This is a genomic window from Devosia sp. P2_G7 (genome assembly GCF_056403495.1).
Window position 1 is genome coordinate 1 of sequence record NZ_JBFUFI010000020.1, and the last position, 48686, is coordinate 48686.

The following is a 48686-nucleotide window of genomic DNA, read 5'->3' on the forward strand; positions in this document are numbered from 1 at the left end:
TGCGGGTCGCTGCAGTTCAGGCGGAAACCATCACGGCAAGGACCGGTTCGCCGGTCAAGCCGCTATCACGCGAGGGTTGCTCGATGCGGAGTGGCCCAAGGGACGAAGCCTGGCACGCATGAGCCGGGCGGGAGCAACGAAGGCGGTGCAGGTGATCCGGCCGCCGACTGAGGTCCCCCGTTTCCCGCGATGCGGCAGGGGATGCGCCCCGGCCCTGGTGGCATAGGCCCAAAACCCCGGCCGGCCGGCGAGGCGTGAGCCTCTTTCATCTGCGGACTACCGCTACGGGGCAAACGCCTCGCCGGTCCCGCTTCGTCTTCCTCGAAAGGGGAAGGATCTTTGAAAACTCCGAAGCCGCAGGGCTGTCGGACCTGTTCGCTCGCCCGGAGCCATCCCCATCCACGGCGTCACCCCGGCGAAGGCCGGGGCCCATCCTGAGATGCCTCGGTTCCACCACCACGAGCCGAACCACCTCAGGATGGGTCCCGGCCTGCGCCGGGATGACATCGAGTGTGTGGATGCGTCACGACCCATAGGCCGTTGGCACTCAATTTGAGGAAAGAGAGGCTGGCTGGGGAACCTGGAGTTTCAGCGAAATCAGAACATAAGTCGAAAAAGCATTATAAATCATAGTAGTTATTGCGATTTCACGTGTTCCGATCTAGGAGTGTTCCGGTCGGGTGTTCCGATCTTGTGATCTGTCTGAGGCTCCCTTGTCGCGCAACTCCAACCTTCGCCGCCGTGGCACTTCCGGCAACTACTACGCTCGCATCTTCGTGCCGCTGGACCTACAGCCGGCGATGGGCAAGGCCGAGATCAGCGTCTCACTCCACACCAAGGAACTGCCCGAGGCGAAGCGCCGGCTGGTGCCGGTATTGGATGAGTGGGGCGCGCGGTTCGATGACATGCGCCGCCGCCAGACGCTCACGGACGACGACATTCAAACTGCCGTCTGGGACCACTACGCGGCCGCGCTCGTGGCCGACGATGACCAGCGTGCCGCGCGTCCTACAACTGCCGAGATCGAGGCCGCGATCGACGCTGTAGTGCTCGCGCCCAAGGTTGTGCACCCGGCCGGGCCGGGCATGTTCGACTCCATCAACTCGATGACCGAGGTAGAAATCCTCGCGAGCAGGGCAGGGTGGGACGCGAGGCGGAAGGCGGCGCGGCTTGCAAGGCTGCGCGGCGACCTGAGCACCGGCGACACCCGCCTGATTGAGCCCGACGCGGACGCCTTCCTCCACAAGCACGGTTTCTCGATCCAGAAGGGTGATCCCCGCTACCGCGACCTGTGCCTCAAGCTCATGCGCGCCGAGATCGAGCACCTTGACCGCTACGCCGAGCGCGAGCGTGGCGACTATACCGGCCACCCCAAAGACCCGATCATCACCGAGCCTGCCGTTCGCACCGACGCCACTGTGACCAGCACGCCCACCGAGACGATCATGGGACTGTTCGCCAAGTATGAGCGCGAGAACCCGAACGACATTCGACCTGAGAGTTTGAAGCAGGCCCGGCGCGACGTTCAGCACTTCGCCGACTTCGCCGGCTCCCGGACCCGCCCCTCGAAGGTCAGCAAAGCGATGGTGGGCGACTGGCAAGACCTGCTCGCTGACTACCCGGTGAAGGCGACCGAGACGAGCATTTTCAAGGGGATGTCGCCGGTCGAGATCGTCGCCGCCAACAAGGCACTCGACACCCCTAAGCCGACCCTCACCCGGCAGACGGTGCGGCGCTACATGGGCAGCCTGAGCGGCTTCTGCCGCTGGCTGGTGAGGCGCGGAGTGCTTGCCAGCAACCCCGTTGCCGACATGATGCCGAAGAAGGGCGAGCCGACCAACGCACGTGACACCTTCAAGGATGACGCCCTCAAGACGCTGTTCAGTTCGCCGCTGTTCACGACCGCCAGGGGCGAGCAGTGGCGCGACGTCGACAAGCGCGGCAACTTTGCCGTGCGCGACCACCGCTTCTGGATACCGTGGGTGATGCTCTATAGCGGCGCGCGGCCGGCAGAGGTTGCGCAGCTCTATGTCGAGGACGTGCGGCAGGAGCAGGGCGTTTGGATCATGCACATCAGCGACGAAGGCGACGGCGACAAGCGCACCAAAACAGCCGGCTCCCGGCGCATGGTGCCCATCCATTCGGCGCTGATCGCCCTGGGGTTCCTCGATCATGTCAAGCGGCAGCGCGCGGCCGGCGAGGTTCAGGTGTTCCCCGAGGTAGAGATTCCGAAGGAGGGCCAGATAGCGGCGACGTTCTCACGCGAGTTCAACCGCTATCTCACGAAGGTCGGGGTGAAGACTGGCCGCGATATTGTGACCTACAGCCTTCGCCACACCTTCATTGATCGCGCTCGAAAGCACTTCCTTGATGACGTGATCGCCATCGTTGTCGGGCACGAGACGGGCACGAACAAGAAGACGATGACGGGCGGCTATGGTGTCGAGGAGCAGGGCACGATGCAACTGCGGCGCGACATTGTGGAGTCCGTAAGCTATCCCGGTTTGCTATTGGCTTTCGCAATGCGCGCCGGCGAAGCGGTTGAAATCGTAAGCTCCGGCCCGTAGATGTTGCGATGACGGGGTGGCGTATGCGCAAGAAGTTGAGCGGCAATAAAGTGAAATTGGTGATGAAGCCATAAGAGCTGGATACATGCCAAGGCATCTGGAATACGACCTGATAAGCAAAGGCGAATATGTCAAGATTACAACATTCAATAGAGAGCACTGCAGACCTATTAGCTACGAGGAATTCACATCAAATGAAGATAGCCGTATCAACAGAATAGAGATATCGCGACCACTTGCGGAACGCATTATACAGTTTCTGATAATGGAAGACATTGGCACGCGCGGAAAAGCAGAGGGAATTGAAAGTGGCGCGTGGGATGGAAGGTATTCACGGACTTACTTCACCGTAAGATTTTCCTTGCACATCGTTGCCGGTAAGCGAGGTGGGTGGTTTATCCTCCAAAACGGCGGGCGAGAGCCGAGCATCCCTGACGAGTTCATTGAGTATGGGCCGATGCGAAAGTCTGGCCATCGGGATCATCGATATCGCAGGAAGCTTAGTCCGGCTGAAGTGGCCGAGGTTCGCGCCCTTCGCGCGCGCACTCCCTCCATCGAGCAGCTATACCGCTGGATTGTCAGAAAATACCCAGCCGAAGTCCTAAATCTCGACTGGTCTGGGAAGGGGCGACCTGCTGCGTTCGGTTAATAGTCGACCACAGGGATTCACATTTCGTTCTGGTTGGTGTATAGCATGTGGTATCTATATACCACATGGATCGCATGCTCTTCCTCGACCGCCCGACCGGCCTCTTCTCCCACGAGACAGGCCGCAGCAAGAAGACCATGACCAGCGGCTACGGCGTGGAGCAGCAAGGCACCTTGCAGCTACGGCAGCAGATCGCGGAGTCGGTGCGCTCTTTCGGCCTCGAGCTCGACGGCCGTGCCGCCGATATCCTTGGTGCCGCGGTGGATGCAGACCCTCAGACCGCTCACCGACACCTCACCTGAACGCCGCCTCGATGCCGCGCCACTCGGCTTCGTGGGATCCTTCGTGGTTGGCCATTCCCGGCTTGGTCAGGGTGCGGGTAGGCTTGGCGTAGCTGTTGATGGTGCGCACCGGTTTCTCATGCCAACTGATGTTGAAGGCCCAGTAGGTCGGGAAGAAGTAGAGCCCTGCATGCGGCAGGTGGTCGTGGATCCACCATGCGAGCCTCCGCCAGTCGCCCTCCACCTGGAACTTGTCCCAGAAGCTCGGCACGACGATGCAGGCGGTCGCGCCCATGTAGCCGTCGCCATCCCGCTCGTCCCAGATGTGGGAAGCGTAGTTCCTCTCGTTCGAGGCGCAGGTGTAGCCGGCCTTGCCCGCATTCTGCATCTCGTTGCCGAAGCCGTTGACCTCTTTCGAGCGGAAGGCGGAGCGGATGGCGATGCGGCCGAAGCGGTCTTGGATTGGCTCAAGCAGCTCCTCGCAGAGCTTCCTCCCCGCTGCGATGGCGAGATCGGGGTCGTCCGGCACGTTGTTGTAGCCGTGGACCGACGCGATATCCGAAAACAGGAAGTCGCGCATGAAAAACGTCCTGGACAGGCGGACCCGGCCGAAGTCGGTCAGGGTGGTCACGGAAATGGGTTTCTTCATGATGTATGTGCCCGTAAGTAAGCGAGGCTTCGGTTGATCTTCGGCGTCCTAGGTTCTGCCATAGGTCCCGCGCAGCCCAGCGAGGGTCGTGCTCCCGTTGAGCGCGCTGTCGGGCACCAATAGGTAGGCCCAGGGTTTGCCGATGCCTTCGATCGACAGCCCGTTGGCGTGTCTGACCCACTCCGAGGCAGCCCGAGCTTTGTCGCGGACGATCGGATCGGCCATCTCGGTGTCCGACTTGACCTCGACGATGAGCTTCTCGCTTGAGGTCTCGACGACGAAGTCGGGCTCATAGGACTTCCCGGACTGATACTCGATGCTGAACTGCCCTGGGCTGGGCTTGAGCCACCGGAGAACGTCCTTCTCGAACTCCGAGTCGATCCGCGCCGCGAAGCGCCGCTCCGGGTCGGAGTGGAAGCGGTGGAGGTTGAACGGGCTCTTCCTCGAGCTGCCGAACAGGTGGCGGCGGGTCTCGGACAGCGGGCTCGCCGCGGTGTTGAGGTCAAGGACCTTCGCATTCGAGGCGGCTGCCACGGCGAACGGCTGCAGTGTGCGAAACGCGCGAACGACCTTGGCACGGTAGTCCGCCGGGGTCTCATGGTAGTGCTGCCGCATCTGGTCGAGGATCACGTCAGCCAGCTGGCGTCCGCGCACCAGGGCCACGTTTTCGACGTCGTCCTCTGTCGTCAGGTAGGTTCGCAAGTGGTCGAGCATCTGACCGGCGAGCCTGTAGAGCAGATCGGCCTGAGTATCGTAGTCGATCTGAGGGTTCTCGATCAGATGCCGGATAATATAGTTCTCGAGCTGGCTCTCCCGCACTCCCGATACGGCCTTGGCGAGTTCGCGCTGCGTATCGAGTCGGAGGTTCCTGATGAGGATCGTGTCCGAGATCGGCTGGAACCTGATGTGATCGAGGTTTGAGAGGTCGAACGGCTCGAACCAGAACGTCACATCACGACTGGGCAGGACCACGATCTCGGGTATCTCGATGGTGTTCTGCACGAGGCTGTCCGTGACTGCGGCTACCACCTTGTCGACATCGACCTCGACCATCACGCCATCGAGGGTGCCCTGCGCGGGCTCCATCGCACGCCGCACGTCGTCGGCGATGCGCTGGCGCACCTCCGGCAATCTCAGGTCGGCGGCCTGGCTAAGCTGCCGCTCATATTTCCGTGCGATGAAGTCCAGCACCACCCCGGCGGTCTTCTGCGCCTCTGGCTGATCGAGGATGAACGGCTCCTGCGCGTCGCCGTCGTGCATCCCCGACTGCCGGCCTGTCAGCTGCGTGTCGAAGACAGGACGCACCTCGATCACCCTGCTGCCGATCTCCGGAACATCGCCACCGGGCCCGATGATGAGCTGCTTGACCTGCATGATCGAGTCGGCCGCTCGCGCTTGCTGGATCACGGCGTCGAACCGGTCGTGCGCGATGACGGTCAGCGTGTCGACAATCTCGACGCCGGTGCGAGCTCCATACGGAAGCCGAAGGCCGCGCCCCAGAGTCTGCTCGGTCAGGATGTCCGAGGCCGAGGCCCGGAGCGGAACGATGGTGAAGAGGTTGGTGACGTCCCAGCCTTCCTTCAGCTTGTTTACGTGGATGACGATCTCCGTCTTTGCATCGGTCTCGAGGCCGACGAGACGGGCGACGGCGTCGTCGCTTTCCTCGCCGCTGAGCTTGGAGTGGACCTCGACGACGAGGTCCTTGTAGGCACCGTTGAAGAAGCCGTCGCCCTGGACCACCTGCTTGATCCGACCTGCGTGTGCGGTGTCCTGAGCGACGACGAGCACGAATGGGTGGACGCGCTGCTGGCCCGTCTGCCGCGCGTAGAGCTCGAGCTCGGTGCGCACCTGTTCGTGGTAGTGCACGGCGTCCTCGAGCATGATCTGCTCGAGCTGGTCTTGGTCGAAGTCCTGGCGCCGGAAGTTCGCCCGTGTGGCGACGGCGGGCTCCTTGACGAAGCCGTCCTTCATCGCATCGCCAAGCCGATACTCGAAGATCACGTTACCGAACCGCTGCGACTTTGAGCCGACCGACTTCGGCGTGGCCGTCATCTCGAGACCCAGGATCGGCTTCAGCTCGCTGATCGCCTTCATGCCGGCGGATCCGCGGTAGCGGTGCGCCTCGTCCATCAGCAGCACCAGGTCGGGAAGGCCGGCGAGATAATCAAAATAGCTCTCGCCAATGGTCTCGCGGAGCGTGCGGATGCGCCCTTTATCCTTGTTGATCTTGTCGACGTTGAAGATGTTGATGATCGCCTCGTTGCCGAAGAGATCCGAACCTCGGACGCCGCGCCCTTCCTCCCAGGTGTCGCCGGTGACAATGATCGGGGGCGTCTGCGCGAACTGCGAGATGCCACGGAACACGTATTTCGGCGAGGTCTGCCTCGAGAAGTCCGCGACCAGCTTGTCGTAGATTGTGGTGTTGGGCGCCAGGACGAAGAAGTTCTTCGACCTGCCGGTCAGGAACAAGAAGGCGATGAACGCGCCCATCAGTCGGGTCTTGCCGACGCCGGTGGCGATGGCGAAGCAAAGCGAGGGAAAGCCGTGAACAAAGTCCTCGACGCTCGGGTAGAGCTTCTGGACCTCGGCGAGCGCCACCAGTGGATCCAGGCTCTTGTCGAACTTCACAGCCTGGATGAGGTTGGAAAGGATTTCGAGCGACTGCTCCTGAGGAGCGCGCAACGAGAGGCGCTGCGAAATCTGACGGAGGTGACGTAGCTCCTCGCTCATTGGTCGTTCTCCCCGTCATCGAACAGGGGGAGCGAGGCTGCTGGGCGGGAGCCGCCGGCCTTTGGCCGTTCCTGGGGCTCGTCGGAATCCTCCGCCTCTGGGAGGTCCTGGATGGCGAGGGAGTAGTCGTCGCGGCCCCACTCGCATTTCTTGAGGATGGCAGTGGGGATCTTGACGAGGGTCAGGTGGTCGAAAGCGTCGGGGTTGGCGCTGTAGGCCTTGCAGCAGATGAGAAGCGAGCGGTCGGGCCCGACATCGTCGGCGATCTTCTTGCAGGCGTCGTGGGTCAGCTGCTGGGTGGTGACGTAGATGAAGTCGGTCTCGGTCGACTGGCCGTGCTGCCAGTAGTTCTCGGCACTCTGGCTGGGTGCATAGGTGTAGCCCATGTGCCTGCAGAGAGCCTCCGCCAGCATCGCCGGGTTGTAGTCCTTGCTGATGACCCAGTTGCCGTATTTGTCCTCGCTGAGCAGCGAGGGAGCGAGACGGAAGAAGCGATAGCCGCCGCCACCTTGCCAGCCGGCCGCTTCGGTGACGCCGCCGGGATCGGCGCCATCGATCACCTTGTTGAGGCGCGGGACGATGTGGGTCTTCGCGTGCTCCCCGAGCTCGACCATGATCCAACGCCGGCCCATCTTGTGGGCGACCGCGCCAGTGGTGCCGGAGCCTGCAAACGAGTCGAGGACGAGGTCGCCGGGGTTTGAGGCAATCTGAATTACCCGTTCGACAAGCCTTTCTGGCTTGGGTGTTGCAAAAGGGGTTTGCCCCTCAAATAACGCTTGAATCTCGCGTTTGGCCTCCTGGCTGTGACCCACCTCCCCATGCGGCCACCAACTCCTAGGCACCATTCCGTCCTGCACTTCCTTCAGGAATAGTTTGACTGCTGGCGCATTGTCGCCCGATCCACCAAACACGACACGACCATCGGAAACCATCTTCCAGAAATCCGACTCCACCATTCGCCAATGACTGCCTTTCGGCGGTCGAATCTCTCTGCCGGAGGGCGTCTTGACTGGATACATCAGCCCTTCGTGCCGCTCCTCTGGTGCAAATATTGGCCCCAACCGCCAGGGACCTCTAGGGTCATTGTCCGGGTTTTTGTATTTAGATGCCGCCTTCTCATCACGCGGCAGCAAGTTTCTTACGCTCTTCCAATCGTTCCCTAGAGGTGCGTATACAAGAACGTAGTTGTGAGATGGCGATATCGCTGCAGCATTACTCCGCCCGTAGAAGTTTTCCCATACTGCGGAGCCAACAAAACAATCACGACCAAATAATCCGTCGCACAAAACTTTTAGGTAATGGGCTTCATTGTCGTCGATGACGATCCAAATGGACCCGGCGGCGTCGAGTAGGCGCCACAGATGCTCCAGCCGATCCCGCATCATCGTCAGCCACAATGAGTGTTCCAGCCCATCGTCATAGTGCTCGAAGGCCGAACCGGTGTTGTAGGGCGGGTCGATGAACACGCACTTCACTTTTCCGGCGTAGTCCGCCTCCAGCGCCTTGAGCGCCAGCAGGTTGTCGCCCTGGATCAGCATGTTGTTGAAGATGTCGCCGTCGTGGCGGGTCGCTGCGTGATGCGACAGCGCCGGATCCTCGATCAGGATGCGCGGCTCGAGTCGCGGACGGTCGTCCTTGCCGATCCAGGTCAGTTCGAGCTTCTGCCGCTTCGTCATGCGTCACCTTCTTGTTCGCCGGCGGACGCAAGCTCGTGTGGATCCGCTGCCCCCGCTTGGCCGCTCAACCGCCGAATAGCGTGTCGGATGAGTCGTGCCAAACGCCGGTTCTCGCTGCCGAGCGAAGGGATACTTTCTAGGCGTGCATCCAACAGCCTTACCGTCGGGTATTGGTCGAGCAGTGCGTCTACTGCTTCCTCCCGAAGCCGCTGCTGGTCACGCCGCTTCGCGCTTTCCTGCTGCGCGGCGGTTCGCAGGCGCTGCCTGTTCTCTTCGAGTCTCCCGTCTACCAGCAATGCGGGTGTTGGAGGTGGCAGTTTAAGCGGGGGCGGACTAGCAGGCATGAGCCGATCTCGTTCGCGCTGTGCCGCGACCGATGCCGCGATATCCTTTTTCTCCTCCGCGGCCCGTCGATCCGCTTCGCCCTTTGCCAATGTAACCGCTCGGGCACTACGCAATGCATCCCACTTGGCGCGGCGGCGCTCCCGGTCGCCCTCGATCCGGACCTTGCGATCATCCTCGCTCTCCTCGTCCGGCTGGCGCCGCTCCCGCAGCAGGCGCTCGGCGTCGCGGTTTCGAACCGGTCTGCGGAGACCGCCCATCAGGAAGTTGCCCTCGGCCCGCGAATAGACACGGTCGTAGGCAGTCCGCGCGACCCAGCGGACAGTGAACAGCTCCTCGACCTCGCCGTGGTTCTCCAGAGCCTCGAAGACATCGGCCTCAAACTGCACGCGCTCCTCGCGCATGGATGCCAAGCGGCGCACCAACCAGGCCGCTGCTGCCGACTGCTTATCCTCGAAGAACGTGATGCTGTCGGCAAGCTGGGTCCGCCGTTCGGGCGACGATTGCAGGTCGCGCCGTTCCCTTCGCATTGCCGCGATGTGGGCATCAGCGTCGGCGAGCACGCGTTCGCCCCTTGCCTGCTCAAGAGCCACGCGGGTAGTGATCTCGTCCTCGGCCTCTGACAACATGCGGAGATGCCGCAGGTCGCAGGTGCCGAGGAAGTCCCAGACGCGCATCTCCATGGCGCCGTCAAGATCCTCATCGGGATCGTCCAGCGCCTCTCTCGGGTTGGAGCTGCGCATGTCGAGGAAGGCCGAAGAGGCAAATGGGCCGAAGCAGACGCCATCATCGGTGATCGCAGCCACAAGCGTCTCCGTCCAGTCGCTCATCGGCGTGTTCATCGCGGCCCTAGATACCCGCAGCCAGCCGCTTCGGCCGCGCAGCACACGTCTGACCCAGCCCGGGCCATCATAGGTGTCGAGGTAGACGTCCACCTCGAACGGCAGCAAGCCGGAGTGATAGACGCGGATCGCACTGTTCGAGGGCATCTCACGTGACCGACCAGCGCATCGTGAACAAGTGCGAGGTCACAGGACGGGCGCGGAGGCTCTCCGCGATCTCGTCCATCATGTCGCCGACCTGGCGGCGGATTGCCTTTCGCTTCTCGAACTTACTGAGCTTGAGATCGTCCATGTCGCCCTCGCGCCGCTTGATCTCCCGACCGAGCTTTAGCTTCTCCTCCATACCAAGCTCGGGGGAGCGCCGCTGACGCTGCATCTCTTTGATCTCGTCCTCGATCGTGACGATCTGGGCGTCGAGTTCGACTTCCACGTCCTTGGCGTAGTTGTCGAGGCGCGCTTCCTCTTCGTCGAGCCAGCGCGCGTTCTCCTGATTGATCTGGCGGACGAATTCCTCGAGGTGCTCCTCCTCGACGATGCCGAGACTGCTTCGGTCCTTGGGCAGGCTGACGACGCTCTGGGCCACCGCTGGCACCAACAGCATGCGGTCAGCTGTGGCGGGCTCGATCATGGTGCCGTTGTCGTTGAGGCATGAGACGAGGATCGCGTCCTTGGGCGCGCCGTTGCGGGTCACGGTCACCCGCGAGGCCTGCAGCCAGCCCGACTGCCCCTTGAGGTTCGCCACGTCGGCGAGCTGGCCTGGGAACGGGTAGAGCGCCGGCGACAGCGTCAGCGACACGGCGGCACCTCTATGGTCGCGCTCCCGGGCGGCTTCAAGCACCTGTGTCGCGAGATTGCCGTCAGCGAGCCGAAAGAACTCCCAGCCCTGGTCATCGGCGTCCGGCCAGAGCGTGGTGTAGGTCTTGCCGTGATACTTGAAGCGGACGTCGTCCGACTTATCGAAAACCGCCTCAGGAAGCTCAGCACGGGTCGCCAGCAGCAGCCGGCGCGTATAGTCCCCGATCGCCTGCTGCACGCTTCCCTGACGATCCTTGAGGCGCGCAACCACATCCTGGTCGAGGTTCTCAAGCACCTTGGCACGCGTCGACTTGATATCGTCGTCGATCTTGCCCTTGAGGCTCTCGGTTAGCTCATCGAACTCGCGCTTGATGTCCTCGTCCGTTCGGCAGCGCTGCAGTATGTCGAGCACGGTGCGCTCGAAGTCGATACCGCGCTCGATGGTGCCGAGCACTTCGTCGCTAGAGCCGAAGACGCCCTCGAAGAGCTGGAACTTCTGCGATAGCAGCTCGTAGATGCGCTGCTCGGCCTGGTTCTTGAGGTTGAGCATGTTGACGACAACGACGTCGATCTTCTGCCCGTAGCGGTGGCAGCGGCCGATGCGCTGCTCAATGCGCTGCGGGTTCCACGGGAGATCGAAATTGATGACCAGGGAGCAGAACTGCAGGTTGATGCCCTCCGCGCCGCTTTCTGTGGCGATGAGGATCGTCTTGTCCGAACTCTTGAAGGCTTCGACGACGGCTGCCTTCATGTCAGCGCTCTTCGAGCCCGAGCGCTCAGCCCTGTCCGGGTGGCGTGCCTTCCACTCCTCATATACCTGTTTGCTAAGGGCATCAGAGTTGGACCCGTTCAACAGCACTGTCTGGCCGCCGTAGCCATTCCTAACGAGCAGCTCGTTGAGGTAGGTCTGCGTGCGCACGCTCTCGGTAAAGATCACGGCCTTGCGCGCACCACCGCGGTCGACAATCTGGTCTAGGACTGCGGGGAGCTTGCTGACCAGTAGCTCCCCCTTGGCGTTGCTGCCGATGGACCGAGCCAGTTTCAGATACTGTTGAAGCTCCAGGATCTCGAGGCGCAGCTTCTCCGGATCGATCGGTTCATCGTCGTCATCCAAGCTCTCGTCGGCCTCGTCGAGGAGCTCGTCAAAGGCGTCCAGGTCGTCGGTAACGTCCGTGCCAGCGCGCTGCCTATGCTCCAGCCGCTCGATAAGCTTTTCCAGATACTTACCCACTGCGAACGTCGAAGAACCTAGGATCTTCATTACCTGTAGGTGGACCAGCTGGTTCGGCTTGTTGCCGTATGCGACCGAGTCCTTGCGCTTCAGGAAGGCGGAGACGCTGTTGTAGAGCTGCACCTCATCCTGGGCGGGCTCGAAACTGAAGGTCTGGGCGTGGCGCTTGGTGAAGTTGATGTGGCCAGCCTGCTGCACCTGCTTGCGCAGGGTGCGGTGGCAGATCGGCACCAGTCGGTCACGCAGGGCCTCGAGGGAAGCTATGTTGGATCGGGTTCCGGCATAGAGCGTCCGGAAGGAGTCCTCACCGCCGAAATGGTCGTCGTCGATCACTGAGACGATGCCGTAGAGCTCCATCAGCGAGTTTTGCAGCGGCGTTGCGGTCAGCAACACCTTGAAGCGACCGTCCAGAGCTGCCTTTAGCTCTTTAGCTCTTGCGGACCCTCCCTTCTTGTAGACGTTGCGCAGTCGGTGAGCTTCGTCGATCACCACCAAGTCCCATGCGATCTGCCTTATCTCGTCGGCCTTCCGGGCCGCAAACTCATAGCTACTGATCACGACGCCGCGCATCGCGGAGAACGGCCTGGCGTGCCCCTTCGCCTTCCACACTTTGTATGTCGACGCCTCGACGATCGTGCTCTCGAGGCTGAACTTCTCCGCCAGTTCCTGCTGCCATTGCTTCCGCAGGGACGCCGGCACGATCAACAGGATCCGCCGCCGCTGCTCTGCCCAGCGCTGCGCGATGACGAGGCCGGCCTCGATGGTCTTGCCCAGTCCCACTTCGTCCGCCAGAAGCACGCCCTTCGACAGCGGCGAGCGGAGCGCGAACAGCGAGGCGTCTACTTGGTGCGGGTTCATGTCGACGCGCGCCGCAGCGAGCGATCGGGTCAGAGACTCATCGCCGGAACCGGCCAAGGTCAGGTGGTGTGCAAGGTAATGCCCCTGCAGCAAAGAATATGAAATCACTATCGCCCCTCAATGCCGGGCAGACTAATCGAAACCAGCTGTATCGCAACTGCGATCGGAGCTGCCCGTTCAACCCCAGCTCCCTTTCCCCTATCCTTCTATGTCGCTATGGTCGCGCCATTGGTTTGGAGGTTCCATATGCTTCGTCGTGCCTTGTTCCTGGCGGCCGTCCTGGTCGCCCCTCCCGTGCTGGCTGAGGCTCAGGTCAGCATTGGTCCAGGCAAGACCGGAGAGGGTCTAGTGGCGCGGAACACCGGCACGGAATCGCTCGTCGTCAGCAGCGGTCAGCTCAACTACCGCGACGACTGCGAGCTCACGGCGGTGACCTGGAAGCTGGGAACCCTCCCGCTCACCGTTCTGGGCGATCTGGACGCAGAAACCGCCTATCTCAAGGCTAATTTCGGCGCCGACAGTGTCATTAAGGCGGAGCTGGAGGTCGGGCCGGTGACGCTTAGACCGGGCGAGGACATCGGCATCAATGCAAATCGGACGCTTTGTGGCTCTGGCAATTCGACTGTGATCGCCATTTTGATCCGCACCGACCGCGGCGACTTCTCGTTCACCGCCCAGTGAAGCTGCTATGAGCGAAAGCGAGATCCGAGTGCAGCTAAGCGAGGATGAGCCCCACGCCTTTCGGGGCCTCGGTGCGCTAATAGAGCGTGGACTGATGGTCAAGAAGTTCGCGCTGTTCGCGGTGATGTGCCTTATCGTTGGGCTTGCCGGCACGGCCTACTACCAGTTCCAGCGCGCCGAGCGCTTCGGCGCCGCCCTGAGCGTTGCCTCGGACTTGCACTTTTACTTCCAGCAGAAGGCGGAGATGAACGGGCTCACTGAGGACTGCCGCGACAAGAGCAAGCCTCCCGGTCAGCAGACCCGCATCGTCTGGAAGGGTGATTGCGTCAACGGGCTGTGGTCACCCGTCGAGACGCGCGAGTATTTCGACAGCCTGCTGCCGGCGGGCGCGCCACGGCTGGGGGAATAGCCACCGCAACACAGGCTTGACGGCACCGTCGCCGCCGACAAGATACCGGAACCTTCTGGATCGAGCCCGCGCGGCTGATCCGTGACCTGCCGCCCCATGAAGCCGCACATGATTCCGCTCTACGTCCTCATAGCTTTCGTCTATCAGGGTGCGGAACTACGTGACACCGTGGTGGTAGAGAACCTTTCACTGTCCAGCTGCCTCAACATGATCCAGAGAACTTCCGCTCAGAACGAGCTGGTAGGGCTTACATTGATGGGTGCCCGATGCATGCCGGCGAACGATGCGGGCGAAGCTGAATGGACGGCTCGCGCCAAGGCGATCGGCGAGATCCTCAAGGGCGAACCGAAATGGCATTTTTCACCCCAACGGCAGCGCGACTGCCTGCACACCCCGGTGCGCACTTCGGCTCGTTCACCGGTTCGGCGACGCCACCACTACCTGCCACATCGCCGGATCCAGGAAGGTGAGAGCGCTCACTCCACCGGTGGCGTCGCGAGCCACATCGGTGGCCTCGAGGTCAGCGATCACGACGGTGTGGTCATGTCGCTAAGCGTCAGGGGCTGAGGATGCCGAGGCAAAGGCATGATAACGACTATTACCTGAAGAAGCTGAGAGACAAGCACAAGGGCCTCTACGCCGACATCCTGGCAGGCAAGCTCTCAGTGCCTGAAGCCCGGAAGCTCGCCGGCCTGGGGGGCACCCGCACGCGCCTCCACGAGCTTAAGAACGCTTGGACCAAGGCGACCCCACAGGAGCGGGCCGATTTCCTTCGGTGGGCGAGTCTGGCTTCCCCGCCAGCGCCACCCCCCGCTGGCCTTGCATTGGTGCCGGCAAGTGGCGCGGCGTTCGATGCTGACGGCACGATGCTGAGTTGGGCCCGCCGGCGCGTCAAAGAGGTCCTGGATCGACGAAAGCTCGCGCCTAGAGACCTAGCAGACGAGCTTGGCATTAGACGCCTTGATCAGTCTGTTATGACAGCCGTGACGCGGGGAACCCGGATAAGATCCCCCGTCGTCGTCTCTGCTGTCGAGGCGTGGTTGCTCAAGAACGCGTCGGTCTAGGCCCGGCAATACCGGACACGCTGACGACGGCGCTGCTCCCAGTGCACCCGGCAAAGCCGGTTGAGGCTAGCCGGGATGTAGGTTACCCGGTTGTGGTCAATGACCCGCTTGGTGCGCGTCGCAGCCTTCTTCGGGTAGTAGGCCCAGCCACGCGGCCCGCCGGCGTCCATATTGAACTGCTTGATCTGCACCTGGCGTGAACCGCTCCTTCCGGGAATGAAGCCGGCGGCTTCCCGGAGGATCTTCTTCACCAGCTTGCGGTCGAGTTCGCCCAGAAGGATCGCGCCGTGCAGGTGCAGCTCGTTGCGTTCGTCCGGCGTCACCTCCAGAGAGTAAGCAAGGTAGGGCACCCGGAGGCCGGCATCCCTGAAAGCACGCTGGATCCGACGGCTCATAACGCGAGCCGGGTCCTTAGCTCCACATACCGACGTGTGAGCGTCAGGGTGCAGCCGGAGAGTGAACACCAGGCCTCCCTGCTGCTGGATGCCGGAGTAGGCCTCGGCGAGCTTTTCGAACGGCTCAGCGCGGCTCCATTCAGGCATCCTGCGGACGTGAGTCCGGCGCGTCGTCACCATGCCAATAGAGGGGAGGTAATCGGTCGTATAGGCGATAACAGGGGTATGCATAGGGGTAGGTATCCTTCACTGGACAAGCTGTGGTTCAAGGGTAGCGCGAGCCGCAAGAACGCTGGGCTTTCCGGTGAATCTTCCGATGCCGGGCCGGACCAGTTTTGTTGGAGAACAGGTAGGCGTTCGCCTCTCACTGCTCGCAACTCCGATATAGCTGGCGAGGAAAAGGGCAGCAGAAAATGATAGATTAATCTACCGCGCGGACCATGACGCGACCACCTGCTATCGCGGCATTGGGGGGTAAATGGGTGCCGTGAGATCGTCTGGAGGCGAGGGCACACGCTTTAAGGACTGCATGACGGCGATCAGCTGTCGGCCTGTCGATCGTCGAAGGGAGCCCACTTTGTCCCCGGGGGCGAGCAATCCCGCCTCGTGTTCTAGAGGTGGGAGGCTACCAGGTGCCTGTTCGTGCCCTGACGAAGAGGCTGCACGGCATACTGCCTCCTCCCTCGTATCTCGAACCTATCGCCAACTATGCGCCCTCGGCTCAGATACGCCTTCGCGAAGACTCTTGGTGCTTTGTAGGTGGCTCATGCCCTTGCGCCGTCTGGTGCCTTAGGGGAGCTCTGGCTCGATAGCTATTTCTGCCTTGCTGGCCTGAGCTCTCCTCTCCCTGGACTAGCGCGACTGGTGAGGCGTTCGTCTATTTCCGGGTGCTTCTGGTTGAGGGACCAGACAGTTGACCCTCACTGTGCTTCGGCGAGCGGCTCCGCGGATGAGCCGCATGTTGCATCGAGGGTCAAAAAGTCGAAATCGGGTATTTTAGGTAAAGAAGTGCCTCAGTTTGGTTACACACCTTCGTATTTCGCTACGGAGCTGCGTTGCACTGGAGGTGCCACCGACAGTCATTTCCGGGTCGAACTTGGACGTTTTGGCCTGCACGTGAGGCACTATGTAACGCGAGTGCGTATTTCGATTACGGAACTGCGTTACATTGGATGCGTCACCGTTAGTCATTTCCAAGTCGAACTGGGGCGTATGGCGAGAGCTTCACCGGGGTCTCGGGTGTATAGGCCCGGTGTAGTCACTCATCCTCCGGTGGCAGGATGCCCTGTTCGCGCAGGCTCGCCGCCTCGGCCGCTTCTGCCTCTTCCGAGGTCCAGATGCAGACCATCTTGGAGTTGACCGGCGGATCGGTCTTGTAGTGCTCCATCATCATCGAGACGGTGTGCAGGCAGTCGAAATAGGACGGCGCCGGGATGGTGTAGCCGCCCGTGGGCTCGCCGTCGCCGCCCAAAAGGGTAATGACCAGCAGAGCGGGCGCTATGGGGCTCACTGGACGCTCCGCTGCGCTGGCGAGGCGATGAGGCTGAGCAAGGCGAAAGGCAGGAACTTCATGGGGGAAACCTCTGGTTCATCGATTCCTCTTTTGTCGCCTGAATGTCGGCGATCGCCTGATCCGCGTCCACACCCCCTGCCTGCAGTAATGCAGGCCCGATGAGAGAGGAGGATTGGGCCGCGGTTGCTGGTGGACACCCGATCGTTCCCCATCGTCTCCCTGTAGATCTTCTAGGACTTCGATGTCTCCGCTGACAGAGAGCCATTCCTAACCCCTAGGGCGACGCGTGCGCGTGGAGCACCTGTCGAACGATCGACCTCGATGCTGTCGATCGCGGTGCACAGCTCGGTGAGCGTGCGACGAGAATAGAGTCGAGGGTCGAACGAAGGCATAGACCTCTTGAGTTCCTCCCCAAGCTCCGTGAACCCCACCCACCCGCGAGCGCCTCCTAAACGCACCAGTGCGAGCAGAAGTCGGTCCTCTGCATCTCGAGGCGGACGAGACCCAAAGCCAGGAGCGACGTGTGCCGTGCTCGAGATCGCGAGCTCGCTCACCTCGCTGAAGGTGAGGAACGTGGTGCAGCTCTGACGGAGTGCGACTGCAGAATCCGAGGATCCGATGCCGTGCACCGAAGCGCCCGCCCTCCGCAGACGATGAGCCAGTGCCGCAAAGTCGGAGTCCGAGCTCGCGAGCACGTAGTCGTCGATATCGCACGTGTGGAGCAGGTCCATCGCTTTCACAATAAGCGCGGTATCAGCGGCGTTCTTTCCCAAGCTGGTCCTGTAGTGCTGAAACCCGGTCATCCCGTGCTCCCGCATCTGAGCGGCCCAGCCCGTGCTCGTTGTGCTCGAGAAGTTGGCGAAGACATCGACGACCTCCACCCGTCCCAGACCCGAAGCGTAGTGCACCAGCGCTCCAGTAATGCGCGGAGGAACGTTGTCTCCATCGATGAGCATGGCGCAGCGGCGCACGCGGGATGCGTCGCTGAGCCAGTTCCCGGCGAGCGCGCGCCAGGACGCCAGCCATTCCCAAAAGCCCGCGAATGCAACGCGAGTGTTGGAAAGCCCCTCTGGCCGTCCGCGCAGCTCATCATCCGCCGCCGTCGTGGGCATCACTCACCCGCGTCCGGAAATGTTCCTACCCAGTCAACCACAGCGTCCGTGACGACCAACTCCCTGCCAGCAAGCCGCTGGCGAAGGAGAACGAGCACCTCAAGCTCGTCTTCGGTGACCTTGAACTCCTCGAGCGCCTCCAGCATCGGGAGAAGCGTCTTCCCAAGCCGCCAGTCCTTGACTGCCAGCTTGAACAGCTGGGCGCGGTCGCAGTTGATCGCACGGGCGAGGGGAAAGAGGCGGTTGAGAGGCAGGGCAACTTCGCCGGCGAGAACTGCCTGCAACGTTCCGGGCTTGGTGAAGCCCGCTGCGTGCGAGATTTCCTCGATCGCCTTCGGCGGAGTCAGTTCGGCAATCCGGGCAGTCAGGTATGCGGCGCAGGCGAAGGAGGTTACGTCGTTCATTTCGATGCTCTCAAAGCGTTTTCTGATGTCTAAGATATAGCGACCCGAAGCGCGGGAACGCGTGCAGGCTTCCTGTTGCGGACCGCGCCCGTAGCACTCGCGTCTCAGCCGCCGACGCTCGCGCAGGCGCCGACGAGCCTCCGCGCCGGTCACTCCGGGCGGCACGTCTTCAAGGTCAAGCAGCACGTCTTGAGCGACGTCCTCCATAAGGGCAGAGATGAAGACGCCGACCCTAGCCGCGGCGCTCTTTAGCCGAAGATGTGTTTCCGTCGATTCAAGATAAAGGTGAGGCGGTCTCTTTGTCATCGTGCTTCTCCTGCAATATCAATCGATATTTCCGATTGTCTGGCGTAGCAATTCAAGCTCCAATTGCGCACTGAGAGCTATCCATCGATCTGGCTTTTTGCCTCGGAATCGACTACGATCTACAAACCAAAAAAGTAAGTAGGTATTTACTTACCACGAACCGCACTTGGCGGTGGAATTGACAATCTAGTTGGCCTTCTTCGATCCGCGTGCATCGATCAGCCGCGGGTGGGTGCACCGCTCGGGGAGGGTTGCCGGGAGTGACCTGCCAAGGTGCCGCCGACGACTGAGGTCTAGCTCGCCGCCCTGATCGAGCGCCCCTGATTAGCGCGCGCGAACAATAGTTCCGACCTCGCAGCGCCTTCGTCGCCTCTCCGGCTATAACGTAAAAATGTCGGCCAAGATCGTGCCAGACCACCTAAGGATTCCTGATGCTGAACGCCCTGACCAACAGTTCCACGGCAATACCAGCGGCCGTCCCCGACGACCCGCTGTTGGTCGAGAAGCTGACGAAGCACGCCAACCGTCGCGAGGTCGACGAGGCAGTGACACTAATGCTCAAGCTGCTCTCGGAGGATGCGGAGGCGGCAGCTACTCTGCTGCCCGGGTTCAAGATCGTGAGGGCGCCGATGACGCCTGCGATGCGGGCCGCGATGTCGCTCCCTAAAGCGAATGAACAGCGCCGGGCGGAAAACCAGGAACGCGACGTGAAGGTCCGGCAGGCGATCGGGGATCAGCGTGCGTCCAACCCTGCAATAACCGACTATGAGCTGGCCGCGGCACTGAACCGGGCGGGCCTGCACACCTACAACAAGCTCCCCTACACCGCCACGCGGGTGCGGACGCTGCTTAACAAGATGAAGCGCGAATGAACTGACTACGCATCGGGCCGGCGACGGAGGGCATAACTCGCGGAAGGTCGCCGGGCGCAGGTTGGGCCACCTTGGGAGCGACGGTGCGCTCCTCAGTGGCCGCCCGGCGGCTAGTCGTCCGACAGTCCTGCGACACAACCCCTAGCGGCTTGCGTTCTTGTTTCGTTCTTGTTTTGCTAGATGGCTCTTTTTTGAGGGTCCATCATGGGCTACGTCGAGCTCTTCGCCGCCAGCAATTTTAGCTTCCTCAGCGGAGCATCACATCCTGCCGAACTCGTTCACCGGGCCGCGGTGCTTGGTCTTGGTGGTATCGGCATCTGCGACCGCAACTCCTTCGCCGGCGTGGTGCGCGGTCACATCGCCGCTCGCGATGTCTGGAAGCTCGATGCTTCGTTCCGATACCTCGTCGGGGTGCGGCTTTCGTTCACCGATGGCACGCCCGACGTCATCGCATACCCGAGCGACCGCTCCGCCTACGGTCGTCTCTGTGCGCTGCTGACGACCGGCAACCGCAGGGCGCCAAAGGGCGAGTGTCACCTGGTCATCGACGATCTGGAGACGTTCGCCGAGGGCCAGCTACTCATTGTGCCCGCCACCTTCTCGGGAGCCGGCGAGCAGGCACTCCGGCGTCTGGCAGGGATGGCACCAGGACGCGTCTGGCTGGCGGGCAGGTGCGAGTTCAAGGGTAGCGACGCGGCCAACCTGGCTCGAACCGCGGACATGGCCGAAAGACATGGCGTCCCCATGATCGCCGTCAACGATGTGCTCTTCCACCACTGCGAGCGGAAGATTCTCCAAGATGTCCTCACTTGCATCCGCGAACACGTCACCATCGCCAACGCTGGCCGGCGCCTGCAGCAAAATGCGGAACGTTACATCAAGCCGGAGCAGGAGATGCAGCGGCTGTTCCAACGCTACCCCGCGGCGATCGAGGAAACGGAGCGATTCGCCAGCTTGATCCACTTCTCGCTCGACGAGCTGAAATACAACTACCCCGAAGAGACCATCGGCAACGGGGAGACCGCGCAGCAGACGCTGGAACGGTTGTCCTGGGCAGGTGCGGCGAGACGCTATCCTGATGGTGTGCCCGACCGTGTCCGCCTCGGCCTGGAGCACGAACTGCAGCTCATCGACCAGATGAATTATGCGAGCTACTTCCTCACCGTCCACGACCTGGTGCGGTTCGCGCGAGAGGAGCGTGGCATCCTATGCCAAGGACGCGGATCGGCAGCTAACTCCGTCGTTTGCTTCTGCCTAGGCGTCACCGAGGTGGACCCGATGCTGGTGGACCTGCTGTTCGAACGCTTCGTCTCGACCGAGCGCGACGAGCCACCCGACATCGACGTCGATTTCGAGCACGAGCGACGCGAGGAGGTGATGCAATACCTCTACCAGAAGTATGGGCGTCATCGGTGCGCACTGACGGCCACAGTCACCACCTACCGCGCCAAGGGCGCCATCCGGGAGGTGTCAAAGGTCTTCGGTCTCTCCGATGACGTGATCCTGCGGCTCAACGGCATGAGCTGGGGCTGGAACGACACCGGCATCACCGATCAGCGCCTGCGGGAGAACGGCTTCGATCCGGGCGATGTCACGCTACAGCATGTGCTCACCGTCGTTGGAGAGTTGATGGGCTTCCCCAGACACTTAGGGCAGCACGTCGGCGGCTTCGTCATTACCCGTGACCGGCTCGACAACCTCATCCCGGTGATGAACGCGGCGATGGCCGACCGAACCACAGTGGAATGGGACAAGGATGATCTCGACGCGCTTGGCATCCTGAAGGTCGATGTCCTGGCGCTTGGCATGCTGAGCTGCATCCGCCGCACCTTCGAGCTGCTCCACACCCACTACGGTCAAGACCTCACCCTGTCGTCCGTGCCGTCCGAAGATCCCCGCACCTACGCGATGATCCAGCGCGCCGACACGATCGGCGTATTCCAGATTGAGAGCCGGGCGCAGATGTCGATGCTGCCGCGGCTGAAGCCGGCCAAGTTCTACGACCTCGTCATCGAGGTCGCGATCGTCCGGCCGGGACCGATCCAAGGCGGCATGGTGCACCCATACCTGAAGCGCCGGCTCGGACTGGAACCGGTGAGCTACCCGTCGGCGGAACTCGAGGCGGTGCTGAAAAAGACCTACGGCGTGCCGCTGTTCCAGGAACAGGCGATGAAGATTGCCATCGTGGGCGCTGGGTTCTCACCCGGCGCGGCGGACCAGCTCCGTCGCTCGATGGCGACGTTCAAGCGCACAGGTGGCGTCGGCAAGTTCAAGGCGGACTTCATTGGAGGCATGCTGAAGAACGGCTACCAACAGCACTTTGCCGAGGCATGTTTCAAGCAGATCGAGGGGTTCGGCAGCTATGGCTTCCCCGAGAGCCATGCGGCTTCGTTCGCGCTGCTGGTCTACGTCTCATGCTGGCTGAAGTGCCACTACCCAGACGCCTTCGCCTGCGCGCTCCTCAACAGCCAGCCGATGGGGTTCTACGCACCATCGCAGATCGTTCGCGATGCGGGGGAGCACGGCGTCGAGGTCCGGAATGTCGATGTGAACCGATCTGACCTGGTCTCGGTCCTGGAGCCCGGCACGGATGGCACCGACCGCGTCTGGCGCCAACATGCCGACATGCGGAACGACATCCGCTCGACCAACGCCATCCGGCTTGGCCTGGGCTTCGTCAAAGGGCTTAGTGACGACGACGCCAACCTGATCGTTGCCCGGCGTGGCCGTGGCTACGACAGCGTGCGCGACCTCTGGCTTCGCACCGAACTGCCACCGGCCACTCTTCAGAAGCTAGCTGATGCTGACGCCTTCCAGTCCATCGGCCTCAATCGGCGCGATGCTCAATGGGCGGTTCTTGGACTCCAAGGTGGCGACGGTGCAGAGAACCTGCCGCTCTTCGTGGCCGCCGGCCGGCCTAGTCACCGCAATGAACCGGACGCAAACCTGCCGCCCATGCCGCCCGGCGAGCAGGTGATCCACGATTATAGGACCCTCAGCCTGTCACTGAAGGCGCACCCCGTCAGCTTCTTGCGCCAGAGCCTGACATCGAAGGGGATCGTCCCGGCCGGGTCACTGCGCGACATTCCCGCCGGTCGCGTTGTCACCACCGCCGGCGTCGTGCTCGTGAGGCAGCGGCCAGGCACAGCCAGTGGCGTCATATTCGCTAGCCTCGAGGATGAGACCGGTCTCGCCAACATTATCGTCTGGCCCAAGGTATTCGAGGCAAACCGCGCGGTGGTCCTAGGGTCGCGGCTGATGGCTGTGAAGGGTGAGGTGCAGAAGGAGGGCCTGGTAGTCCACGTGATCGCACGCCAGGTCTTCGACATGACGCCAATGCTGCTCGACCTCGCGAGCGGGCTGGATATCGGCGAGGGCATGATCGCGAATGCTGATGAGGGGAAGACGGGGCCCCATGGCAGCGCGCGCGGCTCTGATAAGCAGCACGAGCTCGAGGCTGAGCGGAAGCGCATACGCGACGCGCTGCCGTCGGGCCGCAACTTCCATTGAGATGCAGCCATGCCCACCTTTGAGGTTCGCACGCTGCGGCAGTTCCTGGAGAGCGACCAGGTCATCGACTGCGACTGCTCAAACTACTGGGTCTGCTCCCACAGCGGGCCGCTTCGGATCGAACTAGCAGTCCAGCGGCTAGGGTGGGATTTCGACTTCTACGAGCGACGAGCTGAGTTGGCGGCACACGTCTACTGCTCGGTCTGTGGCAAGCTCCATCCAACGTTTCGACTGGGAGGGAAGACACGGCCCGCAGCCTACACTGGCACCCACGGTGCCGGGGCTGTGGTGCGCAGCGTGCTGGCGGCTCCAGACCGTAAGCCAGACTGGGTGGAGCCCAGTGACTGGCGAGCAGGGGGTGCCAGCACCAGACGGTTTGGTCCTCGACGATAGGCCGGCAGCGCCGCCGTCACACCCGCGACCTTCGCCAGCCGGCGGCGCGCGCCTCTTCTTCGGAGCAGAACCAGCGCTCGCCGCTGTAATTGGGTTTGTTCGGCACGCTCCTGACTAAGCTTGGCCCAAAGACCTTGGTCAATAGACCACTCACCCTTCGGGCATGTTTGTCCCGCCCCCAGACCCTTGGCTTCGGGCGTGTCCCCCCCCGCACCCCATCGCTATTTGTGGGGCATCTGCTGGCGCGAACGTGGGGGCTCACTCGTCTCCTAGAGTATGGCGGGCCCGGCTCACCCTGAACGCCGCGCCACTTCCGGGCTCGAGGTAGTAGTAGATGTCCGTGTCCGGGTTGTCTTTGGCGTGGGCCTCCCAGGAAATGCGAGCCTCTATCTCTGCAACTCCCACCGCATGAGTAGGGAAGCCAAAGGCGCTGAAAACGACTGTCTCCCAATAGACGTCGTCCAATTGGCGTGAGGCATATAGTGACCAGTCCTCATAGGGACCAAAGCCCCATTCGCATTGGAGGAAATCGCCGTAGTGCTCAAGCTTCGCCACGTGAGCCTTGCTCAGCAAGACCGAGGGAAAGCCGCTATCCTCAAGGCGTTGTGCCAACTCATGGTTCCGCACTATCGGGCAGGATTGAGCCGAGGTGGTCAGCAGGATGACGACCAAGGCGGCGATGCATGACGACGCCAACTGTTTCAATACAGACCTCACGTGCGTTCCTCGGCCAAGGTGTATTGCTAGAGGTGGGTGGCTGTCACGCTGGCCATACTCCCCCACACCTGCACCACCCATGGGGCTTGCTGAAAAACGCCGCATCGGCGCAATGTCTCCGAAACCAGGGCGGCTCGGGCGTGCATAGGGTCACAATTCACCAGTTCAGGCTTGATAGCGATGGCAATGCGATCCACGAGCCCACTGGCACGCGCGTTGAGTTCTTTGATCGTTTCGGCCATCCGATAGCCCGGCCCCTCAGAACGTTTGATCGACACGGTCACCTGTCCACCACCTTCTCCGAGCCGGATGCGAGCGGGTTTGTTCGCGAGGAGATCGAGGCGATGGCGTTTCGGTTCTTGCGGAAGCTCCGCGCTAATCCCCCATCCCCCTAACTACGGGCGTGCCCCCCGCACCCATCCCTATGCGCGGGGGTAATCGGTCTTAGCGACTTAGGATGTTCGTGTAGCGGAGCATCTGGCCGCCCCGGACGACGCCCAAGCCCTCGTGACCCGCCAGAACGCCCATCTTGCGGCTACCGCAGAGCCATAATTCATCGCCTGGCTCGCTGCCCTCCATCAACTCGACAATCATGCGGTCAAGGCCAGCGACAAGCTTGTCCCGCCCGGCCCAAGGGCCACCTTTGTCGATGAAGTGGTAGATGGCCTGATCGCGATCCATTGGCTGGCGCGGGATGGTCTCGTTCCAATGAGCGTAGTCTTCCGTAGGCAATATGGGAAACCTCCAGCGGTGATGCAGTATGGCATGCATCGGCCCTAACTCCGACCCCACCACCCTCGCTACGGGCGTGCCCCGCGCCCCATCACTGTTTGTGGGTCCGCAAGTCTCGGTGCTATGTAGCTGGCTGGGTAATGGCTTGGAGTGAATAGGTGAAACCAATCTACGGCGTCCTACTCACTGCTGCTTGGTCTCTCTGCTGGGTAGAGCCTGGCATCGCTGGCTTTCTCGGCACTGAATGGGGCATGAGCCGAGCCGGGGTAATGGCTGCCACCAATGGCTTGGCGCAAGAATACCACGACCGCCGTAATGTCCCGATGAAGGATCAACTCGCTGTCGTGATCGCCCTGACGCAAGGGATCCAAATGACAGCGTTCTATCGCTTCTACTCGGAAGGGACGCTGGCTGGTATCAAACTCCTGCCGAACGATATGACCCAGTGCTCCAGCATCAGGCAGATGCTCGGAAATTCCTATGGCGCTGCGCGCACATTGACAAAGGACGACAATGGGTCGTTCGAGCAGTGGTTCGACGTTCCCGAGTTAAACATCGTCACCTTCGTTCAGGTTCAGCAAGGCTGTGACCTTGACTACAAGCCCCTGCACCCTGTTGCCGCGAAGGCTTTCCTGGACGAACAGAAGTAACCTCCACAAGGTAAGAAAGTAGACCGTCGGCTCTTGGAGTGGGCACCGCAGCTCCGCTCCCGGCCGCCCCACCTAAACTCGCGCCTAAGGCGGAAGTGCATGCTGACGCACCCCCACGCCCTAACCTCGGGCGTGCCCCCAACACCCCGTCACTATGTGGGGGCGGTCTTGCCCTGCCGTTGCCCCGTGGCTACTGCTGGGCAAGGTGTTCGGAGAAAGCCGCTGATGCATCCGGCGTTGAAAACCCTAGTCGCGGTAGCGATCTTCGCTGTGCCCCTGCCGTTCAAGCCACTTCTTGGGATAAGCTTGATACGCCTTGGCTTGATCTCTGGACACGGTGCCGGGTGGCGATCGAAGAAGGTCAGCCGTTTAACCACGACGGCCTGGAGCCGCTTGGGACGCGTCGAGGGGACTACGGCCGTGTGGGGCAGGTATGGCGCGATGCCAACTCGATCTTCGAGGTCTGGGAGGGCCAATGGGAGCGAGGTGGTCGAAACTGCGACGTGCTTATTGTAGAGGGTTTGTGGCCGGATGATCCGAACCAGCTGATCACCCTCATCGGGACGTTCGAAGAGGAACGACTAAGCTTGATCGCGGCGGGGACACATCAATGGTATCCACTTGACAGAGTTGCAGACTTTGGCGGAGCGGTGACACCGCATCGACGAAGCGTCAACGGGTGCCCCATCATTTCGACCTTGTTTGTGTCCGTCCGACGCGAGCGCTACTTCAGCGGTGGCACCGGTGAACAAGTGGTCGATCCCTGCTCCGCCACCTATCCGGCCCGGGACTGACCTAGCCTACCCACCCCCACGCCCGCACTGTATTTTGGGGTCACAAGTCTGGGATAGGGCTGGGCTGGAGAAATAGGCCAGCTGAGATGCGATAGTATGCCGACGCCCCCTGATTGGTCACCGAAAGTTTCTCTGCACGGAGCACCGATTGATCCAGCCAAGTCAAAATGCTTGTTGCCCCAAAGGTTACTGGGTCAGTGGTCCGAGAAATCGCGACCCTTAGAATGCGCAAATCACCAGGGAGTTCTCGCGGATTGTGAAGTTTGACCGCATGCGGGTTGTCCGGGTCGTCAGTGATCGCGATCACTGGCCAACGTTCTGGCGGTAGTGAGCATTCATCAAGGAAAGCGCTATCGACCTGCCTCAAAAAACCTGCAGCGTCGTCCAAATCGTTTGTATCCGGCGGAGACACCTCACACGCGTCGGATACGATATTCGCTAAAGGTGCACCGCCCGGCGCACGAGAATTCAGCGGAAAGAAGTATCGTCCGTCCGCCGCCTCTCCACGGACCGTCTCACCACGCCAAATATCCTGAATGCCGATGTGGTTAGGCACGGAACTAGGCAGGTAGGAGACCTCGATAACGCCCGAGGTCGCCTTCTGTGTGCCACCTGTCTCGTAGTCGATCGCCAAACGATATCTGAGTTCTAGCGGCTCATAAGAACTTCCGCATCCAGCCAACACGGCAATTGCAGCCAGAAGCGCCAATGCTCGAACATGTAACATTGCTTCCTCGGCAGAATGGTTGGACGGGTTCTTATTCGATGGCGACCAAATCCTTACGGTGCGTCACTTGGGTTGGGCATGATTTTGGGCAAAGTGATTAAGAGGCGGTAGGCCCCCACGCCCGCACTATGGGCGTGCCCCCACACCCCACCACTATCTGTGGGTATCGCGACACCGCTCGTTCCGGCGTGCTAGAGCGGGTAGTCGGGGGATTTATGAGTGCAGCCACAGGCATACCATCTCGAACCAGCCTTCATATGGCTCCCATGGGGCGTTTTGGGCTGTTTTGCAGTTGGAATAATCCTCTTTGGGTGGAGCATCCTCCGCCTCATAAACCTCTATCCCCCCGATTTTTCGTCAAGGACGATTGATCAACAGAAGAAGGTCGGCATGGCTCTGTTAGGTCGCGTGATCGGCGGTGATCCGGCGTTGCGCGTGGAGCGCAATCTCCTCTTCTGGGGCTTCGGCCTCTGCTTTGTCCCCATGGTGTGCATGTTTTTGGTGCTCCGTTTTGCGTTGACGCCGGTCAGCACCTAGCTCTGGGTGCCGGACCGCGCGATGCAGACGATCTCGGGCCGAAACGGTCTAGAGCAGAGACGTCTGAGTTGGCGGCGCTGGCGGAAGACGCAGGGGATCTGGTCCGGTTTCGCCAATGACCGGCGCAAACCTCAGCGGCAACGTAGCGATGACCTCGAGGACACCATCAGGCAGCGGCCGCTGCAGTGACCGTGCTTCGCTCCAGGGCGCCCGGAGCCAAACGTCCCATTCCTCCGGCGTCCGCAGTATGACCGGCATCGCCTTCTGGTGGATCGGCGCCACAACGTCGTTCGGCTCGGTCGTGAAGAACGCAAAGACCTGGTGATCCAACGGCCCCTCGTCCTTCCGCCGGGTGCCATGCCAGCTCGTCCCTAGGCCGCCGAAGAAGCTCAATGGCATTGAGGGGTCCAGAGCGAACCAGGCGTTACCGGAGGTTCCGTCCGACAACTTGGTGGGCTCGGCGAAGCTGTCAAAAGGGACCAGGCGGCGGTTCTCGACGCCCAGGTAACCTTTCCAGTCGTCGTAGAAGGGGTGACGAATGTTGGTCGTTCCCTTGTTGACCTTTTCGGTGACGGGATCCTTCAACGAAGGAAGGCCCCACCGCGCCAGCGAAATGATGCGTCTCTCTCCGACCTGTCGCACAATGGGTGCATTGTAGTCCGGGTAGACTGACAGAGACGGGAGGTTGCGCATGGCGTTTTCCCACTCCATGCGGAGACGCATCATGGCGTCCGTAGTCGTCGTGATATTGTATTGGTTGCACATGCGGTGACGTTAGAGATCGGGTGCGTCGCGTCAATCTCGGCGTGTTCACATCACCGCAACGAGCAATTGCTCTGAGAGCTGGTTTACTACGCTGGTAAGACGGTGCTTCAACTGGGTTCCTTAACGAGCTATTAAGGGGCCTGGGGGTGCAAGCAGCATTGAACAGTGCGCGACGCCCCCGCTTTGGGGGAGATTATGCTTGGTCGTCCACTAATCGCGTTGGCTTTGTCGGCTACGCTACTAAGCGGCTGCGCTGCCAGTCAAAAGGCGTTTTATGCGGACACGCAAAGTGTAAAGAACACGCAACTCTGCCGCACTGCGTTTGACGCCTTTCAAAAGGAAGGCAACTCGCAATACGTCCAGGACCTAGTTGCTGAAGCAAGGCAACGCGGACTTGATGACGAGCAATGCCGCGGGTTGGTGAACACCGAAAACACGGTCTTGGTGGCGGCTCTTGTCGGGGCCACGGTTGCCGGCGTGGCAATTGCTTGCAGAAAGGGCTGTGCAGCGCCATCCGGCGGCGGAGCTTATCGTCCGAACTATGCCGGCTATACAGATGTTGACTGTTTGGGCGGCACCGGCGACGGCCCGCAGTTCACGGAGCGGTATGGTCCGTTTCCCATCAATCCCTACAACGACCCCTACGATCTAGACCGGGATGGTGACGGCATGGCCTGTGAGCTGGGCGAGGGTGCATAGTGGTGCGCTTAGAGCAGCCGTCCAACTCTCTCGATGAGGTGCTTGGGAACAGCGCGCAAGTGGTCGTGCCCGACATCGAGGCGCAGAACTGGATTGAGGGGCTGCGGGCGCGGCCCAGCCGCTCTGCCGCAGAGAATGACATGCTCGCCTACTTGGAAGAGGGATGGCGAGAGCTGGCTGCATCCGCCGGAGTGGCGTTGCGTGACAACGCGGAACCGTCTTGACCCGGTTGTTATTGTATTCGCGATGTGTTCGAGTTCCCCATGCCGGCCGTGAAGGCCGCCCTTAGCAAAAAGCGGCCCAGCCGCCGGGACTCGGACTCTATCCCCCCGGTCCCTCCGTCCTTCAGACTTCCGCAACTTGCCACGCTTGAGCGCAGAGTCCCCACAGGCGACTGGCTCTTCGAGATGAAGTTCGACGGCTACCGGATGCAGGCCGCCATCGCAGGCGATCAGGTTCGGCTCTACACCCGCAACGGGCACGACTGGACGCGCCAGTTTGGCTACGTGGCACCGGCGCTGTCGCGCCTGACGAAGGGAACGGCCTTGATCGACGGCGAGCTGTGCGCCATCGACGAGAGCGGCCACACCAATTTCACTCTGTTGAAGAACAGCCTCGACGGCCAAAGGCCGGTGCTCTTCTACGCCTTTGACCTCCTGGAGATGGACGGTGAGGACATCGCACGTCTGCCCCAGCTAGAGCGAAAGCACCGGCTCGAAGCGCTACTGGCAAACGTCCCTGACGACGATCCCATCGCCTATTCGGACCACATTGTTGGCGGAGGTGAGGAAGTTTTCAAAGCGATGCGTGAAGGCGGCTACGAGGGCGTCATCGCGAAATCGCCTACCGCTCGCTACTATGGTGGCGATCGATCCACAGCCTGGCTGAAGATCAAGTGCGTGCGCCGTCAGGAGTTCGTCGTTATCGGGTGGCGCCCGCCCGAATATGGCGTGGACAATGTTCGCGGACTTTTCCTAGCCACCTACGAGGATGGGCGGCTGGTCTACCGCGGCGGCGTCGGCACCGGCTTCACCGACAAGATGCGCCGCGAGTTATGGGAAGTTCTTCAGCTGATCCGGACCGAAGAGCGGCCCGACCTGACCGGGATGCCCAAGGCTGAAGCACGCGCGGCTCGTTGGGTCGAACCCCGGCTCCTGGCTGAGATCGAGTTCACCGAGGTCACGCCGGATGGTTTCATCCGCCACCCGTCATTCAAGGGCCTGCGCGAGGACAAGGATGCGCGCGAGGTTCACCTAGAGGTGAGCCCTAATGCCTGATCTGAACCGCCAACAAACGCCGGGCGCTGTTTGCGGACAGTGAAGCGGGTCGACGCAACCTGTTCGAGGGCTCACTTTCGTGACGCGGCAGCCGCCCTTTGACCCCCAGGGGTCAAGCAGAGGTGATGACGGCCACCGGTTCCCATGGTTGTGGACTCAACCAAACCCAAGCGCTTCGCCTCTGTTACGAGAGCCATCTCGACTTCCGGATTCCAGATCTCGCCTTCCGCAGCCTCGATGCTGCGGAGCAGTGCCAGTGTGCTGGGCGAGGGCTTCTGTTCAAGGATGCCCATCGCCAACAAAATATGCTGCACCAGGTTAGCCATGAGAGATCCCTCCTGCGGCCTCCGAGGTGACCAGGCCGCGATCTTCGAGGAGGGCGATGACGGCTGGGTCGCGGCCGCGGAAAAGGCGATAGGCCTCGGCGAAATCGCGTTTGCCGCCAGCCGAGTAGATGTAGTCGTGGAGGCGTTTAGATGTGGCTGGGTCGAATGGATCGCCAGCTTCTTTGAACGCACAGAAACCGTCAGCGTCGAGAACTTCGCTCCAGAGGTAGCTGTAATAGCCCGCGGCGTAGCCATCACCTGAGAAGAGATGGAGGAAGTGCGTGCTGGCGTGGCGCAGAGCGATCTCACGCGGCATGTTGATGCTGGCGAGGACGGCCTTCTCGAACTCGGTGACCGAGCCCTCCATCGGTTGGGAGTGGTAGTCCATGTCGAGGATGGCCGAGGAAACGAACTCGACCGTTTCGAAACCGCTATTGGCGGTTCGGGCGGCACGCATGCGTTCGAGCAGTTTATCGGGGATCGGCTCTCCCGTCTGGACATGGGCGAATCGGGCCAGCACCGGTGCCTCCTCCAGCCAGTGCTCGTAGATCTGGCTGGGCAGTTCCACGAAGTCCCGAACGACATTGGTGCCGGAGAGCCGAGGGTAGATGACGTCGGACAAGAGGCCGTGGAGGCCATGGCCCATCTCGTGGAAAACGGTGCGCGCCTCGTCGAGCGAGAGGAGCGCCGGCTGGCCTTCCGGCGGCTTCGAAAAGTTGCAGGTGTTGACGATGAGGGGGATCTGAACCCCGTCGAGCTTTGACTGGTCGCGGAATGAGGTCATCCACGCGCCCGAGCGCTTGCCGGGTCGAGCGAAGTAATCGCCGTAGAACAGGCCGATGACCTTGCCCTCGCGCGTCACATCCCAGACGCGGACATCCGGGTGGTAGCCGGGGATATCGCTGCGTGGGTTGAAGGTGAGGCCGAAGAGCTGGCCGGCGACGTAGAAGGTGGCGTCAACGACCTTCTCGAGCTGGAGATAGGGCTTAAGCTCGTTCTCGTCAAAATCGTAACGGGCGAGGCGGAGCTTTTCGGCGAAGTAGCGCCAGTCCCAGGCTTCGAGCGCGGCCGACTGGCCATCGGACCTGGCTAGGTCCTGTAGCGCGAGACGATCGGCCTCGGCTTTGGTCCGGCCGCCTTCCCACACCTGTTCGAGAAGTCCGCGCGCCGCGGCCGGCGTGCCGGCCATGGAGTCGGCGAGCTTATAGGCGGCGTAGCTATCATAGCCGAGGAGCCGTGCCTGCTCGGCGCGAAGCGAGACGATCTCTTCAATGACTTTGGAGTTGTCGTTCTTGTTGCCGTTGGCGCCGCGCAGCACGAAGGCGCGCCAGATCTTCTCGCGCACGCCACGATCCTTGGCGAAATGCAGGATCGGCTCGACGCTAGAGCGCGACGTGGTGACGGCGTAGGGCGCGTTTAGCTTGCGGTCGCGCGCGGTCTCGGCGGCAGCGGCGCGCGCGAAATCGGGCAGGCCGGCCACCTCAGTCTCGGTGAGGGCGAACACCGTTTCCTGCTCGTCGGCGAGGACATTCTGGCCGAACTTGGTGCCGAGTGAAGCCAGGCGCTCGACGATGGAGGCGAAGCGATCACGCTCGTCATCAGTCAGGCGAGCGCCGGCTCGGACAAAATCGAGATGGTAGCGCTCGAGGACGCGCATGGCCTCGGGATCAAGGCCAAGCGTGTTGCGCCGAGCCTGGAGCGCATCGATGCGAGCGAACAGCTTGGGATCGAGGAAGATGCCATTCCAATGGCGAGCAACCAGCACGACGACATCGCGCTCGACGGCCTGCAGTTCGTCAGTAGTGGCGGCCGATGAAAGCTGGCCGAACACCATCTCGACACGGCGCAACGGCTTTCCGGAGCGCTCCAGAGCGGCGATCGTGTTTTCGAAGGTCGGGCCAGCTTTATTGGCGCCGATTGCCGCGACTTCTGCCCGGTGCAGTTCGAGCGCCTGCACGAAAGCCGGTTTGAAGTCCCTGGTTTCGATCAGGTCGAACGGCGGTGCTTGATAAGGCGTAGTCCAGTTAGAAAAGAACGGGTTGATCACGGGCAAGCTCCTTGCGTTCGCACAACGTGGAATCCGTCGACGATTTCGGCAAGGGCGGCTGATAACAGGATGTGAGGACTGACGACGCGACCGGATAGCCGACGCGTCTGTTGGAGGCATGCCGTGCCTGCGGGCTCAAACGCTCCCGAAGGGCATCAAGGCAAGCACCTATTGAGGAGGGAACTCCGACCCGCCATCCTCAACTGGAATACTCGCTCCGCTCGCCTGCGCGGCTTTTGCCGATAACCCGGCGCTGCATACGCTAGTCACTCTTTCACTTATTACGCAACGGCTCGACGCCTGCGTCGGTTTGGATCGGACGCCCGCTGACGGCCTAGTTGAAGGTAAGGGTGACGAAGCGGTCTGATCACAGGGCTACCTGATGGTTCTGGCTGTATTAGGAGCGATGACCGGTCTCTCCCGGGGGCCATCGTTTAGTAGGGGCAGCCGGTTTCGCCGGCTGCTGCGACCAGCGTGAACAACGGTCGTTCCACTGCCCTCGCGTGAAGCGATGCTTCATAGTATCGATGGAAGCCACATTGCCGGAAGCCTACGCCACGGTAGAATTGTGTCAGTAGTCGACCAACGAGTCCTGTCCATGGCAAGCCTTCAACAGCAGATTGCAGAAAAATTTCTGGCGGCACTCGTAGAGAGGGAAGAAATCGACCCCGCCCAAATCGCCGAGCTGCGTCAACTCCTTGGCCGAGGAAAGAAGCCGAAGGCCGACGATTTCACTCAGGTGTTCACCACGCCCCGCGGCGGTGTGGTCAAATGATCAAGCTCGAGGCGGCGCACATCGAGGAAGTGCGCGGCATTCGTCGGCTTGATATCGATTTCGATCGGACGAATTTCGCAATTTCAGGGCCTAACGGCTCTGGCAAGAGTGGGGTGATCGACGCAATCGAGTTCGGGCTGACGGGCGACATTGGACGTCTGAGCGGCCGTGGCACCAAGGGGCTCAGCGTCGCCCAACATGGCCCGCACGTGGACATGGTGGACTTTCCGGATGCCGCCTATGTCAGGTTGAGCGTGTTCATTCCCTCACTCAACAAGAAGGCGACAATCACAAGGAAAGTCGCCGCGCCAAGCAAGCCGACGATTGTCCCCAACGATCCCGACGTGAAGGCAGTCCTGGAGGAACTGTCGGAACACCCCGAGATTACCCTGGCCCGCCGCGACATCCTCCGCTTCATCCTCGTTGAACCAAGCAAGCGCTCCGAGGAAATCCAAACTATCCTCAAGCTGGAGGAGATCGGCCAGACACGCGCGGCCCTCCATGGCGCCCAAAACAAGCTAACGAACGCTCTGAAGAGCGCTACAGGCCTGGTCGCCGCCAGCCGCTCCACTCTGCAGCGCCACCTGGGCATTGAAACAAATTCTGTTCCTGATCTTTTGAAGGCCGTCAATGAGCGGCGGATGGTGCTGCAGCTTCCAGCCATCGCCGAGTTCACCCAGGATACCCGGCTCGACGCGGGCATCGCCGACCCCGGCCAGGCGCCGCCGTTCAACAAGACGACAGCCCTCCGCGATCTGGCGGCGCTCGACGACGCCACTGTGAACATCGCCTTGATAGTGGCGGGCGACAGCGCTTCGATTCAATCGGGCATCGAGCGCCTCGAGCGCGACCCGGCGTTACTCTCCTCGTTGCAGCGAAGGGTGCTGATAGAAAAGGGCCTTGCGCTTGTTGATGGCGCAGAGTGTCCGCTGTGTGACCATCGATGGCCCGACGAGGCCCACCTCCTCGAGCATCTGAGGGGAAAGATGTCGAAGTCCGAAGATGCTGGCGTGCTACAACATCAGCTTCTTCGTCATGGGGCCGCAATAGGGAGTCAGGTCGACGGCCTCCTTGTCCTGCTGCGTCAAGCACACCGGATTGCCAAGGGCGAGAATGACGATGCTTCGCTGACTGCGATCAACGAATGGGGTAAGGACCTTGGGGCACTCAAGATGCAATTGGGCACGTTCGACGGGCTGATTGGACTGAAGGACAGGCTAGAAGCCGATTGGCACGCGGTCCCTGCGGCCCTCGCGGACAACCTCAACGCTCTTAGGCGGGCAGTTGAGGCCAGGCCCGATCAGAGCGCGGCCGTTGAGGCACAGACCTTCCTCAGCACAGCTCAATTACGTCTAGAGGACTATCGCGCCGCGACGCGCACCGAGGCGACAGCTAAGTCTGCCAGCGTCGTCGCCAAGATCGCCTACGAAGAATACTGCCGGGCCATGGAGGACGAGCTCAACGCGCTTTACGCCGACATCCAGGCGGAGTTCAGCGACTACTATCGGATGATCAATGAGGACGACGAGGCCGCCTTCACAGCCGAGCTGAAGCCCAGCGAAGGAAAAGTTGATCTCAAGGTCAATTTCTACGAGCGCGGACTCTACCCGCCGGCCGCCTATCACAGCGAAGGCCATCAGGATGGCATGGGTGTATGCCTCTACCTAGCGCTCATGAAGCGTCTTTTCGGCAAGGAGTTCACGATTGCCTTGCTGGACGACGTCGTGATGTCGGTCGATTCAGACCATCGGCGGCAGTTTTGCAGGCTCCTGAAGGCCCAATTCCCGGATACCCAGTTCGTAATCACCACACATGACCGGCTGTGGGCGCAACAGATGCGTTCCGAGGGCTTGGTAAGCGCGAAAACATCGATGCTGTTCTATGGTTGGAGCGTCGACAGTGGGCCGCTTGTTGAGGCCGCTTCAGACGTCTGGGAAGACATTTCGTCGGCGCTCGCCAAGGGCAAAGTCGAAACAGCGGCGGCTGCCCTCCGGCGCCATCTGGAGTATCTCGCGTGGGTCCTGGCTGACGAGCTGTCTGCCCGGCCGACATTTCACGCAGATGGAAAATACGAACTCGGCGAACTCATGCCGGCAGTGCTGAGCCGGAGCAAAGAGCTTTACGTGAAGGCATGGGACGCCGCCCAATCTTGGGGGAACGAAGCCGCGAAGGTCGCGATAGCGGAGCGAAAGGCCACTCTTGCCGCCGCCAGCCAGGCCAGCAATGTTGAGCAGTGGGCCGTGAACCCAGCCGTGCATTTCAACGCCTGGGCGAATTTCGGGCAGAAGGACTTCGAACCAGTCGTCGCAGCATTTCAGGATCTGGTTAGAACGCTGCGCTGTCCGGATTGCGAAGGTTGGGTCCATCCTTCTCCTCGAGGGAAGCCTGAGTCGCTAAGATGCGACTGCATGTCGGTCAACTTCAACCTCACGGCCAAGCCGAGATGAACCGGGGTCGCCACGTTTAGCTAGGCCCGAGCAGGCGGATGACCTCGAGTGCCATTGTGGGGCAGCGTTCAATCTGACCGACGCCGGATTGCACTAGGATTGGACACAGTCAACAAAAGGGGAGGTTACTCCACCAATTTCGACGCACTGCGACTGTTTGTGCCCTGCATGTTCCACTTTGAGGTCAATCCCAACATCGGAAATCTGGTGCCGCAAACCGGCGTTGCCCTGATATGCTGGCGCCGATCACGCCCAACGCCGACTGGATGCCTGTGATCCTGACCACGCCGAAGAAACCGAGACTGGGCTTACTGCCTCGGGAGGAGGGGCCCAGGCTGCAGCGACCGCTACCTTCGGGCGTGCTTCGAGTAGTGTCGATCGGCTACATGGAAGACCCGGAGCTGCCATTGGCTAAACCGACGTTGTTCTGATCGCGTCGTGAGAACGATCAGAACAACGTAATATCATTCATAGTTGACGGCGAAGGCGGTCGTCCAAAATCTTAAGGCGCCCAGTAAGGGTCGGGAATCTCCTTGACCTTGCTTGATCGAAGATACCCACGAGACGTCGTGGCAGCCTACTGCGCAGGATGGCGATGTCAGGTGGAGACGACGCCTGGAGGACGACGGCTAGGGTTGCGAAGAGAGAAGTTGAGCCCGGGGCAGCACGATTCACGTGCTGCAGTGCTCTTTCCAGATCAGCTGCGTCGAGCGGTCGAATCGCGACAAGCTCCGTGAGCACAGGGGTTGCAACGCCCAAGTCAACAGAGTGGTCCAACCATCCTCTTGCAGCTGCCAGCACCTCAGGGTCGCCGCTCCGCTTCCGCAAAAGAAGCGATAGGATAGCTTGTCCACCCCGGATATCTGGATGCATCTTGATGAACGCCAGCGCACGGTCCGCAAACTGGCGCCAGCGGGCACTCTGAAGCTGATCCCTATAGATTCCTAGCGCCCGAGGCGCATCGTTCGATTGGGCGAGCCATTCATCCTGTAGCGAATGGAACTGCTTCGTGCTTCCGAACACACGAAGCGCTGTGAGAACCGGACCGCTCTCGGGGCGCCCCATAAACCGCTTCACATACTCGAAGCCCAAATCCTGGAGTTTTAGCGGCGCTCGGTTGTTGAGAACGCGACCCAAAACATCACCGATCGCCGGATCTCGACGATTTTTGATTAGCCAGGATATGGCGACCTCAGCTGTTTGCCCTTGAAAATCCTTGGATAGCGCGTTGAGCGCATATTTCGCGGCAGCCGGGACCGGACCCGCGCCCTTTAGGAAGGACGCTGCTGCCCTCGTTGCACTGTCATTAACGCGCCCAATCAAAATCAGCGCCGCTGCTACCTCGGACTTGATATCCTCCGAGATGCTCTCGACAGCGAGTATTTGGCGTCCTTCTTCGCGCAGGGTGGCCGCATCAATCGCGGCAAGCCGTCCATTAAGAGCGGCAACTAGCCACAGGCGCAGCAGGGGCGCGCCCGACTGCAGCGAACTACCGTCGGTAAACGTGTGAAATACCGCGTCTAGCAGTGTCGTGTTTGGCGCGTGACTTCCATAGCGCCGAAGTCGTGAGGAGGCTTGCTTGGTGTTGATTAGCTCGCCTAGCAACGTTCTCGCCTCGGTCGACTCGCCATTGGAGGCACGGATCGCTAGAGCTCGACCAAGGTCAGAACCCCACAATCCCGCCAATTCTGCTTCCCCAGCAGCATCGACATAAAGGCGCCAGATAGCCTCCGCGTGAGCGAGGCGCACACCGGACGTCTCTTCCATTGGCGAGAGCTCAATGTCCGGCCGCTCGGCGGCGTAGGTCAACACTTCGATGTCGTCGACAAGTGACCGCGGCGCGCCGAGCCCCAGGGCGTTCACCGCCATCGCCGTCCTTAGACTATCCGACGGCCCGCTCCTAGCGCGTGGCTGATGAGACTCTTCGAGCGTTAGGCTCACCACGAAATCCGAGATGCTGGTCCCATCTACATGGGTCCCAGACAGCTTTCGTCCCAGCCTGTCTTGTGCCCACCTCCGTAGTGCCTCAAGGTCCGAGGTGCTTGGGCGCCCTATCTTGGCGGCGGTTAGGGCGACACGTCGACTAGCTTTGAAAAGTGCTCCGTCTTCAGTTGTTCCACAGGTTATGAGGCCGACGTAAGGGGAACCGCGATAGAATGCTTTGTCGATGAGCGCATCGAGTCCCCGTCGGTCGACATAGCCGGCGAGGTCATCAATGAACCCTATCTCCGCCTGATTGTTTGCGTCTCGATATGCCGCGGTTGTCATCCATCGCGAGAGCTCGTCAGCGCTCGCGAGTTCAGCAACGGATGAAAGACGCCCGAGCGTCACCACCAGGTGCCGAAGCAGTTGGAGCGTCAGTATCGACTTTCCATCGCCTGGTCGCCCTTCGAGCCATAGAACCGGAAGGCGAAGGTCGTCATCAGCATAACTTTGGTCGAGTCCAGATAGCCAGTCCTTGGCAACTTCCACCAACGGCGGCAAGGCCTCGGCTCGCTCGAGGAACCGCCCCTTGACGAGGTCAGAAAGCCGAGGCCGCGCCCCGATGAACAGCCTCCTACCCGCGTTCACGACAGGTTCGAACTCTTCTGCCGTCAGAAGGCGCCCGGGGACGATATCCTCGATCCGTGCACTCTCCCTAATATCGGAGAGCGCGCGCATCACCGCGGCGTCTACGCCGTCGCGATTTCGCCCGTCAAACGCGTCGAAAAGTGTGCCGAGTGCGTCTCGAGCAACACGGTCCGGATCGCGGACCCCAGCGGACAGCAGAGTTCTCCGCAATGAAAGGCCGGGGTTACTCGTGACTTTGACGGCCGCGCTGGGATTAAATCGAGCCAAAACCCTGCTGAGATCGGCGGTGGTAGCCGCCGGATTGTCGAAAACCTCTGAAGGTTTGAGGTCTGAAGGTTTTAGCCCTGCCTCATCGCGCTCACAAACAATCTGGAACTCGACCTTCTCGGCGAACTCCGGGGAGCAGAGATCGAGGACAGTCCGAGCCTCGCTGACGGCAGCGGCCAGCGTCGATCGCGTAAGAGTGCGCTTTACCTGCGTGAGGCAAACCTTTTCGCCTGTCGTCGAAAAATCACTGACGGCCTCAAATGCGTATGCATCCGGTCGTCCCTCGACAATGGCGCGCCTGACAAAGCGCTCCAGAGCGATCGTTGTTTGAATTGAGAATCCGCTGAGCGACCACCAACCACCGTCCGCTCTATGCCTCTCTCGGAGTGACCAGAGCGCACGGAGCTCGGCGTTGCTATTTGCGAGGTTCGTGGGTGTCGTGCTGGTCGCCGTCACGCTCGCAAACGCCTCCCACCCGCTGCCTGTTGGAAAAATCGTTCGGCAGGTTCGTCATGCGGTGTTCATCTAGTTGCGCTCTCCGGTAGCTCGACACGTCCCTCTATGTCTACACTTAATCGGCCCGCGTCCGGGTGGTGGAAAGCAATAGTGCTCAGCGCTACATCGCCTGACAGTGCAGAGTGGGACGAGGACAAAGACGGGCAGGGGGCGAGTGTTCGAAATCACTCTACTCCGACCAATCAGCCCCGGTCAGCACTACGGCGAGAGCGTCGTGGATGCTTGCTGGGCTGGGGTTCCGAAGTAACTCGCCAGCACTCTCCGCGCCGACGCAACGGACCCGCCACGCAAGCGCCCGGCGCTGGCCTCTGTGAAGGCCAATCCCGGCACCGGCGAGATCGAGCTGCACTGCTTCGTTGAAGCCCTTCGCGAGTTCGGCGGCATCTGGCACGCCTCAGTGCTCGACGACGTTAAGCACGAAGACCGCTAACCAACTGAAAATACAAGAAAATCAAATCACCATAAATCGCCATTGGATTTCCTACGATTCATGTGGCTCTTGTCTGATCCCCAACATCACGACGACTGACGGCAGCGCTGCCCGCCTCCTCAGCTAGTCCAAAATCGGAGTGAACCCGCGTGGAGAGCGACCGCGCCGATGGCGAAGCCTTCCCGAATAGCAAACGGCGCAACCCGAGGGCCGCGCCGCTATAGCTGAACCGGTGAGCACCCGGCCTGAGAAACTGAACGCTCACCAAATCGAAGCGTCAAACCCAAGAGGATATGACATGACGTATGCTACCCTGACCACTGCTGCCCCGGCAACCATGGAAAAGTTCGACCACCGTCTCGTCTCTGAGTTGAAGGTCCGGCGGGGTGTTCCCTCGATCTTTCCTGCCCGGCCTGAGTCTGTGGAAATGCTCCCCGGTAGTTTCTCGATCGAGAGGCTGGCCAACGCCACCGTGATCTTCCGCTCGGATGATGACGACCTGCCGTTTCGGGGTGTCCGGCTCACCTGCGAGGGATATGTGCCCGCAACCTTCTACGGTTCCAACGAGAAGGGTTTTCTGATCAGCGATCAGCCGGAGCCGGGTGTGACCATCGACGACCTCAACGACGACGACCGCGCCCATGTGTGGGGTGAACGGGTATGACCATCACCGCCAGCCCGACCTACGAGACCTCCCCCCGCGACGACCTGATCGTTGAGATCATGCTGCTGCTCGACTACGCGATTGAAGGCGACGAGCAGGTGAGCACCGTCGAGCTTGCCCAGCAGATTGTTGAACTGGTCGAGCAGAACCCGCTCGATCCTCCGGCGGCCAGGGCATTGAACCCCACCTTGGTAGCGATGGTGAACGCTTCCCGCGCTAAGTGTGCCCCGTAACGCCGACACAAGTCTTGTAGCGCCCGGACCTCACCGTCCGGGCGTTTTCGTTTGTGCTCGATTTCATGATAACAGGTCTTCCAGCGTCATCAGGCTTGGGGGCGGCGGGATGTCTTGGCTAGCGAACAAGATCGGAGGGTGGGCAACCAAGGTTCAGCAAAAGGAACTGACGGACTTCGTGCAGAGGATGCGCGCACTTGACGGCAGTGAACTAGGGATGATCCTTGCGATGGCCACCCACCAGCGGCACCTGCTAGAGCGCGCCAAGGGGTGGAACTTACTGAGTCCTTCGTTGCTAGCCGACCAGCCCGAGAACTTCGCGCTAGTGCTCAACCAGACGATCCAGCAGCTTCAGCGTGAAGGAAAACCCCACGTAGCGGTGGGGGTCATGGCGTGGCTCCATTCGATACGCGCTGTGCAGAGTCCCGACCTTCGGCAGCTGGGCAGAGACATGTGGGCCCAACTCGCGCGTGGCATGCCCTTCTGTGAAGAGTCCGCAGCCAGCTTTTCACTTGTCGCCGGTGGGCCGGAACTGGACACTCGAGGCTACGAGCAGTTCCCTGACGGTTTGTCACCGCAGCCACGCTAGGCGAAACTCGTCGCCTCGATCAGCAAGACGCGGGCGTGCCGATCATCTTGAACGAGGGCGGTCGCGAAAACGCAAGGTGACAGGGCGCTTGGACCGGTGATGATACACCGCTACCTCGATCAGCTCCCTTATTGCCACACCGGCTTCCCAGCCTGAGAAGAAGCTGAACTGCTGGCTTACGATGTCCCCAGGCAGCAGCGTCTGCCTGATCTTGTGCGGTGTGGTGTCGTCAAAATACGAGTGATTAGTGGTCGCGAAGCCTCTCCAGCCCCACTTTACGGTCCTGATCCTGATAGCCTCAATCAGCGCTGGAGAGCTGCCGAAGTTCTCGATGTCCACGGTGAGCCGCTTACCGGAGTCACCTGCTTTTCTGGTGTTGGCGAGGGGCCCCACGACATGTAGCCGTATCTTTGGCCCGCTAGTGAAATGCCGTTATAGGGCGACAGCGGCGATCGCTGTGGAGAGAAGGGCGCCCCAAAGGCCGGCGATTTCTGAGGGTGTGATCTGAGCCACCTGACTTGCTCCGCAGTCGCAGCTACAGTCGCTTAGATGCTCTGCATTGCCTAGTTGGCCTTTTCGCCACGACAGCACCCCGAAAAGGTGTTCCGATCCAGTGTTCCGGTCGGTTTCTAACATATTGATTTTGCTAATATAAATAGGCTGGCTGGGGAACCTGGATTCGAACCAAGATTGACGGAGTCAGAGTCCGCAGTTCTACCATTGAACTATTCCCCAAGCGCTAGGCCTGGATGCCGTCCGGCGTGACCGGCAGCATTCGGTGCGCCTTCTAGCGGCAATCGATCATCTGATCAACACCCCTTTTGCGCCTTTCGCAGCGTTCATCCGGCGGTCACGCGCCGTTCAACTTTGCGGCAGATTCAGGGCGTTGCGTTGGCGGGGATCATCCTCTACCCTCATCGGCGACACTGAAATACACCCGCGTCGGGCGCCCACGGCTTAGGCCGGCAGCCGGCGACCGCGCGGGGAAATGGAGCAAGGTTGACCGATCCCGATCGGTCCGCCGCCGTAGCCGGGACCGAGAGCCTGGAGCGGCACCGTGACGGGCAGGGCGCAGGCCCGGCCCCGACCACCGCGAATCCCGGGGGGCATCCCGGATCGAGCGGAGCGGAGCGGCGGACGCACCCCGCAGGCAATCCCACTTCGCGCCGGTCGCGAGGGCCGCTCTACGCGGCGCTCGACCTCGGCACCAACAATTGCCGCCTGCTGATCGCCCGCCCGCACGAGAACAGCTTTCGCGTGCTCGACGGCTTCACCCGCATCGTCCGCCTCGGCGAAGGACTCTCCGTCACCGGCCGTCTGTCCGATGCCGCGATGGAGCGCACCATGGAGGCGCTCCGCCTCTGCCGCAACAAGCTGCGCGAGCACGAGCCCACCCGCATGCGCCTCATCGCCACCGAGGCCTGCCGTTCTGCCTCGAACGGCCCCGAGTTCATCGCCCGCGTCGAGCGCGAGCTGGGCCTGGTGCTCGAGATCGTCGACCGCCAGACCGAAGCCTCGCTCGCCGTCACCGGCTGCGCCGACCTGATCGAAGAGGAATCCGCCGGTGCCCTGATGTTCGATATCGGCGGTGGCTCGTCCGAGCTCGCCTGGCTCGATTTCCGCGGCGGCCGGCCGCGCCGGCAGGGCCGCATGTCCTCCTCCATCCGCTCCTGGCAGTCGCTGCCCGTTGGGGTCGTCTCCATCGCCGAGAAGTTCGGCGGCGTCCACGTCACGCCCGAGACTTTCGAGGACATGGTCGAGTTCGTCGCCGGGCAGCTTCGCCAGTTCCGCGGCCGCGAAAAGCTCCGCCAGATGATCGCCGAGCACCCCGTGCACCTGATCGGCACGTCCGGCACCGTCACCACGCTCGCCGGCCTCCATCTCGGGCTCGAACGCTACGAGCGCCAGAAGGTCGATGGCCTCTGGATGACCCGCGCCGATGTCGACGCCACCATGACGGCGCTGCTCGGCATGAGCTTCGACCGTCGCGTCGCCCACCCCTGCATCGGCAAGGACCGCGCCGACCTGGTGCTGCCCGGCTGCGCCATCTTCGAGGCGATCCGCCGCGAATGGCCGACCGAGCGCCTCCGCGTCGCCGACCGCGGCCTGCGCGAGGGCATTCTCATCTCGCTGATCGACGCCGACCGGTCCGATCGTGCCAATAACCGCAGGAGCCGCTGATGGTCAAAACCGGAGGCCCCGGCCGGCGCACCGAACTCAAGGTGCGCGTCAAGACATCGAAGGGCCGGAAGATCGGCTCCACCTTGTGGCTGCAGCGCCAGCTCAACGATCCCTATGTCGCCAAGGCCCGCGCCGAGGGCTACCGCTCGCGCGCCGCCTACAAGATCCAGGAGCTCGATGAGCGCTACAAGCTGTTCCACAAGGGCCAGCGCATCGTCGATCTCGGCGCCGCCCCCGGCGGTTGGTCGCAGGTCGCTGCACAGATCGTCGGCTCGACGGATGAAAAGCCCCTGATCGTCGGCATCGACTACCTCGAGATGGCCCCGATCCCTGGCGTGATCCTGCTGCAAAAGGACTTCAACGACGAGGACGCCCCCGCGGCCCTGATGGCGGCGCTGGGCGGCCACAAGGTCGATATCGTGATGTCCGACATGGCGGCCCCCACCACCGGCCACCGCGCCACCGACCACATCCGCATCATCGCGCTGGTCGAGCTCGCCGCCGATTTCGCCGTGCGGGTGCTGGCGCCTGGCGGCACCTTCATCGCCAAGGTGTTCCAGGGCGGCACCGAGCACGAACTGCTCGCCATCCTGAAGCGGCACTTCGCCACCACCATCCACGCCAAGCCCAAAGCCAGCCGCGCCGATTCCGCCGAGACCTACCTGCTGGCCCGCGGCTTCAAGGGCAACGCGCCGGACTGATCACTCCGCCGGTGCACCGCTCTCGGCCCGGTGGCTGTGCATGTTCGCGGTCTTGGGCACGCGCAGGAAGATCAGTGCGGAGATCAGCGTCAGCGTCGCCATCACCCAGAAGGCAACGTGGAAATCGTTGAGATCAGGCGCGCCACCATGCAGCAGGTGCACGCCTTCGAAAATGCCGCCGCCGATCGCAACGCCGAAGGCGAGCGACAGCTGCACGCTCACCTGGCTCAGCACATTGGCCTGCCCGGCATCCTTGTCGGCGACATCGGCGAAGATGAACGCATTGGTCGTCGTCCAGAACAGCGACTGGAAGAAGCCGGTGATCACCAGCAGCGCGAGCATCAGCGGGGTCGGCGTGTCGGGCGTGTAGAGCCCCATTGCCAGCACGCCGCCGGCGGTGATCGTACAGGCAATCACCAGCGCCTTGCGGAAGCCCAGCCGCGCGATGAAGCGCTCCGCCAGGAACTTCATGGTGAACGCCCCAACGGCCGAGGCAAAGGTCACCATGCCGCTCTCGAACGGGTTGAGGCCAAACGCGAGCTGCAGCATCAGCGGGAACAGGAACGGCATCGCCCCGGTGCCCAACCGGAAGATCGTGCCGCCGATCATGGTCAGCCGGAACAGCGGCTGGCGGAAGATCCTGAGGTCGAGCAGCGGATACTCGGCGCGGCGGAAATGGAACCAGTAGGCGACCGCCGCCACAACGCCGAGGAACAGCGAGCCATAACCGAAGCTCGCGGGCAGCGCCGGAAGCGTCAGCACCGAGATACCGAATACGAGGCCGGCGAAGCACAACCCGGCGAGCAGGAAGCCGGTGAAATCCATCTTCCGCGGCTCGTTCCGGTGCCAGTCGGGCAGGTGCTTGTTGACGAGGATGATGCCGAGGATGCCAATCGGCACATTGATCAGGAAGATCCAGTGCCAGCTGGCGAAGGTGGTGATGAAGCCACCGATCGGCGGCCCGACAATGGGGCCGACGAGCCCCGGTATCGAAAGCCAGGCCATGGCATCGACCAGTTGCTGTCGCGGCGTGACCCGCACCAGCACCAGCCGCGCCACCGGCGTCATCATCGCGCCACCCATGCCCTGCAGGAACCGCGACAACACGAACGTCAGCAACGAATCCGAGATGGCGCAGCACACCGATCCGGCCATGAACACGACGATCGCCCAGGCAAAGACCCGCTTGGCGCCGAACTTGTCCGCCATCCAGCTCGAAACCGGGATGAAGATCGCCAACGCCACCATGTAGGTGGTGAGCGCCAGTTTCAGCGCGATCGGCTCGGTGCCGATGTCGTGGGCGATGGCGGCGAGCGAGGTCGCGATCACCGTCGAGTCCATGTTCTCCATGAACAGCGCCACGGCGAGGATCAGCGGGGTCAGGCGGAGGGCGGACATCGGGTTTCGGACCTAATCAGAGTGTCGCCGGGACCGGCTTGGCGATGGGCCTCGCCTTGTGCCCGGAGACGTCGCTGCCGGCGTCGGGTGGCAAGCGCATGAACGGGATGGCGCTGCAGATGGCGACCGCCGCGACGACGAACCAGGCGATGTGGAAGTCCGCGAGGCCGAGGTCGCCGCCATGCATGTTCGAGGCGATCTCGAGCGAGCCACCTGCGACCGCGACGCCCGCCGCGACGCTGAGCTGCTGGCTCACCGCGTTGATCGCGGTAGCCTGACTGGCCTGCGCTTCGTCGACATCGGCGAACACCAGGGCATTGACGCCGGTGAAGAAGAACGAGCGCGTCAGGCCGCCGAACAGCAGCGAGGCCATCAGCAGCCAGTGCGGCACCGCCGGGGTGAAGAAGCCGTTGACCGCAAGGAAGGTGCAGCCGAGCAGTGCCGTGATCATCAGGGTGCGCGGGAAGCCGAAGGCGGCGTAGAGCCGCTCGGCGCCGAACTTCGAGAGGATCGCGCCGATCGCGGCGATGAAGGTGGTGAGGCCGGATTCGAACGGCGTCAGCCCGAAGGTCAGCTGCAGCATCAGCGGCATCAGGAACGGGAAAGCGCCGATGCCGATGCGGAACAGCGAGCCACCGATGATGGCGTTGCGGAACAGCGGCAGCCGGAACATCCTGGGATCGAGGATCGGGAACTCGGTCCGCTTGGCGTGACGGAGATAGAGCAACCCGGCGATCACCCCGACGACGATTGAAGCGTAGCCGGCGACCGTCGGGATAGCTGGCAGGCTGATCACCGAGAAGCCGAACATGATGCCGGCGAAGGTAACGGCCGAGAGGGCCAGCCCGGGCACGTCGACCGGCCGCTCGTTGCGGCCTTCGACAGCGTTGAGGAACTTGGTGACCAGCACCAGCCCGATGATGCCGATCGGGACGTTGATCCAGAAGATCCAGTGCCAGTTGAGGTAGGTGGTGAGGAAGCCACCCAGTGGCGGGCCGGTGATCGGGCCGATCAGTGCCGGGATGGTGAGCCAGGCCATGGCCGACACCAGCTCGTTGCGCGGCGTCGCCCGCACCAGCACCAGCCGCGCCACCGGGGTCATCATCGAGCCGCCGATGCCCTGGAGGAAGCGCGACAGGACGAACGTCAGCAGCGAATCCGAGAAGGCGCAGCAGATCGAGCCGGCCATGAACACCACGATGGCAACGCGGAAGATATTCTTGGCTCCGAATCGGTCGGCCATCCAGCCCGAGAGCGGGATGAAGATGGCGAGCGCCACGAAGTAGGCGGTGAGCGCCAGCTTAAGCGAGATCGGCTCGGCGCCGATATCGGCGGCGATCGCGGGCAGCGAGGTCGCAATGACGGTCGAGTCCATGTTTTCCATGAACAGCGCGACCGCGAGGACGAGGGGGATGATGCGCAAGGGGGAGCCTCGAACGAGGCACAGTTAGGATTGAAACTATCGGCAAGAGCTTTACGGCGCGTGGGGTCGCAACGCAACACGTACCTCTGGCCTATGATAGCTGTGGTCCTAACCGATTGACCCTCCAGCCCAACACGTGGCTTATAGAACAGGGATTTTATTCGGGTTGATCCATGAAAAGCTTTTCGTCGTCGAGCTTCGCCAGCAGTCATGCCGAGGCGCTCGACCTTGCCTTTGCAGCAGTTCAGAAGAACCCGCAGGCGCTGTTCACTAACTTCCAATGGTTCCTGTTTGCCGGCAAGGACACCATCTTCTTCACCGCCTTCTCCAAGGAGAAGTTCGACAAAGCGAAGCTGAAGGAACTGGTGGCGCAGGTCGTGGGCCTTGCTCCGCAGTTGACGCATGGCTTTGTTGGCGCCCGTCCCGGTCATCCTTTCACCGAAGCCCAGCTCGACGCGATCACCTCGGTAGAGATGGTCGACAGTTTCGACGGCTACCCGGACAAGTGGCTGAGCAAGAGCGCCGACATCTTCGATCATCCTGACCTGCCGCTGTTCCGCTTCATGGCGGCGACGCTGAAGGACGGCCCGGACGCCGAGGGGCGAATTTCTGTGATCCAGGTGCGCGCCGCGCACTGCGTGCTCGAGGGCTCGGACTCGGCGCTCTTGTCGCGCTCGCAGACGGCGGGGCACGGCATCCAGTCCAACAAGGCCAACAAGGTCAGTTTCGGCGCGCGCTTCAAAGGTGCGCTGCAAGCCGGCCTCGGCGTCGCACTGCACCTGTTCTTTGCCCACATCCTGTCGCCGGCGGAGAAGCCCTGGGGCTTCAAGACCCTGGCGCTGCGCCGCGACCGCCTACGCCGGTTGGCCAGCCTGCTCGGAGTGCGTCAGCGTTCGCTGTACTTCGCCATCGTCACCCATGCGCTGCATTCCGACACCGACCGGCGGCTCAACGAGGCGGTGATCGCTGCCGCCTACACCATGCTCGACACGCGCCGTACCGAGGCCGACGACGATTTCTTCCGCGTCCGTGCGCTGGAGGCGAAGTTTCCCTATGCGATGGACTTCGTCGAGTACGTCCGGTCCGTCGACAAGGTGGTCAGCGAGATCGAGAACAAGGACATCACCTCGTACCAGGTCCGCGTGCTGGCACTGTTCGCCATGCACAGGAAGCTCCACCAGTTCTTCCCGTTCCTCTACGGCGCGCGTTTCTGGCGCTTCTCGGGCCGCATCGACACGGTGCTGACCCTGGTGCCGCCGCACCGCACGCTCGGACCGGTGACCCAGTGGATGATGGAGCCGATCTATTGCGGCGCCTGGCACTCGGCCACCAACATCGCCACCTTCTGTCCCGGCCGCGAGTACATGACGCTGAACTTCTCGATGGAGCAACGGCACATCGACCGCGTCGACCGTATCGAGCAGTTGATTGCCGAGGTCGAGGCGATGGACCTGCCGGAGCCGGTGAAGGCTGTGGACGTCGAGGCGTAGCGGCACCCCGCTTCCTCCGGCCGGTGGGTGGGTGAGCGCGCCGCTAACCGCAGGTCAAGCTGATGCATCCGACAGCCCACCGGGCTTCGGAGTTTTCAAAGAACTCTGCCCTCTCGGACAGAACGAAGCGGGACCGGCGAGGCGTTTGCCCCGTAGCGGTAGTCCGCAGATGAAAGAGGCTCACGCCTCGCCGGCCGGCCGGGGTTTTGGGCCTATGCCACCAGTGCCGGGGCGCATCCCCTGCCGCATCGCGRGAACGATGGCAGCTCRGTCGGCGGCCGGAATGCCAGCACCGCGTTTCCTTGCTCCCGCCCRGCTCATGCGTGCCAGGCTTCSTCCCTTGGGCCACTCCGCATCGAGCRRCCCTCGCGTGATAGCGGCTTGACCGGCGAACCGGTCCTTGCCGTGATGGTTTCCGCCTGAACTGCAGCGACCCGCAGCCCACCCGGTC

Annotated in this window: 40 protein-coding genes and 1 tRNA gene; 20 read left to right on the forward strand and 21 right to left on the reverse strand. The window is 61.9% G+C overall.

Annotated features, from left to right (window positions below):
• Positions 1-680 precede the first annotated feature (680 nt).
• Both AC1DWU_RS22240 and AC1DWU_RS22245 read left to right on the forward strand, forming a co-directional pair.
• A complete protein-coding gene (locus tag AC1DWU_RS22240) occupies positions 681-2567 on the forward strand; it encodes a DUF6538 domain-containing protein (RefSeq protein ID WP_477152205.1) in 1887 nt (628 codons plus the stop codon).
• 714 nt (positions 2568-3281) lie between these two features.
• Entirely contained in the window at positions 3282-3518 is a 237-nt protein-coding gene (locus AC1DWU_RS22245; RefSeq protein WP_477152206.1) for a hypothetical protein, read from the forward strand.
• On the opposite strand, the gene AC1DWU_RS22250 is transcribed toward AC1DWU_RS22245, so the two are convergent.
• The 5 genes from AC1DWU_RS22250 to AC1DWU_RS22270 are packed head-to-tail and all read right to left on the reverse strand — an operon-like array spanning position 3511 to position 12728.
• Positions 3511-4146: a hypothetical protein gene (locus tag AC1DWU_RS22250; protein WP_477152207.1), complete on the reverse strand. Its 636-nt coding sequence runs from the start codon at positions 4144-4146 to the stop codon at positions 3511-3513. The genes AC1DWU_RS22245 and AC1DWU_RS22250 overlap by 8 nt on opposite strands.
• Before the next feature lie 48 nt (positions 4147-4194).
• The gene (locus AC1DWU_RS22255) at positions 4195-6876 is read right to left on the reverse strand and encodes a DEAD/DEAH box helicase (protein WP_477152208.1); all 2682 of its coding nucleotides are present in this window, start codon (positions 6874-6876) and stop codon (positions 4195-4197) included.
• Complete coding sequence (locus AC1DWU_RS22260; RefSeq protein ID WP_477152209.1) at positions 6873-8552, reverse strand: site-specific DNA-methyltransferase; 1680 nt, start codon at positions 8550-8552, stop codon at positions 6873-6875. Before AC1DWU_RS22260 ends, AC1DWU_RS22255 begins: the two co-directional genes overlap by 4 nt.
• The gene (locus tag AC1DWU_RS22265) at positions 8549-9883 is read right to left on the reverse strand and encodes a hypothetical protein (protein ID WP_477152210.1); all 1335 of its coding nucleotides are present in this window, start codon (positions 9881-9883) and stop codon (positions 8549-8551) included. The genes AC1DWU_RS22260 and AC1DWU_RS22265 overlap by 4 nt, the downstream gene beginning before the upstream one ends.
• Position 9884: 1 nt before the next feature.
• Positions 9885-12728, reverse strand: coding sequence for an SNF2-related protein (locus tag AC1DWU_RS22270; RefSeq protein ID WP_477152211.1), 2844 nt, complete (start codon positions 12726-12728; stop codon positions 9885-9887).
• A 138-nt stretch (positions 12729-12866) separates the two neighbouring features.
• On the opposite strand from AC1DWU_RS22270, the gene AC1DWU_RS22275 reads away from it, so the two are divergent.
• From AC1DWU_RS22275 to AC1DWU_RS22290, 4 genes are all read left to right on the forward strand, one after another.
• The gene (locus AC1DWU_RS22275) at positions 12867-13301 is read left to right on the forward strand and encodes a hypothetical protein (protein WP_477152212.1); all 435 of its coding nucleotides are present in this window, start codon (positions 12867-12869) and stop codon (positions 13299-13301) included.
• Between the two features lie 94 nt (positions 13302-13395).
• The gene (locus AC1DWU_RS22280) at positions 13396-13710 is read left to right on the forward strand and encodes a hypothetical protein (protein ID WP_477152213.1); all 315 of its coding nucleotides are present in this window, start codon (positions 13396-13398) and stop codon (positions 13708-13710) included.
• Positions 13711-13818: 108 nt separating this feature from the next.
• Positions 13819-14277, forward strand: a complete 459-nt coding sequence (locus tag AC1DWU_RS22285) for a hypothetical protein (protein ID WP_477152214.1) — start codon at positions 13819-13821, stop codon at positions 14275-14277.
• A gap of 2 nt (positions 14278-14279) precedes the next feature.
• The gene (locus tag AC1DWU_RS22290) at positions 14280-14774 is read left to right on the forward strand and encodes a hypothetical protein (RefSeq protein WP_477152215.1); all 495 of its coding nucleotides are present in this window, start codon (positions 14280-14282) and stop codon (positions 14772-14774) included.
• On the opposite strand, the gene AC1DWU_RS22295 is transcribed toward AC1DWU_RS22290, so the two are convergent.
• The 4 genes from AC1DWU_RS22295 to AC1DWU_RS22310 form a co-directional block, all read right to left on the reverse strand.
• Entirely contained in the window at positions 14771-15400 is a 630-nt protein-coding gene (locus AC1DWU_RS22295; protein ID WP_477152216.1) for a hypothetical protein, read from the reverse strand. The two genes, AC1DWU_RS22290 and AC1DWU_RS22295, sit on opposite strands and share 4 nt — an antisense overlap.
• Positions 15401-16427: 1027 nt before the next feature.
• On the reverse strand, positions 16428-16679 hold the full coding sequence (locus AC1DWU_RS22300) for a hypothetical protein (RefSeq protein ID WP_477152217.1): 252 nt from the start codon (positions 16677-16679) through the stop codon (positions 16428-16430).
• 233 nt (positions 16680-16912) lie between these two features.
• Positions 16913-17794, reverse strand: a complete 882-nt coding sequence (locus AC1DWU_RS22305; protein ID WP_477152218.1) for an NYN domain-containing protein — start codon at positions 17792-17794, stop codon at positions 16913-16915.
• Positions 17794-18504, reverse strand: coding sequence for a hypothetical protein (locus AC1DWU_RS22310; protein ID WP_477152219.1), 711 nt, complete (start codon positions 18502-18504; stop codon positions 17794-17796). Before AC1DWU_RS22310 ends, AC1DWU_RS22305 begins: the two co-directional genes overlap by 1 nt.
• 431 nt (positions 18505-18935) lie before the next feature.
• On the opposite strand from AC1DWU_RS22310, the gene AC1DWU_RS22315 reads away from it, so the two are divergent.
• Positions 18936-19376, forward strand: a complete 441-nt coding sequence (locus AC1DWU_RS22315; RefSeq protein ID WP_477152220.1) for a hypothetical protein — start codon at positions 18936-18938, stop codon at positions 19374-19376.
• 204 nt (positions 19377-19580) lie between these two features.
• On the forward strand, positions 19581-22886 hold the full coding sequence (locus AC1DWU_RS22320) for an error-prone DNA polymerase (protein WP_477152221.1): 3306 nt from the start codon (positions 19581-19583) through the stop codon (positions 22884-22886).
• A gap of 651 nt (positions 22887-23537) precedes the next feature.
• On the opposite strand, the gene AC1DWU_RS22325 is transcribed toward AC1DWU_RS22320, so the two are convergent.
• The 3 genes from AC1DWU_RS22325 to AC1DWU_RS22335 form a co-directional block, all read right to left on the reverse strand.
• Positions 23538-23984 (reverse strand): hypothetical protein, encoded by a 447-nt coding sequence (locus AC1DWU_RS22325; RefSeq protein ID WP_477152222.1) that lies wholly within the window; start codon positions 23982-23984, stop codon positions 23538-23540.
• A gap of 38 nt (positions 23985-24022) precedes the next feature.
• Positions 24023-24280 carry a hypothetical protein gene (locus tag AC1DWU_RS22330; protein WP_477152223.1) on the reverse strand — a complete coding sequence of 86 codons (258 nt, stop codon included), beginning with the start codon at positions 24278-24280 and terminating at the stop codon, positions 24023-24025.
• Between the two features lie 160 nt (positions 24281-24440).
• The gene (locus tag AC1DWU_RS22335; RefSeq protein ID WP_477152224.1) at positions 24441-24767 is read right to left on the reverse strand and encodes a hypothetical protein; all 327 of its coding nucleotides are present in this window, start codon (positions 24765-24767) and stop codon (positions 24441-24443) included.
• Positions 24768-24886: 119 nt separating this feature from the next.
• On the opposite strand from AC1DWU_RS22335, the gene AC1DWU_RS22340 reads away from it, so the two are divergent.
• Both AC1DWU_RS22340 and AC1DWU_RS22345 read left to right on the forward strand, forming a co-directional pair.
• Positions 24887-25378, forward strand: a complete 492-nt coding sequence (locus AC1DWU_RS22340) for a hypothetical protein (RefSeq protein ID WP_477152225.1) — start codon at positions 24887-24889, stop codon at positions 25376-25378.
• A 344-nt stretch (positions 25379-25722) separates the two neighbouring features.
• Entirely contained in the window at positions 25723-26172 is a 450-nt protein-coding gene (locus AC1DWU_RS22345; protein WP_477152226.1) for a hypothetical protein, read from the forward strand.
• Positions 26173-26212: 40 nt separating this feature from the next.
• Here the strand turns inward: AC1DWU_RS22345 and AC1DWU_RS22350 are convergent, their stop codons facing one another.
• Positions 26213-26806, reverse strand: a complete 594-nt coding sequence (locus AC1DWU_RS22350; protein ID WP_477152227.1) for a hypothetical protein — start codon at positions 26804-26806, stop codon at positions 26213-26215.
• A gap of 483 nt (positions 26807-27289) precedes the next feature.
• On the opposite strand from AC1DWU_RS22350, the gene AC1DWU_RS22355 reads away from it, so the two are divergent.
• A complete protein-coding gene (locus AC1DWU_RS22355; RefSeq protein ID WP_477152228.1) occupies positions 27290-27436 on the forward strand; it encodes a hypothetical protein in 147 nt (48 codons plus the stop codon).
• A gap of 48 nt (positions 27437-27484) precedes the next feature.
• Here the strand turns inward: AC1DWU_RS22355 and AC1DWU_RS22360 are convergent, their stop codons facing one another.
• A complete protein-coding gene (locus tag AC1DWU_RS22360) occupies positions 27485-28201 on the reverse strand; it encodes an SOS response-associated peptidase family protein (protein ID WP_477152229.1) in 717 nt (238 codons plus the stop codon).
• Between the two features lie 195 nt (positions 28202-28396).
• On the opposite strand from AC1DWU_RS22360, the gene AC1DWU_RS22365 reads away from it, so the two are divergent.
• Positions 28397-28900 carry a hypothetical protein gene (locus AC1DWU_RS22365; protein WP_477152230.1) on the forward strand — a complete coding sequence of 168 codons (504 nt, stop codon included), beginning with the start codon at positions 28397-28399 and terminating at the stop codon, positions 28898-28900.
• A 263-nt stretch (positions 28901-29163) separates the two neighbouring features.
• A complete protein-coding gene (ligD, locus tag AC1DWU_RS22370; RefSeq protein ID WP_477152231.1) occupies positions 29164-30177 on the forward strand; it encodes a non-homologous end-joining DNA ligase in 1014 nt (337 codons plus the stop codon).
• 71 nt (positions 30178-30248) lie between these two features.
• On the opposite strand, the gene AC1DWU_RS22375 is transcribed toward ligD, so the two are convergent.
• Positions 30249-30503: a hypothetical protein gene (locus AC1DWU_RS22375; protein WP_477152232.1), complete on the reverse strand. Its 255-nt coding sequence runs from the start codon at positions 30501-30503 to the stop codon at positions 30249-30251.
• Positions 30496-32550 carry a M3 family metallopeptidase gene (locus AC1DWU_RS22380; RefSeq protein WP_477152233.1) on the reverse strand — a complete coding sequence of 685 codons (2055 nt, stop codon included), beginning with the start codon at positions 32548-32550 and terminating at the stop codon, positions 30496-30498. The genes AC1DWU_RS22375 and AC1DWU_RS22380 overlap by 8 nt, the downstream gene beginning before the upstream one ends.
• Before the next feature lie 598 nt (positions 32551-33148).
• Here AC1DWU_RS22380 and AC1DWU_RS22385 point away from each other — a divergent pair.
• Positions 33149-33325 carry a hypothetical protein gene (locus tag AC1DWU_RS22385; RefSeq protein ID WP_477152234.1) on the forward strand — a complete coding sequence of 59 codons (177 nt, stop codon included), beginning with the start codon at positions 33149-33151 and terminating at the stop codon, positions 33323-33325.
• Entirely contained in the window at positions 33322-35772 is a 2451-nt protein-coding gene (locus AC1DWU_RS22390; RefSeq protein WP_477152235.1) for an AAA family ATPase, read from the forward strand. Before AC1DWU_RS22385 ends, AC1DWU_RS22390 begins: the two co-directional genes overlap by 4 nt.
• Positions 35773-36240: 468 nt before the next feature.
• Here AC1DWU_RS22390 and AC1DWU_RS22395 read toward each other — a convergent pair whose 3' ends face one another.
• Positions 36241-39066 (reverse strand): hypothetical protein, encoded by a 2826-nt coding sequence (locus AC1DWU_RS22395; protein ID WP_477152236.1) that lies wholly within the window; start codon positions 39064-39066, stop codon positions 36241-36243.
• Positions 39067-39854: 788 nt separating this feature from the next.
• Here AC1DWU_RS22395 and AC1DWU_RS22400 point away from each other — a divergent pair.
• Together AC1DWU_RS22400 and AC1DWU_RS22405 are read left to right on the forward strand one after the other, a co-directional pair.
• Positions 39855-40220, forward strand: coding sequence for a hypothetical protein (locus AC1DWU_RS22400; protein WP_477152237.1), 366 nt, complete (start codon positions 39855-39857; stop codon positions 40218-40220).
• Entirely contained in the window at positions 40217-40453 is a 237-nt protein-coding gene (locus AC1DWU_RS22405) for a hypothetical protein (RefSeq protein ID WP_477152238.1), read from the forward strand. Before AC1DWU_RS22400 ends, AC1DWU_RS22405 begins: the two co-directional genes overlap by 4 nt.
• Before the next feature lie 631 nt (positions 40454-41084).
• Here AC1DWU_RS22405 and AC1DWU_RS22410 read toward each other — a convergent pair.
• Positions 41085-41381, reverse strand: coding sequence for a hypothetical protein (locus AC1DWU_RS22410; protein ID WP_477152239.1), 297 nt, complete (start codon positions 41379-41381; stop codon positions 41085-41087).
• A gap of 322 nt (positions 41382-41703) precedes the next feature.
• Positions 41704-41777, reverse strand: a tRNA-Gln gene (locus AC1DWU_RS22415).
• Positions 41778-42041: 264 nt separating this feature from the next.
• On the opposite strand from AC1DWU_RS22415, the gene AC1DWU_RS22420 reads away from it, so the two are divergent.
• Both AC1DWU_RS22420 and AC1DWU_RS22425 read left to right on the forward strand, forming a co-directional pair.
• Positions 42042-43223 (forward strand): Ppx/GppA phosphatase family protein, encoded by a 1182-nt coding sequence (locus AC1DWU_RS22420; RefSeq protein ID WP_477152240.1) that lies wholly within the window; start codon positions 42042-42044, stop codon positions 43221-43223.
• Positions 43223-43924, forward strand: a complete 702-nt coding sequence (locus tag AC1DWU_RS22425; protein WP_477152241.1) for an RlmE family RNA methyltransferase — start codon at positions 43223-43225, stop codon at positions 43922-43924. The genes AC1DWU_RS22420 and AC1DWU_RS22425 overlap by 1 nt, the downstream gene beginning before the upstream one ends.
• Here AC1DWU_RS22425 and AC1DWU_RS22430 read toward each other — a convergent pair whose 3' ends face one another.
• Positions 43925-45322 (reverse strand): MFS transporter, encoded by a 1398-nt coding sequence (locus tag AC1DWU_RS22430; protein ID WP_477152242.1) that lies wholly within the window; start codon positions 45320-45322, stop codon positions 43925-43927. It lies immediately after the preceding gene.
• A 16-nt stretch (positions 45323-45338) separates the two neighbouring features.
• A complete protein-coding gene (locus AC1DWU_RS22435) occupies positions 45339-46706 on the reverse strand; it encodes an MFS transporter (RefSeq protein WP_477152244.1) in 1368 nt (455 codons plus the stop codon).
• A gap of 212 nt (positions 46707-46918) precedes the next feature.
• Here AC1DWU_RS22435 and AC1DWU_RS22440 point away from each other — a divergent pair, with 212 nt between their 5' ends.
• Complete coding sequence (locus AC1DWU_RS22440) at positions 46919-48235, forward strand: hypothetical protein (protein ID WP_477152243.1); 1317 nt, start codon at positions 46919-46921, stop codon at positions 48233-48235.
• Positions 48236-48686 lie beyond the last annotated feature (451 nt).

What these genes read in the sequence shown, in the direction of transcription:
- AC1DWU_RS22245 (WP_477152206.1), top strand. Translation starts at nt 3,282, where the DNA reads ATGGATCGCATGCTCTTCCTCGACCGCCCGACCGGCCTCTTCTCCCAC.
- AC1DWU_RS22250 (WP_477152207.1), bottom strand. Translation starts at nt 4,146, where the DNA reads ATGAAGAAACCCATTTCCGTGACCACCCTGACCGACTTCGGCCGGGTC.
- AC1DWU_RS22255 (WP_477152208.1), bottom strand. Translation starts at nt 6,876, where the DNA reads ATGAGCGAGGAGCTACGTCACCTCCGTCAGATTTCGCAGCGCCTCTCG.
- AC1DWU_RS22260 (WP_477152209.1), bottom strand. Translation starts at nt 8,552, where the DNA reads ATGACGAAGCGGCAGAAGCTCGAACTGACCTGGATCGGCAAGGACGAC.
- AC1DWU_RS22265 (WP_477152210.1), bottom strand. Translation starts at nt 9,883, where the DNA reads ATGCCCTCGAACAGTGCGATCCGCGTCTATCACTCCGGCTTGCTGCCG.
- AC1DWU_RS22275 (WP_477152212.1), top strand. Translation starts at nt 12,867, where the DNA reads ATGCTTCGTCGTGCCTTGTTCCTGGCGGCCGTCCTGGTCGCCCCTCCC.
- AC1DWU_RS22280 (WP_477152213.1), top strand. Translation starts at nt 13,396, where the DNA reads ATGGTCAAGAAGTTCGCGCTGTTCGCGGTGATGTGCCTTATCGTTGGG.
- AC1DWU_RS22285 (WP_477152214.1), top strand. Translation starts at nt 13,819, where the DNA reads ATGATTCCGCTCTACGTCCTCATAGCTTTCGTCTATCAGGGTGCGGAA.
- AC1DWU_RS22290 (WP_477152215.1), top strand. Translation starts at nt 14,280, where the DNA reads ATGCCGAGGCAAAGGCATGATAACGACTATTACCTGAAGAAGCTGAGA.
- AC1DWU_RS22295 (WP_477152216.1), bottom strand. Translation starts at nt 15,400, where the DNA reads ATGCATACCCCTGTTATCGCCTATACGACCGATTACCTCCCCTCTATT.
- AC1DWU_RS22305 (WP_477152218.1), bottom strand. Translation starts at nt 17,794, where the DNA reads ATGCCCACGACGGCGGCGGATGATGAGCTGCGCGGACGGCCAGAGGGG.
- AC1DWU_RS22310 (WP_477152219.1), bottom strand. Translation starts at nt 18,504, where the DNA reads ATGACAAAGAGACCGCCTCACCTTTATCTTGAATCGACGGAAACACAT.
- AC1DWU_RS22315 (WP_477152220.1), top strand. Translation starts at nt 18,936, where the DNA reads ATGCTGAACGCCCTGACCAACAGTTCCACGGCAATACCAGCGGCCGTC.
- AC1DWU_RS22320 (WP_477152221.1), top strand. Translation starts at nt 19,581, where the DNA reads ATGGGCTACGTCGAGCTCTTCGCCGCCAGCAATTTTAGCTTCCTCAGC.
- AC1DWU_RS22335 (WP_477152224.1), bottom strand. Translation starts at nt 24,767, where the DNA reads ATGCATGCCATACTGCATCACCGCTGGAGGTTTCCCATATTGCCTACG.
- AC1DWU_RS22355 (WP_477152228.1), top strand. Translation starts at nt 27,290, where the DNA reads ATGGCTCTGTTAGGTCGCGTGATCGGCGGTGATCCGGCGTTGCGCGTG.
- AC1DWU_RS22360 (WP_477152229.1), bottom strand. Translation starts at nt 28,201, where the DNA reads ATGTGCAACCAATACAATATCACGACGACTACGGACGCCATGATGCGT.
- AC1DWU_RS22365 (WP_477152230.1), top strand. Translation starts at nt 28,397, where the DNA reads ATGCTTGGTCGTCCACTAATCGCGTTGGCTTTGTCGGCTACGCTACTA.
- ligD (WP_477152231.1), top strand. Translation starts at nt 29,164, where the DNA reads ATGCCGGCCGTGAAGGCCGCCCTTAGCAAAAAGCGGCCCAGCCGCCGG.
- AC1DWU_RS22375 (WP_477152232.1), bottom strand. Translation starts at nt 30,503, where the DNA reads ATGGCTAACCTGGTGCAGCATATTTTGTTGGCGATGGGCATCCTTGAA.
- AC1DWU_RS22385 (WP_477152234.1), top strand. Translation starts at nt 33,149, where the DNA reads ATGGCAAGCCTTCAACAGCAGATTGCAGAAAAATTTCTGGCGGCACTC.
- AC1DWU_RS22390 (WP_477152235.1), top strand. Translation starts at nt 33,322, where the DNA reads ATGATCAAGCTCGAGGCGGCGCACATCGAGGAAGTGCGCGGCATTCGT.
- AC1DWU_RS22400 (WP_477152237.1), top strand. Translation starts at nt 39,855, where the DNA reads ATGACGTATGCTACCCTGACCACTGCTGCCCCGGCAACCATGGAAAAG.
- AC1DWU_RS22405 (WP_477152238.1), top strand. Translation starts at nt 40,217, where the DNA reads ATGACCATCACCGCCAGCCCGACCTACGAGACCTCCCCCCGCGACGAC.
- AC1DWU_RS22425 (WP_477152241.1), top strand. Translation starts at nt 43,223, where the DNA reads ATGGTCAAAACCGGAGGCCCCGGCCGGCGCACCGAACTCAAGGTGCGC.
- AC1DWU_RS22430 (WP_477152242.1), bottom strand. Translation starts at nt 45,322, where the DNA reads ATGTCCGCCCTCCGCCTGACCCCGCTGATCCTCGCCGTGGCGCTGTTC.
- AC1DWU_RS22435 (WP_477152244.1), bottom strand. Translation starts at nt 46,706, where the DNA reads ATGGAAAACATGGACTCGACCGTCATTGCGACCTCGCTGCCCGCGATC.
- AC1DWU_RS22440 (WP_477152243.1), top strand. Translation starts at nt 46,919, where the DNA reads ATGAAAAGCTTTTCGTCGTCGAGCTTCGCCAGCAGTCATGCCGAGGCG.